The sequence below is a fragment of the Pseudomonas sp. MWU12-2037 genome (assembly GCF_023242345.1).
Lineage (GTDB): Bacteria > Pseudomonadota > Gammaproteobacteria > Pseudomonadales > Pseudomonadaceae > Aquipseudomonas > Aquipseudomonas gingeri_D.
Window position 1 is genome coordinate 1 of record NZ_JALLIZ010000015.1, and the last position, 57,267, is coordinate 57,267.

The 57,267-nt window shown below is 61.2% G+C and carries 50 protein-coding genes and 1 pseudogene; 26 read left to right on the forward strand and 25 right to left on the reverse strand.

The features are described from left to right. Positions 1-508 precede the first annotated feature (508 nt). The 4 genes and pseudogenes from M5B42_RS23235 to M5B42_RS23250 all read left to right on the forward strand — a co-directional run. Positions 509-2,578, forward strand: a complete 2,070-nt coding sequence (locus M5B42_RS23235) for an AsmA family protein (protein WP_248747143.1) — start codon at positions 509-511, stop codon at positions 2,576-2,578. 121 nt (positions 2,579-2,699) lie between these two features. After that, on the forward strand, positions 2,700-3,590 hold the full coding sequence (locus tag M5B42_RS23240; protein ID WP_248747144.1) for a triacylglycerol lipase: 891 nt from the start codon (positions 2,700-2,702) through the stop codon (positions 3,588-3,590). A gap of 383 nt (positions 3,591-3,973) precedes the next feature. Continuing rightward, entirely contained in the window at positions 3,974-4,258 is a 285-nt protein-coding gene (locus M5B42_RS23245) for a hypothetical protein (RefSeq protein WP_100939664.1), read from the forward strand. A gap of 179 nt (positions 4,259-4,437) precedes the next feature. Then, positions 4,438-4,560: pseudogene (locus tag M5B42_RS23250) on the forward strand (3-oxoacyl-ACP synthase); the annotation flags it as partial. A gap of 82 nt (positions 4,561-4,642) precedes the next feature. Here the strand turns inward: M5B42_RS23250 and M5B42_RS23255 are convergent. Further along, on the reverse strand, positions 4,643-5,590 hold the full coding sequence (locus tag M5B42_RS23255; protein WP_103496134.1) for a LysR family transcriptional regulator: 948 nt from the start codon (positions 5,588-5,590) through the stop codon (positions 4,643-4,645). 131 nt (positions 5,591-5,721) lie between these two features. On the opposite strand from M5B42_RS23255, the gene M5B42_RS23260 reads away from it, so the two are divergent. The 3 genes from M5B42_RS23260 to M5B42_RS23270 all read left to right on the forward strand — a co-directional run bounded on the left by M5B42_RS23260 (position 5,722) and on the right by M5B42_RS23270 (position 10,744). Next, complete coding sequence (locus M5B42_RS23260) at positions 5,722-7,245, forward strand: CoA-acylating methylmalonate-semialdehyde dehydrogenase (RefSeq protein WP_103496135.1); 1,524 nt, start codon at positions 5,722-5,724, stop codon at positions 7,243-7,245. Positions 7,246-7,259: 14 nt separating this feature from the next. Further along, positions 7,260-8,144 (forward strand): 3-hydroxyisobutyrate dehydrogenase, encoded by an 885-nt coding sequence (mmsB, locus tag M5B42_RS23265; RefSeq protein ID WP_248747145.1) that lies wholly within the window; start codon positions 7,260-7,262, stop codon positions 8,142-8,144. Positions 8,145-8,380: 236 nt separating this feature from the next. Then, positions 8,381-10,744, forward strand: a complete 2,364-nt coding sequence (locus M5B42_RS23270) for a DNA polymerase II (RefSeq protein ID WP_248747146.1) — start codon at positions 8,381-8,383, stop codon at positions 10,742-10,744. Positions 10,745-10,753: 9 nt separating this feature from the next. Here the strand turns inward: M5B42_RS23270 and M5B42_RS23275 are convergent, their stop codons facing one another. Next, on the reverse strand, positions 10,754-12,376 hold the full coding sequence (locus M5B42_RS23275; protein ID WP_248747147.1) for a methyl-accepting chemotaxis protein: 1,623 nt from the start codon (positions 12,374-12,376) through the stop codon (positions 10,754-10,756). A gap of 590 nt (positions 12,377-12,966) precedes the next feature. Between M5B42_RS23275 and M5B42_RS23280 the strand changes: the two genes are divergently transcribed. Next, positions 12,967-14,445, forward strand: a complete 1,479-nt coding sequence (locus M5B42_RS23280; RefSeq protein ID WP_248747148.1) for an NCS1 family nucleobase:cation symporter-1 — start codon at positions 12,967-12,969, stop codon at positions 14,443-14,445. Between the two features lie 68 nt (positions 14,446-14,513). On the opposite strand, the gene M5B42_RS23285 is transcribed toward M5B42_RS23280, so the two are convergent. Both M5B42_RS23285 and M5B42_RS23290 read right to left on the reverse strand, forming a co-directional pair. Then, the gene (locus tag M5B42_RS23285; protein WP_103496138.1) at positions 14,514-14,861 is read right to left on the reverse strand and encodes a cupin domain-containing protein; all 348 of its coding nucleotides are present in this window, start codon (positions 14,859-14,861) and stop codon (positions 14,514-14,516) included. Between the two features lie 39 nt (positions 14,862-14,900). Next, a complete protein-coding gene (locus tag M5B42_RS23290) occupies positions 14,901-15,833 on the reverse strand; it encodes a LysR family transcriptional regulator (RefSeq protein ID WP_248747149.1) in 933 nt (310 codons plus the stop codon). Between the two features lie 80 nt (positions 15,834-15,913). On the opposite strand from M5B42_RS23290, the gene M5B42_RS23295 reads away from it, so the two are divergent. Beyond that, positions 15,914-16,681 (forward strand): sulfite exporter TauE/SafE family protein, encoded by a 768-nt coding sequence (locus M5B42_RS23295; protein WP_248747150.1) that lies wholly within the window; start codon positions 15,914-15,916, stop codon positions 16,679-16,681. Between the two features lie 51 nt (positions 16,682-16,732). On the opposite strand, the gene M5B42_RS23300 is transcribed toward M5B42_RS23295, so the two are convergent. From M5B42_RS23300 to M5B42_RS23310, 3 genes are read right to left on the reverse strand one after another with little or no spacing between them, the layout of a single operon-like run. Continuing rightward, a complete protein-coding gene (locus M5B42_RS23300) occupies positions 16,733-17,428 on the reverse strand; it encodes a 2OG-Fe(II) oxygenase (RefSeq protein WP_248747151.1) in 696 nt (231 codons plus the stop codon). Further along, a complete protein-coding gene (locus M5B42_RS23305; RefSeq protein WP_248747152.1) occupies positions 17,429-18,811 on the reverse strand; it encodes a polysaccharide pyruvyl transferase family protein in 1,383 nt (460 codons plus the stop codon). After that, positions 18,802-20,088 (reverse strand): ABC transporter ATP-binding protein, encoded by a 1,287-nt coding sequence (locus M5B42_RS23310; protein ID WP_248747153.1) that lies wholly within the window; start codon positions 20,086-20,088, stop codon positions 18,802-18,804. Before M5B42_RS23310 ends, M5B42_RS23305 begins: the two co-directional genes overlap by 10 nt. Positions 20,089-20,537: 449 nt before the next feature. Between M5B42_RS23310 and M5B42_RS23315 the strand changes: the two genes are divergently transcribed. The 3 genes from M5B42_RS23315 to M5B42_RS23325 all read left to right on the forward strand — a co-directional run bounded on the left by M5B42_RS23315 (position 20,538) and on the right by M5B42_RS23325 (position 23,046). Next, a complete protein-coding gene (locus tag M5B42_RS23315; RefSeq protein ID WP_248747154.1) occupies positions 20,538-21,434 on the forward strand; it encodes a LysR family transcriptional regulator in 897 nt (298 codons plus the stop codon). 141 nt (positions 21,435-21,575) lie between these two features. Beyond that, complete coding sequence (locus tag M5B42_RS23320; RefSeq protein WP_103496143.1) at positions 21,576-22,469, forward strand: NAD-dependent epimerase/dehydratase family protein; 894 nt, start codon at positions 21,576-21,578, stop codon at positions 22,467-22,469. 208 nt (positions 22,470-22,677) lie between these two features. Next, positions 22,678-23,046, forward strand: coding sequence for a glyoxalase superfamily protein (locus M5B42_RS23325; RefSeq protein ID WP_248747155.1), 369 nt, complete (start codon positions 22,678-22,680; stop codon positions 23,044-23,046). A gap of 167 nt (positions 23,047-23,213) precedes the next feature. On the opposite strand, the gene M5B42_RS23330 is transcribed toward M5B42_RS23325, so the two are convergent. The 3 genes from M5B42_RS23330 to ggt all read right to left on the reverse strand — a co-directional run bounded on the left by M5B42_RS23330 (position 23,214) and on the right by ggt (position 28,815). Further along, positions 23,214-25,136 (reverse strand): methyl-accepting chemotaxis protein, encoded by a 1,923-nt coding sequence (locus M5B42_RS23330; RefSeq protein ID WP_103496145.1) that lies wholly within the window; start codon positions 25,134-25,136, stop codon positions 23,214-23,216. Positions 25,137-25,398: 262 nt separating this feature from the next. After that, positions 25,399-26,865 carry a phospholipid carrier-dependent glycosyltransferase gene (locus tag M5B42_RS23335; protein WP_152737657.1) on the reverse strand — a complete coding sequence of 489 codons (1,467 nt, stop codon included), beginning with the start codon at positions 26,863-26,865 and terminating at the stop codon, positions 25,399-25,401. Between the two features lie 117 nt (positions 26,866-26,982). Then, positions 26,983-28,815, reverse strand: a complete 1,833-nt coding sequence (ggt, locus tag M5B42_RS23340; protein ID WP_248747156.1) for a gamma-glutamyltransferase — start codon at positions 28,813-28,815, stop codon at positions 26,983-26,985. A gap of 233 nt (positions 28,816-29,048) precedes the next feature. On the opposite strand from ggt, the gene M5B42_RS23345 reads away from it, so the two are divergent. Further along, positions 29,049-30,056, forward strand: a complete 1,008-nt coding sequence (locus M5B42_RS23345) for a PDDEXK nuclease domain-containing protein (protein WP_177098620.1) — start codon at positions 29,049-29,051, stop codon at positions 30,054-30,056. A gap of 8 nt (positions 30,057-30,064) precedes the next feature. On the opposite strand, the gene M5B42_RS23350 is transcribed toward M5B42_RS23345, so the two are convergent. The 8 genes from M5B42_RS23350 to M5B42_RS23385 all read right to left on the reverse strand — a co-directional run bounded on the left by M5B42_RS23350 (position 30,065) and on the right by M5B42_RS23385 (position 40,199). After that, positions 30,065-32,221, reverse strand: coding sequence for a hypothetical protein (locus M5B42_RS23350; RefSeq protein ID WP_248747157.1), 2,157 nt, complete (start codon positions 32,219-32,221; stop codon positions 30,065-30,067). Positions 32,222-32,232: 11 nt separating this feature from the next. Further along, the gene (locus M5B42_RS23355) at positions 32,233-32,970 is read right to left on the reverse strand and encodes a hypothetical protein (RefSeq protein WP_248747158.1); all 738 of its coding nucleotides are present in this window, start codon (positions 32,968-32,970) and stop codon (positions 32,233-32,235) included. Further along, the gene (locus M5B42_RS23360) at positions 32,967-33,383 is read right to left on the reverse strand and encodes a hypothetical protein (protein ID WP_248747159.1); all 417 of its coding nucleotides are present in this window, start codon (positions 33,381-33,383) and stop codon (positions 32,967-32,969) included. The genes M5B42_RS23355 and M5B42_RS23360 overlap by 4 nt, the downstream gene beginning before the upstream one ends. Then, entirely contained in the window at positions 33,367-33,831 is a 465-nt protein-coding gene (locus M5B42_RS23365) for a prepilin-type N-terminal cleavage/methylation domain-containing protein (RefSeq protein WP_248747160.1), read from the reverse strand. Before M5B42_RS23365 ends, M5B42_RS23360 begins: the two co-directional genes overlap by 17 nt. Continuing rightward, the gene (locus M5B42_RS23370; protein ID WP_248747161.1) at positions 33,831-34,283 is read right to left on the reverse strand and encodes a type IV pilin protein; all 453 of its coding nucleotides are present in this window, start codon (positions 34,281-34,283) and stop codon (positions 33,831-33,833) included. Before M5B42_RS23370 ends, M5B42_RS23365 begins: the two co-directional genes overlap by 1 nt. A gap of 257 nt (positions 34,284-34,540) precedes the next feature. Then, complete coding sequence (locus tag M5B42_RS23375; protein WP_248747162.1) at positions 34,541-36,181, reverse strand: Nramp family divalent metal transporter; 1,641 nt, start codon at positions 36,179-36,181, stop codon at positions 34,541-34,543. 515 nt (positions 36,182-36,696) lie between these two features. After that, the gene (locus tag M5B42_RS23380) at positions 36,697-38,469 is read right to left on the reverse strand and encodes an acyl-CoA dehydrogenase C-terminal domain-containing protein (protein WP_248747163.1); all 1,773 of its coding nucleotides are present in this window, start codon (positions 38,467-38,469) and stop codon (positions 36,697-36,699) included. Between the two features lie 107 nt (positions 38,470-38,576). Continuing rightward, on the reverse strand, positions 38,577-40,199 hold the full coding sequence (locus tag M5B42_RS23385) for an acyl-CoA synthetase (protein WP_248747164.1): 1,623 nt from the start codon (positions 40,197-40,199) through the stop codon (positions 38,577-38,579). Between the two features lie 230 nt (positions 40,200-40,429). On the opposite strand from M5B42_RS23385, the gene M5B42_RS23390 reads away from it, so the two are divergent. Both M5B42_RS23390 and M5B42_RS23395 read left to right on the forward strand, forming a co-directional pair. Beyond that, positions 40,430-42,238 (forward strand): PAS domain S-box protein, encoded by a 1,809-nt coding sequence (locus M5B42_RS23390; RefSeq protein WP_248747165.1) that lies wholly within the window; start codon positions 40,430-40,432, stop codon positions 42,236-42,238. 37 nt (positions 42,239-42,275) lie between these two features. Continuing rightward, on the forward strand, positions 42,276-42,911 hold the full coding sequence (locus M5B42_RS23395) for a response regulator transcription factor (RefSeq protein ID WP_248747166.1): 636 nt from the start codon (positions 42,276-42,278) through the stop codon (positions 42,909-42,911). A 63-nt stretch (positions 42,912-42,974) separates the two neighbouring features. Here M5B42_RS23395 and M5B42_RS23400 read toward each other — a convergent pair whose 3' ends face one another. Together M5B42_RS23400 and M5B42_RS23405 are read right to left on the reverse strand one after the other, a co-directional pair. Then, on the reverse strand, positions 42,975-43,142 hold the full coding sequence (locus M5B42_RS23400) for a hypothetical protein (protein ID WP_248747167.1): 168 nt from the start codon (positions 43,140-43,142) through the stop codon (positions 42,975-42,977). 57 nt (positions 43,143-43,199) lie between these two features. Next, on the reverse strand, positions 43,200-43,481 hold the full coding sequence (locus tag M5B42_RS23405; RefSeq protein WP_349292783.1) for a zeta toxin family protein: 282 nt from the start codon (positions 43,479-43,481) through the stop codon (positions 43,200-43,202). 483 nt (positions 43,482-43,964) lie between these two features. Between M5B42_RS23405 and M5B42_RS23410 the strand changes: the two genes are divergently transcribed. Continuing rightward, positions 43,965-44,135 carry a hypothetical protein gene (locus tag M5B42_RS23410; RefSeq protein ID WP_248747168.1) on the forward strand — a complete coding sequence of 57 codons (171 nt, stop codon included), beginning with the start codon at positions 43,965-43,967 and terminating at the stop codon, positions 44,133-44,135. A gap of 115 nt (positions 44,136-44,250) precedes the next feature. Here M5B42_RS23410 and M5B42_RS23415 read toward each other — a convergent pair whose 3' ends face one another. Further along, positions 44,251-44,661 (reverse strand): VOC family protein, encoded by a 411-nt coding sequence (locus tag M5B42_RS23415; protein WP_248747169.1) that lies wholly within the window; start codon positions 44,659-44,661, stop codon positions 44,251-44,253. Between the two features lie 188 nt (positions 44,662-44,849). On the opposite strand from M5B42_RS23415, the gene M5B42_RS23420 reads away from it, so the two are divergent. After that, the gene (locus M5B42_RS23420; RefSeq protein WP_248747170.1) at positions 44,850-45,422 is read left to right on the forward strand and encodes a glutathione S-transferase family protein; all 573 of its coding nucleotides are present in this window, start codon (positions 44,850-44,852) and stop codon (positions 45,420-45,422) included. On the opposite strand, the gene M5B42_RS23425 is transcribed toward M5B42_RS23420, so the two are convergent. Beyond that, positions 45,371-45,610, reverse strand: a complete 240-nt coding sequence (locus tag M5B42_RS23425; RefSeq protein WP_248747171.1) for a hypothetical protein — start codon at positions 45,608-45,610, stop codon at positions 45,371-45,373. The two genes, M5B42_RS23420 and M5B42_RS23425, sit on opposite strands and share 52 nt — an antisense overlap. Positions 45,611-45,906: 296 nt before the next feature. On the opposite strand from M5B42_RS23425, the gene M5B42_RS23430 reads away from it, so the two are divergent. The 3 genes from M5B42_RS23430 (at position 45,907) to M5B42_RS23440 (ending at position 48,085) form a co-directional block, all read left to right on the forward strand. Next, a complete protein-coding gene (locus M5B42_RS23430; RefSeq protein ID WP_248747172.1) occupies positions 45,907-46,653 on the forward strand; it encodes an SDR family oxidoreductase in 747 nt (248 codons plus the stop codon). Positions 46,654-46,666: 13 nt separating this feature from the next. Next, positions 46,667-47,521: a DJ-1/PfpI family protein gene (locus M5B42_RS23435; protein WP_248747173.1), complete on the forward strand. Its 855-nt coding sequence runs from the start codon at positions 46,667-46,669 to the stop codon at positions 47,519-47,521. 81 nt (positions 47,522-47,602) lie between these two features. Beyond that, entirely contained in the window at positions 47,603-48,085 is a 483-nt protein-coding gene (locus tag M5B42_RS23440) for a nuclear transport factor 2 family protein (RefSeq protein WP_248747174.1), read from the forward strand. 69 nt (positions 48,086-48,154) lie between these two features. On the opposite strand, the gene M5B42_RS23445 is transcribed toward M5B42_RS23440, so the two are convergent. Beyond that, positions 48,155-49,165, reverse strand: coding sequence for a helix-turn-helix domain-containing protein (locus tag M5B42_RS23445; RefSeq protein ID WP_248747175.1), 1,011 nt, complete (start codon positions 49,163-49,165; stop codon positions 48,155-48,157). A gap of 210 nt (positions 49,166-49,375) precedes the next feature. Here M5B42_RS23445 and cydP point away from each other — a divergent pair, with 210 nt between their 5' ends. From cydP to M5B42_RS23470, 6 genes are all read left to right on the forward strand, one after another. Beyond that, positions 49,376-49,537 (forward strand): cytochrome oxidase putative small subunit CydP, encoded by a 162-nt coding sequence (gene cydP / locus M5B42_RS32205; RefSeq protein ID WP_349292784.1) that lies wholly within the window; start codon positions 49,376-49,378, stop codon positions 49,535-49,537. Then, a complete protein-coding gene (locus M5B42_RS23450) occupies positions 49,534-51,120 on the forward strand; it encodes a cytochrome ubiquinol oxidase subunit I (RefSeq protein WP_103496162.1) in 1,587 nt (528 codons plus the stop codon). The genes cydP and M5B42_RS23450 overlap by 4 nt, the downstream gene beginning before the upstream one ends. Before the next feature lie 11 nt (positions 51,121-51,131). Then, positions 51,132-52,274 (forward strand): cytochrome d ubiquinol oxidase subunit II, encoded by a 1,143-nt coding sequence (gene cydB / locus M5B42_RS23455; protein WP_100939627.1) that lies wholly within the window; start codon positions 51,132-51,134, stop codon positions 52,272-52,274. 12 nt (positions 52,275-52,286) lie between these two features. Further along, positions 52,287-52,403, forward strand: coding sequence for a cytochrome bd-I oxidase subunit CydX (gene cydX / locus M5B42_RS23460; RefSeq protein ID WP_100939626.1), 117 nt, complete (start codon positions 52,287-52,289; stop codon positions 52,401-52,403). Further along, entirely contained in the window at positions 52,393-52,680 is a 288-nt protein-coding gene (locus M5B42_RS23465) for a cyd operon YbgE family protein (protein WP_248747176.1), read from the forward strand. The genes cydX and M5B42_RS23465 overlap by 11 nt, the downstream gene beginning before the upstream one ends. A gap of 291 nt (positions 52,681-52,971) precedes the next feature. Next, entirely contained in the window at positions 52,972-54,252 is a 1,281-nt protein-coding gene (locus M5B42_RS23470) for a hypothetical protein (RefSeq protein WP_248747177.1), read from the forward strand. A gap of 240 nt (positions 54,253-54,492) precedes the next feature. Here the strand turns inward: M5B42_RS23470 and M5B42_RS23475 are convergent, their stop codons facing one another. Together M5B42_RS23475 and M5B42_RS23480 are read right to left on the reverse strand one after the other, a co-directional pair. Beyond that, entirely contained in the window at positions 54,493-55,083 is a 591-nt protein-coding gene (locus M5B42_RS23475) for an ATP-binding protein (RefSeq protein WP_248747178.1), read from the reverse strand. Between the two features lie 377 nt (positions 55,084-55,460). Next, complete coding sequence (locus M5B42_RS23480; RefSeq protein WP_248747179.1) at positions 55,461-57,191, reverse strand: DUF6119 family protein; 1,731 nt, start codon at positions 57,189-57,191, stop codon at positions 55,461-55,463. Between the last annotated feature and the right edge of the window lie 76 nt (positions 57,192-57,267).

A 57,267-nucleotide genomic window follows, 5' to 3' on the forward strand; every position in this document is an offset into this window, starting at 1 on the left:
ACCGTCGGAAGCCAGGGTATTCAGCACTTGGCTAACAGTTGCATGGCTGGCTTGAGCCTGTGGTGCAGCTTGTTCACGGGCTGGCAACGCGTAGGCATTGGCAGCCAGGACGGCAAGGGTGAGGCTGAGGATTAATTGGCGTTTCATGATCGGTTGCTCCGTAGGAGGGCGATAAAGTGGGTACGAAGCTAATGCTACTCTTGCAAAATCGATATAAAAGTTCATAAGCACAATGTTAATAATCAACGGAATTGATGGTTCTACCCAAACCCCTCTAGATCAAGGCTTACAGCGCGTTACCTTTGCTCCGCAATGGGTATTTTCGACTCACTGCCGCGCCACATGGGGGCATGCAGTGAACGAAAAGCTGGCGGATTGGTCAGGACCGTTGATTCCCAGCCCGGGTCGATTAATGGTTTTTGGTGTTAAACCTTGTCGGGCGTTTGTGGGTCGTACAGGCATAATGCGTCGATTTTTGGACGCTCAGTCGTTCTAGGAGCCCCGTGCAATGACGCGCACTCGAAAGATTCTTGCCTGGACCGGCGCCAGCCTCGTCCTCCTGCTGGCCGTGCTGGTCGCCGTCATCGCCCTGTTCGATTGGAACCGGGTCAAACCGCCGATCAATGCCAAGGTCTCTGCCATCCTCCATCGGCCCTTCGCCATCAATGGTGATTTGTCCCTGCGCTGGCAGCGTGAAGCCGACGAGGGCGGCTGGCGGGCCTGGGTGCCTTGGCCGCATCTGATCGCCGAGGACCTGACCCTGGGCAATCCCGACTGGTCGAAGAACCCGCAGATGGTCACGCTCAAGCGGGTCGAGCTGCGCCTCTCGCCGCTGCCGCTGCTGGCGCAGCAGGTGGTGATCCCGCGTATCGACCTGACCGAACCCAATGCCAACATTGAACGCCTGGCCGATGGCCGCGCCAGTTGGAGCTTCCAGTTCGACCCCAAGGACCCGAATGCCGAACCGTCCAACTGGGTGGTGGATATCGGCGCGATTGGCTTTGACAAGGGCCATGTCACCTTCGATGACCAGAGCCTGAAAGCGCACCTGGACCTGGTGATCGACCCGTTGGGCAAGTCGATTCCGTTCGGCGATATCGTCGGTGACAAGGCCGCGAAAAAGGCTCTGGAGAAAGGCGCTGCCCCCCAGGACTATGCCTTTGCGCTGAAGGTCAAAGGCCAGTACCACGGCCAGAACCTCGCCGGCAGCGGCAAGATCGGCGGCTTGCTGGCCTTGCAGGACGCGGCCAAACCGTTCCCGGTCCAGGCCGACGTGAAGATCGCTGACACCCGGATCGCCGTCGCCGGGACCCTGACCGACCCACGCAATCTCGGCGCCCTCGACCTGCGCCTGACGCTGTCGGGCACCAGCCTGGGCAACCTCTACCCGCTGACCGGCGTCACCCTGCCGGATTCGCCAGCGTATGAGACCGACGGTCATCTGATCGCCAAACTACGGGATCCCGCCGGGGCCGCGTTCACCTACGAGAAATTCAACGGCAAGATCGGCACCAGCGATATCCACGGCGACCTCACTTATCTGGCGAGCCAGCCGCGGCCCAAACTCAGTGGCACCCTGGTCTCCAATCAACTGCTGATGACCGACCTGGCGCCGTTGATCGGCGCCGACTCCAACGCCAAGCAGAAGGCCCGTGGCGGTGAAAGCAAACAGCCGGCGGACAGGGTGCTGCCGGTGGAAGAGTTCCGCACCGAGCGCTGGCGCGATATGGATGCCGACGTGGAATTCACCGGCAAGCGCATCGTCCATAGCAGCGAATTGCCGTTCACCGACCTATATACCCACCTGGTGCTCACCGACGGCGAGCTCAGCCTTGAACCGCTGCGTTTCGGCGTGGCCGGTGGCAAGCTCGACGCACAGATCCGCCTCAACGGCCGCACCACGCCGATGCAGGGCCGGGCCAAGCTGACGGCGCGCAACTTCAAGCTCAAACAACTGTTCCCCACCTTCGAGCCGATGCAGACCAGCTTCGGTGAACTCAATGGCGATGCGGATATTGCCGGCACCGGCAACTCGGTGGCGAAGTTGCTCGGCACCTCCAATGGCGACCTGAAGATGCTGGTCAACGATGGCGCTATCAGCCGTGGCTTGATGGAGATCGCCGGGCTTAACGTGGGCAACTACGTGGTCGGGAAAATCTTTGGCGACAAGGAAGTGAAGATCAATTGCGCGGCGGCGGACCTGGGGATCAAGAGCGGCCTGGCGACCACCCGGTTGTTTGTCTTCGATACCGAGAACGCAATCATCTATATCGATGGCACGGCCAACTTTGCCAGCGAGCAGTTGGACTTGAAGGTTACGCCGGAGTCCAAGGGTTTCCGCTTGTTGTCCTTGCGCTCGCCCTTGTATGTGCGGGGCAAATTTATCAAGCCCGATGCAGGCGTGCAGGCGGTGCCGTTGATGTTGCGCGGCGCCGGCATGGTCGCCCTGGGCCTGATTGCCGGGCCGGCGGCGGGGCTGCTGGCGTTGGTGGCGCCCAGCGGCGATGTGCCGAACCAGTGCGCGCCGTTGCTGGAACAGATGCGTGCGGGCAAGGCACCGAAGACGGTGAAGGGCTGAAAGCGTGGCGTGATACCGGCTGGCCGGCTCGCCACAATGCATTTGTCATCTTCAATGCCGATGCTTTGACCTTCGCAGTGCTGCCGGGCTTTGGCTTTTGACCTTCAGGGACGCTCACGGGATGCCGCAAGAACTTGCCACACGTTATCCGCTGGTGCTGGTGCCGGGCATGCTCGGTTTTGTCCGCCTGGTGTTTTTTCCCTATTGGTACGGGATTGTGCCGGCCTTGCGCCGTGGTGGCGCGCAGGTATTTCCGGTGGCGGTCTCGCCGCTGCATTCCAGCGAGGTGCGTGGCGAGCAATTGTTGGCGCGGATCGAGCAGATCCGCCGCGACACCGGGGCCGACAAGGTCAATCTGATCGGCCATAGCCAGGGCGCATTGACCGCCCGTTATGCGGCGGCGAAACGGCCGGAGTGGGTGGCCTCGGTGACCTCGGTCGCAGGTCCTAACCATGGCTCGGAATTAGCGGACTATTTTGACAAGCATTACCCACGTGAGGGGCTGCCGGCTCGTCTGCTCAGCCTGGTGCTTTGTATGGTGGCGCGGGTGATGGGATGTCTGGACACGGGCCATTACGGGCTGAGGCTGCCGATGGACCTGCCGGCGTCACACCAGTCGCTGACCAGCGAAGGGGTTGCGCTGTTCAATCTGCAATACCCGCAAGGGTTGCCGCAGAGCTGGGGCGGGCAGGGCGATGAACTGGTGAATGGCGTGCGTTACTACTCCTGGTCCGGGATCTTGCAGCCCGGGATCACGGATCGCGGGCGCAATCTGTTCGATGGCACCAACCGCAGTTGCCGGCTGTTTGCCAAAACCTTCGTGCGCGAGGCCGGGCAGTGCGATGGCATGGTCGGCCGTAACAGCTCGCATTTGGGAACGGTGATCGGCGATGACTATCCGCTGGATCACCTCGATATCGTCAACCAGTCGTTCGGGTTGGTGGGCAAGGGCGCGGAGCCGATCCGGTTATTTGTCGAGCATGCGCGGCGGTTGAAGTTGGCGGGTGTCTGAAGCGAGGTGTTCAACGCTGAATGCCCTGTCGCAGAGAGTGAAAATGCCATTGCTGGCAGCGGTACTGGCACGTATTTCAGGGTGTAAAAGCGGCAGCTATTCGGCGGGGCGCTGGACTATAGTTCGGTGGTCATCGACGAATCGGTGACCGGTCTTAGCCGATCGAAATACATGCTATTGGATGCACAAGCGCCTCCAGTACAATGCGGGCGCTTTTTGTCGCTTTGCGTTTTGCTATGGCGGCTGTGCGCGGGACATCTTCGGGTGTGCCGGGTTGTCCCAAAGTATGTCCCGGTCGGCTAACCCGCGTGCAGCTGCCACCCTCACTTGTTTAGCCGCAAAAGGGTGGTCGCTATTCAGCCTACATACTTTGGATTTGAATCATGACCAATTTCCGCCCGCTACAAAGCAACCTCACTGACGCCCCGGTGCTCTACCTCAAGCTCGATGTCCCGGTGCGCAACCTCTATGAATTTGCCATACAGCGCCTCAAGGCAGCTCGCGACCTGAGCCACAGCCTGACCTGCATGAGCATCGGCAATACCTGCGACCGCGATCTCCAACACTTCGCCTCAGCGGCCTATCTGTTGTTACAGGATGGCTGCGATGCATTGGATGCAATGCAGGGTTGCTTCACGGATCGTCAGCCAAGCGCCTTGCAGGCCTGATCCGAAAAACGCGGATCTGAAAACACCACACAAACCTGTAGGAGCGTGGCTTGCCCGCGAAGCTTTTAGCGATCTTGAGGGCCCCTTCGCGGGCAAGCCCTGCTCCTACAAGGGACCGCGCCCGGTCTTGCCGAGCATCTGGTGTGCCCGAAAATCTTCCAAACAGGAGGCCAGACACTATGTCGAAAACATCGAAAACTGACTGGGAGCACCTGGCCAAGCTGAACGACCAGGATATCGACACCAGCGAAATCCCCGAGCTGAGTGAAGACTTCTTCCGCAGTGCCGAATTGCGCTTGCCTGCGATGGGGCCCTGGAGGCTTGAGTCGCCCGTAATGACGCCATCGCCGGCAAGCCAGCTCCCACAAGGGATCGCACCCGGTCTCAATCGTGGAAAACCATGCTCCGCGTTTCCCCCATCAACAGCGCCTGATTGCGCTCCGTCACATCCCGAATGTAATCCCACAACAAGGTAATGCGCTTCAACTTGCGCAGATCTTCCCGGCAGTACATCCAGAACTGCCGGGTGATATTCACTTCATCCGCCAGCACCGGCAGCAGCCTCGGGTCCTGGGCCGCGAGGAAACACGGCAGGATTGCCAGCGCCCGGCCCTGCTGCGCCGCGACGAACTGCGCAATCACGCTGGTGCTGCGCAAGTTGGCCGTGGCATTCGGCAGGGCATTGGCCAGGTACAGCAGCTCATTGCTGAACGCCAGATCATCCACATAGCTGACAAACCGATGCCGCCCCAAATCACTGGCACGGCGGATCGGCGGATGCTGGTCCAGATACTCCTGGGTCGCATAGAGCTGTAGCCGGTAGTCGCACAGCTTGCAGCATACATACGGACCATGCTCCGGGCGCTCCAGCGCGATAACGATATCCGCCTCGCGCTTGGACAAACTGATGAAGTGCGGCAACGGCAGGATATCGACGGAAATCGCCGGATACGCGTCGACGAAATGGCTCAACTGCGGGGTGATGAAAAAACTGCCGAACCCTTCCGTGCAGCCCATCCGCACATGCCCCGACAGCGCCACGCCAGACCCCGAGACCTGCTCGCAAGCCATGTGCAAGGTGCTTTCGATGGACTCCGCATAGCCCAGCAAACGCTGGCCCTCGGCGGTCAGCACAAAACCGTTGGTCCGGGATTTTTCGAAGAGCAAGGTGCCTAGCGCACCCTCCAGTGAGCTGATGCGGCGCGACACCGTGGTGTAGTCCACCGCCAGGCGCTTGGCCGCGCTGCTGGCCTTGCGGGTACGGGCGACCTCGAGGAAAAACTTCAGGTCGTCCCAGTTCAATGAACCCAAAGACGTGATGTTTTTTTGCATGTTGGTCCGGTTTTTATGTGCATTCTTATTAGAAGAACGCACATCTATACTCCAAAAACAGTCCAGTCACCATGCTCGGGCACTGCCTCGCCCGCTACGGATTCGGCCCCACAATAATTCAGGAGACTTCAATGAACGTTTCTCTCAAGCCCGACACCACTCTCAAGACCGCCAAGCTGCTGATCAATGGCGAGTGGGTCGAATCCCAGACCAGCGAATGGCACGACATCGTCAACCCGGCGACCCAGGAAGTCCTGGCCAAAGTCCCGTTCGCCACCGCCGCTGAAGTCAACGCCGCCATCGACGCCGCGCACCGCGCCTTCCAGACCTGGAAGCTGACCCCCATCGGCGCGCGCATGCGCATCATGCTCAAGCTGCAAGCGCTGATCCGCGAGCACTCCAAGCGCATCGCCGTAGTCCTCAGCGCCGAGCAGGGCAAGACCATTGCCGACGCCGAAGGCGATATCTTCCGTGGCCTGGAAGTGGTGGAACACGCCTGCTCCATCGGCACCCTGCAGATGGGTGAGTTCGCCGAAAACGTCGCCGGCGGTGTCGACACCTACACCCTGCGCCAGCCCATCGGTGTCTGTGCCGGGATCACCCCCTTCAACTTCCCGGCGATGATTCCGCTGTGGATGTTCCCGATGGCGATTGCCTGCGGCAACACCTTCGTCCTCAAGCCGTCCGAGCAGGACCCGCTGTCGACGCTGCTGCTGGTGGAGCTGGCGTTGGAAGCCGGTGTACCGCCAGGCGTGCTCAACGTGGTGCATGGCGGCAAGGAAGTGGTGGATGCGCTGTGCACCCACAAGGACATCAAGGCTGTTTCCTTCGTCGGTTCGACTGCCGTCGGCACCCATGTCTACGACCTCGCCGGCCGCCACGGCAAGCGCGTGCAGTCGATGATGGGCGCGAAGAACCATGCGGTGGTGCTGCCCGATGCCAACCGTGAACAAACCCTCAATGCCCTGGTCGGTGCCGGTTTCGGCGCGGCTGGCCAGCGCTGCATGGCGACTTCGGTGGTGGTGCTGGTGGGCGCGGCGAAACAATGGTTGCCGGACCTCAAGGCCCTGGCGCTGAAACTCAAGGTCAATGCCGGCAGCGAGGCGGGCACCGATGTCGGTCCGCTGATTTCCAAGCGCGCGAAAGAGCGTGTGCTGAGCCTGATCGAAAGCGGTATCAAGGAAGGCGCCAAGCTGGAGCTGGACGGTCGCGATATCCAGGTGCCGGGCTTCGAGCAGGGCAACTTTGTCGGCCCGACCCTGTTCTCCGGGGTGACCACCGATATGCAGATCTACACCCAGGAAATCTTCGGCCCGGTGCTGGTGGTGCTGGAAGTCGACACCCTCGACGAGGCGATCGCCCTGGTCAACGCCAACCCGTTCGGCAATGGCACTGGCCTGTTTACCCAGAGCGGCGCCTCGGCGCGCAAGTTCCAGAGCGAAATCGACGTCGGCCAGGTCGGCATCAATATCCCGATTCCGGTGCCGGTACCCTTCTTCAGCTTCACCGGTTCGCGCGGTTCCAAGCTCGGTGACCTCGGTCCGTACGGCAAGCAGGTGGTGCAGTTCTACACTCAGACCAAGACGGTCACCAGTCGCTGGTTCGACGATGACAGTGTCAACCATGGTGTGAACACCACCATCAATCTGCGCTGAGCGAGGAATCTGCCATGAAGATTGCATTTATCGGCCTGGGCAATATGGGCGCGCCGATGGCGCGCAACCTGATCAAGGCCGGGCACAGCCTGAATCTGTTCGACTTGAACAAGACCGTATTGGAAGAGTTGGCAGCCCTCGGCGGGACCATCAGCGAATCGCCGAAAGTTGCCGCTCAGGGCAGCGAATTGGTGATCACCATGCTGCCGGCCGCTGCCCATGTGCGTAGCGTCTGGTTGGGCGAGGACGGTGTGCTGGCTGGTATCGGTCGGGGCATGCCGGCGGTGGATTGCAGCACCATCGATCCGCAGACCGCCAAGGATGTCGCGGCGGCGGCGGCCAGGCAGGGCGTGGCGATGGGCGATGCGCCGGTGTCCGGCGGGACCGGCGGTGCGGCGGCCGGGACCCTGACCTTTATGGTCGGGGCTTCCCAGGAGCTGTTCACCACCCTGCAGCCGGTGCTGGCGCAGATGGGCCGCAATATCGTCCATTGCGGCGAAGTGGGCACCGGGCAGATCGCCAAGATCTGCAACAACCTGCTGCTGGGCATTTCCATGGTCGGGGTCAGCGAAGCCATGGCCCTTGGCGCGGCGCTGGGGATCGACACCCAGGTGCTGGCCGGGGTGATCAACAGTTCCACCGGACGTTGCTGGAGTTCGGAGACTTATAACCCCTGGCCGGGGATCGTCGATACGGCGCCGGCGTCGCGTGGCTATACCGGTGGTTTCGGGGCCGAGTTGATGTTGAAGGATCTGGGGCTGGCGACGGAAGCGGCGCGTCAGGCGCATCAGCCGGTGGTGCTGGGCGCGGTGGCGCAGCAGCTTTACCAGGCGATGAGTTTGCGTGGGGAAGGGGGGTTGGATTTCTCGGCGATCGTCAATTCCTATCGCAAACCCTAGGTGTGTGAGGGGCTCCTGCGGCCTTCCGGTAAACGCCGCCTCAGGGCATGACACGAACCTGTAGGAGCGTGGCTTGCCCGCGAAGGGGCCCTTGAAGGCGCCAAAAGCTTCGCGGGCAAGCCCTGCTCCTACAGGTCTTCAGTGTTCTTGAGGGCTTGGGCAGGGCCGGATCCGCACACCTGTCCGTCCATGACGCGTAGAATCATCTCCCTGAAAATGCTTTCGAGGTGCGGGTGGTGGATCTACAGCAGGGTTTTGTCCTGACCCGGCATTGGCGCGACACCCCCACGGGCACGCAGGTCGAGTTCTGGCTGGCCACCGACAACGGTCCCCGGCATGTCCGGCTACCGCCGCAACCCTCCGTCGCTTTCATTCCCGTCGCCCATCGCCAACGTGCCGAAGCCTTGCTGCGTGGTGAGCGTGGAGTCGAGTTGCGTCCCCTGGAACTGCTCGACTTCCATCATCGCCCCATCCTCGGCCTGTATTGCCAGCAACATCGGCAACTGATGAATATCGAGAAGCTGCTGCGCAAGGGCGGCGTCGATGTCTATGAAGCCGATATCCGCCCGCCCGAGCGCTTCCTGATGGAGCGCTTTATCACCGCGCCGGTCCAGTTCGGCGGCACCGCCAACGTTGACGGCCCGCTGCTCGATACCCAGATGAAACCGGCGCCGGGCTATCGCCCGCGCCTGAAGCTGGTATCCCTGGATATTGAAACCACCATGCAGGGCGAACTGTATTCCATCGCCCTGGAAGGCTGCGGCGAGCGCCAGGTGTACATGCTGGGACCGGCCAACGGCGATGCCACCCAGGTGGATTTCAAGTTCGACTACCGTGACACCCGTGCCGGCTTGCTCGAGGCCCTGAACGACTGGCTGGCCCTGCACGACCCTGACGCGATCATCGGCTGGAACCTGGTGCAGTTCGACCTGCGGGTCCTGCACGAGCACGCTGAACGCCTGAAGGTGCCGCTGCGCCTGGGACGTGGCGGCGACGTCATGGGCTGGCGCGACAACGGCGTGCGCAACACCCACTACTTCGCGGCCGCCGCCGGCCGCTTGATCATCGACGGCATAGAGGCCCTGCGCTCGGCCACCTGGAGCTTTCCTTCCTTTAGCCTCGAATATGTCGCGCAACACCTGCTGGGCGAGGGCAAATCCATCGACAACCCGTACCAGCGCATGGACGAGATCGACCGCATGTTCGCCGAGGACAAGCCCGCCCTGGCGCGCTACAACCTCAAGGACTGCGAGCTGGTGACGCGGATCTTCGACAAGACCCAGTTGCTGACCTTCCTGCTCGAGCGCGCCACGGTCACCGGTTTGCCCACCGACCGCAGCGGCGGCTCCGTGGCGGCGTTCACCCACCTCTACCTGCCGTTGATGCATCGCCAGGGCTTTGTCGCGCCGAACCTGGGGGAGCGCACTCCCGAAGCCAGCCCCGGCGGTTTTGTGATGGACTCGCGGCCCGGCCTGTACGAATCGGTGTTGGTGCTCGATTACAAAAGCCTCTATCCGTCGATCATCCGCACCTTCCTGATCGACCCGGTGGGGCTGGTGGAAGGTTTGCGCCATCCCGACGACAGTGACTCGGTTCCCGGCTTTCGCGGGGCGCGTTTCTCCCGTACGCGGCATTGTCTGCCGGCCATTGTCGAGAGCGTCTGGCAGGGCCGGGAGACGGCCAAGCGCGAACACAATGCGCCGCTGTCCCAGGCGCTGAAAATCATCATGAACGCTTTCTACGGCGTGCTCGGTTCCAGCGGCTGCCGCTTCTTCGATACGCGCCTGGCGTCGTCCATCACCTTGCGTGGCCACGAGATCATGCGGCGGACCCGAGAGTTGATTGAAGCCCAGGGCTACGCGGTGATCTATGGCGACACCGACTCTACCTTCGTCTGGCTCAAGCGAGCCCACAGCGAGGAGGACGCCGCACGGATCGGCCGCAACCTGGTGGCCCAGGTCAACCAATGGTGGCGCGAACACCTGCAACAGGAGCTCGGGCTGGACAGCGCTCTGGAGCTGCAATTCGAAACCCACTTCAGCCGCTTCCTGATGCCGACCATTCGCGGTGCCGAGGAGGGCAGCAAGAAACGTTATGCCGGGTTGGTAACCCGTGCCGACGGTACCCAGGAGATGATCTACAAGGGCCTGGAAACCGTGCGCAGCGACTGGTCGCCCCTGGCCCAGGACTTCCAGCAGGAGCTGTACCGGCGGATCTTCGACCGGATGCCGTATCAGGATTATGTACGTGACTACGTGCGCCGGACTCTGGCGGGCGAACTGGACGACCGGCTGGTCTATCGCAAGCGCCTGCGCCGCCAGTTGGGCGACTACCAGCGCAATGTGCCGCCCCATGTGCGGGCGGCACGCCTGGCCGATGAGTACAACGATGCCCAGGGCCGGCCCCGGCAGTACCAGAACGGTGGCTGGATCAGCTACGTGATCACCCTGGCCGGCCCCGAGCCGCTGGAGATACGCCGCGCGCCGATCGACTACGACCACTACATCACCCGGCAGCTACAGCCGGTGGCGGATGCGATCCTGCCCTTTGTCCAGGACGATTTCAGCACCCTGATCGGCGGGCAGTTGGGGTTGTTCTAAGCGTCGCCTTCAGAGGCTGAAGCGCGCCACCAAGCGATGCATATCGGCCGCCAGTCGCGACAGTTCGGTACTCGCCACCGAGGTCTGCTGGGCGCCGGTGGCGCTGTGCACGGACAGATCGCGAATGCTCGTCAGGTTGCGGTCCACGGTGCGTGCCACTTCAGCCTGCTCCTCGGAGCCGGCGGCGATGCGCAGGTTCATCTCGTTGATCTGGTTGATCGCCGTGGAGATTTCCGTCAGCGCGGCGCCCGCTTCGTGGGCGATGCGCAGGGTGTCCTGGGCTTCCTGGCAACTGTCCTGCATGGCGCCGGTGACCTGCTCGGTGCCCTGGCGAATGCGCTCGATGATCTGCGAGATTTCCCCGGTCGACTGTTGGGTGCGCCCGGCCAGCGCGCGCACCTCGTCGGCCACCACCGCAAAGCCACGGCCCTGCTCGCCGGCCCGGGCGGCCTCGATGGCGGCGTTGAGGGCCAGCAGGTTGGTCTGCTCGGCGATGGTGCGGATCACTTCCAGAACCTGGCTGATGTCCTGGGACTGCGCCGCCAGTTGCTGGACGTCACCGCTGGTGCTTTGCACGGTGGCGCTGAGTTTTTCGATGGCGGCGACAGTGTGCATCACCCGGTCCGAGCCGACATTGCTCGACTGGCCGGATGAGCGCGCCGCGTCCGAGGCCGTAGCGGCATTGCGGGCCACGGCGTCGACGGCGATGGTCATCTGGTTCACCGCCGTGGCGGCCTGTTCGATTTCCTGGTTCTGGCGTTGCAGGCCGCGACTGGATTCGCCGGTCACGCTGCTCATCTGTTCGGCGGCCGACGCCAGTTGCGTGGACGAATCGCCGATCAGGCGGATGGTCTCGCGCAGGTTGTCCTGCATGGTCCTGGCCGATTTCAACAGGGTCGAGAGCTCGTCCTGGCCCTCGATCACGATCTCGCTGCGCAGGTCGCCACGGGCAATGGTGTCGTTGATCGTCAGCGCGTATTTCAGTGGTTCGACGATGCTGCGGGTGAAGAAAAACGCCAGGGCCAGCGTGGCGAGGGCGGCGACGATGATCAGCGCGACAATGACGTTGAAGCTGTTGTGGTAGGTCTGGTCGGAGTCCCGGCCGGACTGCCTGGCGCCGTCGATATTCAACTGCACCAACTGGTCGATCGCTTGCTGCATCTGTTTGTTCAGGGGGATCTGCTCGTCGAGCAGGGCGGCGGCTTCGGCGTACTGGCCTTTCTGGCTGAAGTCGATGCAGCTGTCGGCCAAGCGCGTCAGGCGCTGGATACCGTCGCTGACCACCTTGAACAGTTGGCGTTCCTGGTCGCTGCTGATGTAGGCGCTGTAACTCTGCAGTTGAGTGAGCAGATCGGCGCGCAGGGTGCGGATGTTCTGCACGGTAGCGTCATGGTTGGGGGAGTTGGTCTGGGCGATCAGTCGACGGCTTTCCAGCAGCAGCTTCAGGCCCGTGGCATTGACCCGGTCGGCGGCGATAACGCCCGACATGGAGTGCTCTTCCAGTTGCGCGGCCAGACCACGGATCGACTTCATGTTCGACAGGGAGAACAAGCCGAGGATGACCAGCAGCAAGGTGATGGCAGCGAAGCTCAGGGCGGAGCGCACAGGGATCTTGAGGTTCCTCAACAGCATGACGAACGGCTCCTGGATAGGGTCGATGAGGGAAGGGGGCTGGAAGCGGGGTGGGTTTTTTCCGAATGTTGCGATACTGGCATAGTAATGTTGCCGCCCACAGAACGTGATGATTGAATTAACTAATCAGGCTGATAGCTTTCCGGTCGGGGGAGTGGCCCGGTGCCGGAAGCAGGCTCCAGCAGGCACCAGATTGGCGCAACGGTTGCACCGGACTCGCGCCTGGGCGCTATCAAACGGCGACACCCGTATCGTCCAAATACTCTTCAGCAGGATTTCGAACCCAAAAAGGGATCGGAAAGCCCTTGCCCGAAAAATAAGCGTCTACGCTGATCGAACACTTCAATGAACAATTTTATTCATTGGATGTATCCATTTTTAAAACCTTCAGTTGTACCAATCGGAAAGTCTCCAGGCAGCACCGTCATTTCAAGGTCAGATTTGTGAGCGTCCATCAGGCAGCTCATGGTTTTTCTGGCGCGTATTTTGCTGATGCGTGTTTATCAGGCTTGCGGTTGTGGCCAATCTTGCATGCATGTGTATTCAAAATAACGCCAATCAGAATGCGAAAAATCATGGGAGTCACCCCGATGTCTATCGATGCAAATCAGGTCCCGGTGGTCGTCATCACCGGCGCGCACGCCCAGCTCTACAACCAGGACCTGGCGCCCACGGCGCCGGAGGGGCGCACCTGGGGGACGTTCAGCCTGTTCTCGATGTGGATGTCCGACGTTCACTCGGTCGGCGGTTATACCTTTGCCGCCAGCCTGTTCTTTCTCGGGCTGACGGGCTGGCAGGTGCTGCTCTCGATGGTCGTCGGGATCACCATCGTCTACTTCCTGATGAACCTGATCGGCAGGCCGTCGCAAAAGTACGGCATTCCGTTTCCGGTGGTCGCGCGCATGTCTTTCGGCGTCCGCGGCGCCAATCTCGCCGCGGTCGTGCGGGGAATCGTCGGTATCGTCTGGTATGGGGTACAGACCTATTTCGCCTCCAAGGCGGTGCAGGTGCTGGTGATCGCGATGCTGCCCTCGGCGGCGGAGTTCACCCATAACAGCCTGCTGGGGCTGTCCACGCTGGGCTGGATCAGCTTCGCCTTCATGTGGTTTTTCCAGCTGGTGATCTTCCTGGCCGGGATGGAAACGATCCGCAAATTTATCGATTTCTGCGGCCCGGTGGTCTACGTGGTGATGTTCGCGCTGGCCGGCTGGATGATCTCCAAGACCGGCCTGGACAGCTTCTCGATGCAGTTCTCCGACAAGCACTTCACGGGCCTGGAGTCGATCGGCCTGATGGCCAGTGCCGCGATGCTGATCGTCGCCTACTTCGCCGCGCTGCTGCTGAACTTCGGCGACTTTTCCCGTTTCGCCAAGAGCGAAGCGGTGATGAAAAAGGGCAACTTCTGGGGCCTGCCGGTGAACTTCATCGTTTTTGCGATCATCACGGTGATTGTCACGGGCGGTTCGATGAAGGTCTTCGGGGAGGCGATCATGGACCCGGTGCTGATTGTCGAGAAAATCAATAACCCCCTGGTGTCGATCATCGGCGCGCTCACCTTTATCGTCGCCACCATGGGCATCAATATCGTGGCGAACTTTGTCTCGCCGGCCTATGACATCGCCAATCTGGCGCCGCAGAAAATCAACTTCAAGCTGGGCGGCTTGATCACTTCGATCCTGTCGGTGCTGGTCTGCCCATGGCTGTTTGTCTCGAGTCCCCAGGCGATCACGATATTCGTCAGTATCTTCGGTGCCGTGCTGGGGCCGATGTTCGGCATCATGGTCGCCGACTACTATCGGGTGAAGCGCCAGGTCATCAAGCTGGAGGATTTGTACACGCTGTCGCCCGAGGGTTCGCTGTATTTCGAGAGCGGCTGGAACAGCAAGGCCCTGTTCGCGCTGATCGTTTCGGGAAGCCTGTCGATCGGCCTGGCGTTGCTGGGCGCATTCGGCTTGATTTTCAATGTCGGTGACTGGGGATGGCTGATCGGTGCCGGCAGCGGGGCGATCGTTTATGTGCTGGCCAATCGTAGGGCGGCGGCTGTTTCAGCGCTCGGCGAAACAGTCTAGAGGGGCTGGGTGAAACGACGGGCAGGGTTATCCGTCGTTTCACCCGCGGCCTGTTCCGGCTGGCGGAATCAGGCGAAGACGAAGTACTTGCGCACGGTTTCCACCACTTCCCAGGTGCCTTTCATCCCGGGCTCGATCACGAAGATATCGCCGGCGCGCAGGTGGATCGGCGCCAGGCCGTCCGGGGTGATGATGCAGTAGCCTTCCTGGAAGTGGCAGTACTCCCACTTCAGGTACTCGACCCGCCATTTGCCCGGGGTGCAGATCCAGGTGCCCATGATCTTGCTGCCGTCTTCGCTGGTGTAGGCGTTGAGGTTGACGGTGTGCGGGTCGCCCGCCAGTTTTTCCCATTTGCAGGCATCGAGGACCGGCAACGGGTGGGTATCGCGCAGAACGGTGATCGGTGGATTGGACATGCTGGGCTCCGGGCGCAGGTTCTTGAGGAAGCCTGCACCCTAGCGGTCGTCGGCACCGGGCAGTTGTCCAGGTTCGACATCGACCTGCCCATGAGCGCATAACGCATCGAGCAAGGCGCGGGCATAACCCGGCAGGTGTTCGAACGAGCGGGCGCACAGCAGCAGCTTGCGTCGGGCCCAGGGCTCGGGCAACGAGCGGCTGACAAAGGCCGTCGCACCCGGCCAACGATCCAGGGTTGCCTGGGGCACGATGCCGGGACCCGCACCGCGCGCGACCATGCGCAACACCCCGTCAAAGCCGTCGGCCCGTACCCGCAGTTGCAGGCGCATTCCCAGGTGCAAGGCCTGTTCTTCCAGGTAGGCGGCGAGGGCGCTGCCGGCGGGCAGACCGACCTGTTCGTGGCGCAAGGTATCGCTGAAGCGCAGGTGCGATTGTTCCGCCAAGGCGTGGCCGAGGGGAATCGCCACCACCAGCGGATCATCGCAAAAGGGTCGGGTCTGCAAGTCCCGGGTATCCACCGCGTCGGAGACGATGCCGAGCTCCGCCGCGCCCTGGCTGATGGCGTGGACAATTCGCAGGCTGGGCAACTCCTGCAGGTCGAGGTCGATATGCGGGTGGTTGCACAGAAAGTCCGCGAGCCGTTCCGGCAGGTATTCGCTGATCGCGGCGCTGTTGCCCAGCAGGCGGACCTGGCCTTTCACGCCGTGGGCGTATTCGGCGAGGTCCTGGCGCAGGCGTTCGGCCTGTTGCAGCATCAGCCGGGCATGCTGGGCCAATGCCTTGCCGGCGGGTGTGGGGGTGACGCCACGGCGGCCACGCTGGAAGAACGGCGTACCAAGGGAGGTTTCCAGAGCCCGTATCCGTGCACTGGCGGCCGGCAGCGACAGGTGGCTGCGCGCCGCCCCGGCGGTGATATTGCCGGCGTCGAGGATATTCAGGTACAGCCTAAGGTCGATCAGGTCGAAGTGCATGCTCAGCCTCTCTCTTTGCAAGAGGCTAGCTCAATGCATGACAGATTTTCAAACTCGCCGCCCGGGTCCAGTCTGTCGGCATGAATACATTCCTCGAGTTTTACCAAAGCCTGGGCCTGGCCCTTTCCCTGCTGGTGCTGGGCACCTTTCTGCTGGCGGGCATGGTCAAGGGGGTGATCGGCCTCGGGCTGCCGACGGTTGCCATGGGCCTGCTTGGCCTGGCTATGGCCCCGACGCAGGCTGCGGCGCTGTTGATCCTTCCCGCGACCCTGACCAATGTCTGGCAACTGGCGGCGGGTGGGCACCTGTCGACCCTGCTCAAACGGCTCTGGCCGATGTTGCTGGCGATCTTCCTCGGCACCGGCGCCGGCACGTGGTGGCTGGGTGGGGTGGAGGGTGGCCATGGGATGGTGCGGGGATTGGGCGCCGCCTTGCTGTTGTATGCCTTGAGTGGCCTGTTTCTGCCGACGCTACGGGTGGGGGCGCGGACGGAACGCTGGTTGGGTCCGGCCTGTGGGCTGGTCACGGGCATCATCACCTCGGCCACCGGTGTGTTCGTGATTCCCGCCGTGCCTTACCTGCAAGCGCTGGGCTTGAACAAGGATGAGCTGGTGCAGGCGCTGGGCCTGTCGTTCACTGTCTCGACCCTGGCGCTGGCCCTCGGTCTGTTCTGGCGTGGGGCGCTGGGAGAGGGGGCCCTGGGGGCCTCATTGCTGGTGTTGCTCCCCGCGATCCTCGGCATGCTGTTCGGGCAATGGCTGCGCCAACGGGTCAGCGCCACGCTATTCAAGCGGGTGTTCTTTATCGGCCTGGGCCTGCTGGGTGGGCATCTGCTGATCGGCGGCTGATGGTTTGAAATGACCGGGGGCGGGGGGGCTCCAGCCCCGGTCTTGTTTCAATCAGCCCCGCGGATAGCTGTGCAGCGGCGTGGTATCGCCAGGCGGCCACATCGAGCTTTCGGAGCCGGGCTGGTAGAAAGTCACCGTCATACTACGGCGTGAGATCCTCTGCTCCGGGACGACTGGAGAGACGGCGTGCCAGGAGTTGTTCGAGCGGACCAGCACGGCAGAGTTGCCCACCAGCGGCTCGACCAGTGCAGTCACGTCGGCGGGGTCCTTGCTGCGCAGGATGTTCAGGCAGCCGCCATGGGCCCGGTCCCAGGACTCGTTGAAATAGAGAATATGGGTGACCCGTTTGTCCGGCAGGTCCGGATGGGCGCCCAGGCTGGCCCCCGGGCCATAGTGGAAAACATTCACTTCCATCGGTGCCTGTCGCAGGTCCTGGTCGGTCAGGGCGCTGAGGGCCTCGCGATAGGCCGCGCTGCACAGGTCCCGGGCGAGCCGGCGCCAGGCATCGCTCAGTTCCGACTCGTAGGCAATCGCCTCGCTGCCTAACGGCAACAGGGCACGGGCCTCGTAGTCATAATTCTTTTCGCCGCCATAGCCCGTTACGGTCTTGAAGTGATCGTGGGGATAGGTCGCGGCCAGGGCCGCGGCGTCTTGTGCCGAATACAGGTTGCTGATCTCGGCCCATGCATACGGATCGGTCTTGAGTGCGCCGTGTTTGAGCGCCGACAGGTTCAGGATGGGTTGCATTTATCGCTCTCTCAATTTTCTGAAACCACGCCTCAGTGAGCGCAAGGGCGCGGTAACTCTGAAGCTGTTGGATGCTTGCAGTCTCGTGACCTTCGCTTCGCTGAGCGCTAGTTGTTCGGTCAGCAGGAAGATCTGTCGCTGTCGTGCATTGAGCTCGATATTCAGAAAGTCGAGCGTAGGTGCTGCAATTTCTGTCGGTGCCGAGGGCTGGTTATCGCCATGTTCAAGCAAGGTGGGCAGGTTTTGCCAGAAGCGGTTGAGGGCGCTGCGAGTCGAGGTCTTGCCTTGGGCGATGATCTTCGCGACCCGGTCCCAATAAGCGGCCAGCTCCACCTTTGCGGCGCTTAACGACGCCGATGGCCGGGTTTTGCCAAGTCGTGAAGTAAACCAATGCACCGTCAGTTCTTCGGCTGGCGGCAGGGCATGCATCTGCCCCATCTCGGCCAGTGCCGTGTACTTGCCGGTGCTCAGATCCGCCGTCGAAAACACCGGCACGCCAAATACCAGGGCACTGATGGACAGGTGATAGCTGTGACCGATAACGGCTTGGGCGTGGCAGAGGATCTCCGCCAGCAGCAGTGGCTCCGGCCAGAACGGCAGGGTTATGGCGTCGGGTATCCGCGCGGTCACCACCATGGGATGGTCGCCCAGTACCGGGCCGATCGGCATGACCAGCAGGCGGTAGCCGGCCAGCGCCTCCGGGTGTTGCTCGAATAGCTGCAAAAACGGTTCAACCACATGAATCGACTGAATGACGATATAGGGCGCATCCAGTCCGAACGTCTGGCGCAGTTCAGTAAAGGCCGCGCAGGGGTGTTGCTCGTCGATCAGGTTGGGCAGGTTGAAGGCGGTATCGGGCAGCACCTGGATGTCGGTGTTCGGGCTGAGCGCGCCCAGGCTTTCGCGGGTGGGCTCATCCCTGACCCGCACGCATTGGCTGTGCTCCAGCGCCAGCTTGAGCAGGGGCGTGCTCCACTCGGGAATATCATTGCAGTGCATGCCCGGGGCGTTCCAGACCACCGGGACGCCATGTTGCTGGGCAATCAGCGCCGGCGATAACCAATAACCCGTGGGGTGATGAATATCCGGGCTGGGAGGGAGGTAGTCATGGGCGACGACTTTGTCGAAGCGGATGATGAACCCACCGCCGATCAGGACACCGTCGAGCTGTTCGGCCAACTCCGGCAGATCGGCGACCGAAGTCACCGCATAGGGCCACTCGGCCTGGTCTTTCGCATTGTAGGAAAAACGATGCAGTTGAACCGAGCCAAGGCGTTTGCTTAATTCGGCCTCGGCGAGGATCGGGAACAGCAGGTCACCATAGTTCTCGACATCGAAAGTACCGAAGATCCCGATGTGCCAGGTGCGTGCAGTCATTTGCATGGCACGGTTCCAATACTGAAGAGAGGGTTTGCCCGGGCGGATACGTCGACGGCCTGCAAGCCGAGGTCGACGGTTCCGAGAAAGTTTTCGGCGTTGGGCAGCATTTCGAAGGCCAGCGGCGCCACTTGTTTTTCGATCAGTTGGGCCGTGTGTTCGACCAGCCCATCCATGAGCTTGAGGGTGACGTGATAACGCCCCGCTGCCAGCTTGGCCTTGAAGGTGACGGTGATCGAAGCGCGCTGCCAGCCGTCTTCCGCCGGCTCGACCGACAGCGCCAGATTGGCGCCACCGATGACCAGCAAGTGGGCTTCTTGAAGGGTGAAGCTGACCGAGGGTTGGCGGATGGACGTTTGAATCCGTGCCTGGACGTGGATCTCGACGCTCTCGCCGTACAGGTAGGCGGAGGTCAGCGCTTGCGTATTGGTGAACACCGCGCTGCTGATATGTCCTTCCGAGGTGCCGAAGGCAATGCCGTCCCGGGTGTCTAGGAATGACTTGCGCGTGACCGCGATATCGCCTCCGGAGGCCCAGCGTCGCTGTTCATCGCGCATGTCGAGCAGGTACAGTTCGGCCATGTCCTCGGGCGCACCGCTGGCAACCAGTTGGCCCTGGTCCAGGTAGATCACCCGATGGCAAAAGCGTTTGACCAGGTTCATGTCGTGGGACACGAACAGCAGCGTGGTGCCGCTTTTGGTCAGGGTCTCCAGGCGGTTCAGGCACTTGAACTGGAACGCTGCGTCACCCACTGAAAGCGCCTCGTCGACGATCAGGATATCCGGCTCCACGCATACCGAGACCGCAAAGGCCAACCGCACCAGCATGCCGCTGGAGTAGGTTTTGATCGGCTGCTCGATAAAGTCGCCAATGTTGGCGAAGGCCTGGATCTCTTCGAAACGGGCGTCGATCTGTGCCGGCGTCAGGCCCAGGACCGCGGCGTTCAGGTAGACGTTCTCGCGACCGCTGAATTCCGGATTGAAGCCTGCGCCCAACTCCAGCAGGGCGGCAATCCGGCCCTGGACCTGAAGGGTGCCCTGGGTGGGCGTCAGGGTCCCGCAGAGCAACTGCAGGAGCGTGGATTTTCCGCTGCCGTTTCGGCCGATGATACCGACGGTTTCGCCCCGGCGAATTTGCAGGGAGATGGCTTTGAGCGCCCAGAACTCACGATAGAATCGCTTGCGATTGCGCAGCAGCATTTGCAGCAGGCGGTCTTGGGGGGTGTCGTAGATCTGGTAGCACTTGCTCAGGTCTTGGACATCAATTGCGAAATCAAGCGACATTGGCAAGTCCGTTACGCATTAATACAAGCATCCTTAAAGCACTCACCTTCCGTCCATCACCTCATGCCCAAAGGCAGGTCAGGCGGCGCTGTCTTTGTTGTCGGCGTAACGAGTAGGACTTTTCTCTGGATTGAGGGGAGTCCATCCCAATTTTTGTAGTGTAATTCTTGTGTGGCTGAGAATAATTGATAATTGGGATTTCTGAAATAAGGAATTATCCCTGGAGGCAAAACAGTCCGTCTTGAAGAATAGGGTGGCGGGGAATAGGTCGGTTTATGTCGGGATATTGGCGTCAATAGACATTTAAGTGCCGAAGTTAGTTAAGGGAAGTGTATCTGGAGGCCGGCACTGGCAATGTAATAATTGTGTTTGGATTAATACATTTCAGACAAAATAACGCAGCCGCTGAATAGGGCGATTGTCGAGCGAGTTTTCCATGAGGAACACAGGTGAAAGCCAGATCCGATGAATTGCAGATCTTTGTGTGTGTCATCGAGTGCGGCTCGATTTCCGCCGCCGCCGAACAGGTTGGCCAGACGCCATCGGCGGTCAGCCGGAGCCTGTCGCGGCTCGAGGCCAAGTTGGAGACCACCTTGATCAACCGCACCACGCGGCGCATGGACCTGACCGAGGAGGGCAAGTTTTTCTTCGAGCGAGCCAAGCAGATCCTGGAGCAGATGGATGAGCTGGAGGAGCGCCTGTCCTTGCGTCAGCGCAGGCCGGCCGGGCGCCTGCGGATCAATGCCGCTTCGCCCTTCATGTTGCATGCGGTGGTGCCCTATATCGCGGAGTTTCGCCGCCTGTATCCGGATATCCAGTTGGAGCTCAACAGCAACGACCTGATCATCGACCTGCTGGAGCAAAGTACCGATATCGCCATTCGTATCGGCAACCTGGCGGATTCGACCCTGCACGCGCGCTCCCTGGGCAGCAGCCCGCTGAATATCCTCGCCAGCCCCGCGTATCTGGAAAAGCATGGGCTGCCGGCCAGCGTCAGCGAGTTGTCCGGGCATACATTGCTCGGGTTTACTCAGACCGAAAGCCTGAACCACTGGCCTTTGCGGCATGCCCAGGGTGATCGCTGGCAGATCCAGCCGGGCATCTGCGCCTCCAGCGGCGAGACATTGCGCCAGTTGGCCCTGGAAGGGCAGGGCATTGTCTGCCTGTCGCATTTCATGACCCATCAGGACATCCAGGCCGGGCGCCTGCGGGTGATTCTGCCCGAGGCCAACAGCGGCTATCGCCAACCGATTCACGCGGTGTACTACCGCAACTCGCAGCTGGCGTTACGGATTCAGTGCTTCCTCGATTTCATCCAGGACAAGCTGGCGGGGTATGCCGTGTAGGTGTCGGCATGGGGGGCGGATCTGATGCTTTCAGATCATTCGTGACGCCTGCGCAAGAGTGAATTGGGTCGCATAGGCTTATTCGGCACGGATAAGTCTTCGATACTGGGTCCATCACTGACCCACGCACGGAGTTTCTCCATGAACGTTTTCATTACCGGCGCCGCCGGCTTTATCGGCGGCTCCATCGCCACTGGCCTGGTCAAGGCCGGTCATCAGGTCACGGGCCTTGTGCGCAGCGCCGAGCAGGCTGAAGAAATGCGTCGCCTGGGCATTACCCCTGTCATCGGTACCCTGGATGACAGCCTATTGCTCGCTGAACAGGCACGCCAGGCCGACGCGGTGATCAACGCCGCCAGCAGCGACCATCGAGGGGCGGTGGAAGCCTTGCTTGGCGCCCTGCGCGGCTCCGACAAGGTGTTCCTGCACACCAGCGGTTCGAGCATTGTCGGTGATGCCTCCGGCGGCCTGGCCAGCGACCACATTTACTATGAAGACCAACTGCCCGAACCGACTGTCGACAAGGCCGCGCGCGTGGCCATCGACAACCTGGTCCTGGGCGCGGCCGCCTTCGGCGTGCGCTCGGCGGTGCTCTGCAACACGCTGATCTACGGTCACAGCCGGGGCGTGAACCGCGACAGCGTGCAGTTGCCACGGCTGCTCAAGCAGGCGCGCAAGAGTGGTGTGGTGCGCCATGTCGGCACGGGCCGGAACATCTGGTCCAACGTGCATATCGATGATGTGGTGGCGCTGTATCTGTTGGCACTGACCAAGACCCCGGCGGGCGCCTTCTACTTTGTGGAAAGCGGTGAGGCCGCGTTTATCGAGATGACCTCCGCCATGGCCCGGGCCCTGAACCTGGGCGAGCCGCAGGACTGGCCGCTGGCTGACGCCGAGGCCGAGTGGGGTTATGAAATGGCCAACTACGGCCTGGGTTCCAACAGCCGGGTACGCGGCAAGAAAGCCCGCGAACTGCTGGGCTGGGCACCCAAGCGTACGTCGGTGACCGAGTGGATTCTCAACGAGATGGTGTAACGCAGCAGCGGGTTGGTCGTTCCCGGACCTGGGGGGCGATCAGCCCGGCCAGGCGCTCTGATCTGTTCGCTTGCCTGTGCGTCCCGGAGGCTTTAAGACGTGGTTTTTGCGAGCCACTTCGCGCTTTTTACGATGATGGCACCTAGCTATTAAAGAATCGGCTTTCGAGGCCGAAGCGCTTTGATCCAGGTAGCCAGGAAGACCCGTCATGAGTTTCGGTAAAACCACTCCCGTCCTGCATATCGATGACGAGGGCAGGGCGTTGGCGTTCTACATCGACTTCCTCGGGTTCTGCGTCGATTGGCAGCACCGTTTCGAACCCGGGTTTCCGTTGTACCTGCAAGTGTCCCGGGGCGATTGTGTGCTGCACCTGAGCGAGCACAAGGGCGACGCCAAGCCCGGGGCGGCGTTGCGTATTGAAACCGACGAGCTGGAAGCGTTCAGGGCGCAGTTGCTGGACCGGGTCGGCGGCGATGCTCCGCCAGAGATTCAGGCCATGCCCTGGGGCAGCCTGGACATGACGCTCCATGATCCGTTCGGCAATCGGCTGGTGTTTACCAACGCGATTTGCGCCTGACGACGTCCAGCCGGGCAGCGGAGCTGGCCGGGACGCCGGACCGCCGCGAAGAGGCCCATGAAGCCGGCAAAAGCTTCGTGGATGCACGAGGTGGAAGGCAGTGCTGTTTTCTTCGACCTGATTGGCGCCACAGATTCCCTTCCGTGGGCTTGGCGAGACTGGGGTTATCAGACTCGGAAGTGGCTGACCATCGCCTGCAACTGACTACCCAACCGGGCCAGTTCGACGCTGGACGCCGCGGTTTCGTCGCTGGCGGCGGCGGTCTGTTCGGACACGTCACGGACATTGACGATACTGCGGCTGATCTCTTCGGCCACCGCACTCTGCTGCTCGGCTGCCGCGGCGATCTGCTGGTTCATCGACTGGATGTTCGACACCGTGCGGGTGATGTTTTCCAGTGAGGTGCCGGCCTTGCGGGTCAGGGCCACGCTGCTGTCGGTCAGGGTGCGGCTGTTGTTCATCACATTGGCCACTTGCTGGGTGCCGTTCTGCAAGGCGGCCACCAGGCCTTCGATCTCCTCGGTGGACTTCTGGGTGCGCTGGGCCAGGCCACGTACCTCGTCGGCGACCACGGCAAAACCGCGTCCGGCTTCACCGGCCCGTGCTGCCTCGATGGCGGCATTGAGTGCCAGCAGGTTGGTCTGTTCGGCCACGGCCTTGATCACGTCCATGACGGCACCGATCTTGTCGCTTTCCTTCTGCAGCACGCTCATGGCTTCGGTCGAACGCACCACTTCGGTGGCCAGGCGTTCGATCTGGGCAATGGCTTCGCCGACCACCTTGTCCCCTTCACGGGCTTCACCGTCCGCGGCCGCGGCGGCCTGGGAGGCCTGTTCGGCATTGCGCGCGACCTCCTGAACGGTGGCGGTCATTTCGTGCATGGCAGTGGCGACCTGATCGGTTTCGATCTTCTGGCTGTTGACCCCAGCGCTGGTCTGTTCGGTGACCGCCGAGAGTTCCTCGGCGGCGCTGGCGATCTGGGTGACGCCATCGCGGATACCGCTGATCAGGTCACGCAGGGTACTGCCCATGCGCTGGATACCTTGTTGCAATACCCCCAATTCGTCACGGCGGGTCACCACCAGGTTGTGGGTCAGGTCGCCGGCGGCAATGCGTTCGACCACGCCGAGGGTCTCGCGAATCGGGCGGGTGATCTGTCGGGTGATGACCACGGCGGCGAGAATCCCCACCAGCAACGCCAGCAGCGTACTGCCCAGTTGGAAGGTACGGGCCTGGGCGCTTTCGCTGTCACGCCGGTCCAGCTGGATCTGATACAGCGCTTCGCTGCGCGTGACGATGTCGGTGCCCTGGTCGGTCATTTCCTTGCGCGCCTGCACGGCGGCGGCGTTGGCGGACTTGTAGGCCTGCAACGCGGTGCGGTAGTTGCCCAGGGCCGTCTCGAGCTGGGTCACGGAGCCTTGTTCGGCGCTGCTGAAGGCTTGCTCCAGGTCCTTGAGCCCGGCGATCGCTTCGCTCAGCTGATTGAAGGCTTTCTGCTCGGTGTCCGGGTTGCTGTTGGCGGCGTAACCGCGCACTTCATAGCGGGTGAGCTGGAACTGTTCCTTGGCCCGGGTGATGGCCTGGAAGCGTTCGAAGCGGCCTTCCTCGCCAGGTTGCATGCGCAGCACCTGATCGTTGATGGCGGTGATCAGCTTGCTGACGGTATCGGCGTTGTCGCCCATGGTCTGGCGTGCGCCGTTACCGGTGCGATAGGCATCGCGCATCTTGTTCAGCGATTGCTGGTATTGCGTGATGAGGTCCGCCTGCTCCTTGAGCAGCTTGAGGTTTTCCGGGCTCTTGAAACTGCCGATCAGCTTCTGCTGTTGATCGATGAACGCTTGTAGGTTGACCTGGACGTTCTGGGCGGCGGTTTCGTCGCCGTTGGTCAGCATGTATTGCAGGCGCGCCACGCGCAGTTTGGTCAGCGAGGCGTTGAGCTGGGTGATGTCGCTCATCCAGTTGCTGCGGTCGATCAGCCCACCCAGGCTGTTCCAGCCGGTCAGGGCCAGGATGGTGGTCAGAAGCAGTACCAAGCCGAAACCCAGGCCAAGTTTCAGGTTGACGCTGATATTGCCAAACCAGCTATTCATCGAATTCCTCCAGGAACGTTGTGTTGCATGCTATCGGGTGGCTGGAAGGTGTTGTTTTTGGAGCCAGCTGAATTTGTTGGTAGAGCTTTTATCGGCGGTAACACAAATAGCTGAACGATATTTTGTCATACAGCATGTTTCTGCGTTGTGAGGACGAGGATAGCTTTGTTTGTCGTTTGCCTGTTCGTGAGGTCGATTTCAGGCAAAAAAAACCGGCGCTCCGAAGGCGCCGGTTCTTTACTGCTCGATCATGCGAGGCAATTTATTGGCCGTAGAAATTATACAGACGCTTGCCGCCGATGGTGATGGTGCTCAGGACCTTGATCGGCGCTGGCGGCGTCGGCACGTTCAGCCCCTGGTCGACGATGACCACGTTGTTCGGCGAGGCTGTGAGAAAGGCTGTCAACTCGGCTTCGGTCATCAGCACTTGCTGCTGGCGCTGGGTATAGAACACGGTGGAGGCCAGTCGCTCCTCCGGTTGGAACAGGGCGACCTGTTTGCCGTGAGCCTGCAGTTCGATGACCTGGTCGGTCAGCGGTTTGAAGGAGTTCTTGAGGTCGGAGCGCGACTCCAGCGAAGCCACTACCAGGTAGCCGACGACCACCAGTGCCATCAGCCCCATCGCCAGCGGACGATGATGTTTCACCAGCTTGGCGCTGAACGGCGAGGTGGCCGAGCGCCGACGCAGCCATTCGAGAATCACCAGCGAGTATTCGGCGGCGATGATGGCGGCGGCTGGGGCCATGGACATCAGGTAGACCATGCGCTTGCTGGAAGCCAGGGTCAGCAGGGTGAACTGGGCCAGGATCCAGACGGTCGCGAACAACAGGTGACGATTGGCTACCAGGCGCTTGCGCAGGTTCCACAGGCCCAGGTACACCAGCAGGTTCCAGGGCAGGAAGGATTCCGGCAGCTTGGCCAGGTAGTAGTAGAACGGCTCGTAGTGCCCGGCGGCGGTGAAGGATCCGCTGAAGCGGCCGACACTGTTGGCCCACAGCACTTCACCGACGGCTTGCATGCCGCCGCGCTGGTAGAGCAGCACCAGCCAGATCAGCAGGGGAATCAGCCCTAGCGCGGTGAACAGCGCCGGGCGCAGCCAGTCGCCGAAGCTGAAGCGTCTGTCAATCAGGCTTTGGCTCACCAGGTAGACGAAAATCACGATACCCGGCAGGGCGAGGCCCAGTACGCCCTTGCTCAGGGTCGAGATCACGATGCCCAGGGCGAAGACACACCACGCCGCCAGGGTCGGCTTGCCTTGTGTGCGTTGCTCGGTGGCGCGGAAGAAGGCCAGCAGGGCCAGGGTCACCCCGAGGCTGAGCAGTGCGTCTTCGCCGACCTGGCGCGCGTTGCCCAGGTAGCTGGCCATGGTGGCGAGCATGGCGGCGGCGGTCCAGGCCAGCACGCTCGGACGCCCGATCTTGCGCAGGAATGCAAACAGCGCGAGCACCGTGAACAGGCCGGCGAAGGCCGAGGCCAGGCGCACGGCCAGAGGCGTGCCGCCAAACAACTGGATGGCGCCGGCATCGAGCCAGAGGCTCAACGGTGGTTTTTCCAGGAAGGGCTCGCCCAGCAGGTGCGGGGTGACCCAATCCCGGGTCAGGTGCATTTCCATCGCGATCCCGGCTACCCGGGATTCGGTGGAGCCTTGCAGCTCATGGTTACCCAGTCCGAAAAAGAACAGTAGGCCGCTCATCAAGAGCAGGATCAGGAAGGGGCGTGTCATTCGCATAGTGATACCGAATAGAGAGGAAGCGGGCCGCAAGGCAATCTGTTGATTGAAAAAGTATACGGGGCGATTTCTCAACATATTGTGAAGAGCGGTCGCCTCAGGGTGTGTCTGAATGTTTCAGTCACCCAAGGCTTCACCTTCGCGGCGAGGGTCGGCGCCACCGGCCCATGACGACAGACCCTTGGCATCACGCACGCGCATGATCGCCTGGGTGCCGCTGGTCATGTCCATCTCGCTGACGGCGTGGCCCTTGTCCTGCAGTGCCTTCACCAATTGCGGCGAGAACAGGCCCTGCTCCAGTTCGGTGGGGCCGTTGCGGCTGCCGAAGTTGGGCAGGTTGATGGCCGATTGTGGGTCGAGTTTCCAGTCCAGCAGGCCGACCAGGGTCTTGGAAACGTACTCGATGATCTGTGAGCCGCCGGGCGAGCCGACGGTACCGAGAAACTCGCCGCTCTTGCGGTCGAACACCAGGGTCGGTGCCATCGACGAGCGCGGACGCTTGCCCGCTTCGACACGGTTGGCCACCGGCTTGCCGTCTTCGCTGGGCACGAAGGAAAAGTCGGTCAACTGGTTGTTGAGGATAAAACCCTCGACCATCAGGTGCGAGCCGAACGAGCTTTCCACCGTGGTGGTCATCGACACGGCGCCGCCCTGGTCGTCCACGGCGACGATCTGCGAGGTGGAAATGCGCATCGGCGAGCGGTCCGGCGCCAGGGCCACCTGGATGCCGGCCGGTACCCCGGGCTCGGCCTTGCCCAGGCTGCGTTCGCCGATCAGGCGGGCGCGGCTGGCGAGGTAGCCGGGGTCGATCAAGCCGGCGACCGGGACCGGGATGAAATCGCTGTCGGCGACATACAGGCCACGGTCGGCGTAGGCCAGGCGATCGGCTTCGGCGATCAGGTGCACGGCCTGCGGGCTCGGTTCGAGACCGGCGGGACTTGAGCTTTTCAGCGGGCCGAGTGCGGCCAGGGTCTGGCGTTTGTCCTGCGCTTCCAGGGCCTGCAAGGTGCCGAAGATCTGCGCGATGGCGATGCCGCCGGAGGACGGTGGCGGCATGCCGCAGAGCTGCCATTGTTTGTAGTCGGAGCACACCGGCGTGCGCTCCTTGGCTTGATAGCCTTGCAGGTCGGCCAGCGAGAGCGTTCCGGGGTTGGTGCTGCCATTGACCGCCGCGACGATCTCCTCGGCGATGGCACCCTTGTAGAGTGCGTCGGTGCCTTCGTTGGCGATGCGTTTGAGCACGGCGGCCAGCTTCGGATTCTTCAGCGTCGTGCCGACGGCTTTCGGGCTGCCGTCGGCGTTGAGGAAGTAGGCGGCCATGGCGGGCGAGTGGGGCAGGAACGGACTGGCGACGATCTGCTTGTGCAGGCGTGGCGAAATCGGGAAGCCCTGTTCGGCCAGGCGGATGGCCGGCGCGAAGAGCTTCGCCCAGGGCAGGCGACCTTGAGTGCGATGGGCCAGTTCGAGGGCGCGCATCACCCCGGGTGTACCGACCGAACGTCCGCCGATCTGTGCCTGGGTGAAGGCCATCGGTGTGCCGTCAGGGTTGAGGAAGAGTTTCTCGGTGGCGCCTGCCGGTGCGGTTTCACGTCCGTCGTAGGCATGCACCTTTTTGCCGTCCCAGACCATGATGAAGGCACCGCCGCCGATGCCGGTGGCTTGCGGCTCCACCAGGGTCAGTACGGCTTGCATGGCTATCGCCGCATCCACGGCGGAGCCGCCCTGGCGCAGGATCTCGCGCCCGGCTTCGGCCGCCAGGGGGTTGGCTGCCGCGGCCATGTGCCGGGTCGCGTGTTGCGTGAGCATGCCGGTGCGATAGCCCGTGCCGATTTCCGGCGCGTCGGGCAGGGTGGTGTCGGCGGAGGCAAACGGTGCGTTGCAGACGGTGAGCGCGAGGCTGATGGTCAGGGCGCAAAGGGAGAAACGACGTGATGGAAAACGTGAGTGCACTGTGTAGGCTCCTGCCTTGGACTTGCTCGGCACTATAGTCCGGGCGTGGCGGCGGGAACAATCGTTGAGCTGGCGGGGCCAGGAGCGGGAAGGCCGATGAGCCGCTAGCTCATGGATGGAAATATCAAGTTTACATATTGCCCGTGACAGGCAATCAGTCTGGCAGGTAAATATCTCGATCTACCTGCCTGCATGCGTCGCATGGGAGTGTGTACTTGAACCGACCAGAAAAAGTGGCGACCCGCGTGTCCGATGCTCGGGCAGATGACCGCTTCGACGAAGTGCTTGCACTGATTAACAGTGCAAGGCAGCAAGCCGTGCAAGCGGTGAATACCCAGCTGATCGAGTTGTATTGGCAGGTGGGTGCTTATATCAGCCATAAGCTGGAACAGGCCGAGTGGGGCGATGCAGTGGTCAGCCAGTTGGCCGAGCATCTGGCTCGGACGCAACCTGGGCTACGCGGATTTACTCGATCGAATTTGTTCCGCATGCGCCAGTTCTATGAGATTTATCGTGTAGAAGAAAAAGTCGCGCCGCTGGCGCGACAATTATCCTGGTCACATAATCTGATCATCTTCAGCCAGAGCAAATACCCGGAAGAACGAGAGTTTTATCTGCGTATGGCGGTTCAGGAGAAGTGGTCGAAACGTGAGTTGGAGCGCCAATTCAAGGCGGCGTTGTTCGAGCGTAACGTGACCCAACCGGCAAAAGCTTCGGCAGTGCTGAGACAATCTCACCCCGATGCGCTGGAGGTATTTCGTGATGCCTATATGGTTGAGTTTCTCGGCCTCTCCGGCAGCCATGCCGAGGTCGATCTGCATCAGGGATTGCTGGCGCGCCTTAAAGATTTCCTCATCGAGTTGGGCCGCGACTTCTGCTTTATCGGCTCCGAATACCCGCTGCAAGTCGGTGGGCGTGACTTCGCCCTGGATCTGTTGTTCTTTCACCGTGGGCTCAACTGCCTGGTGGCCATTGAGCTCAAGGTCGGCCGTTTCGAGCCTGAGTATCTGGGTAAGCTGGACTTCTATCTGGAAGCGCTGGATCGCAATGAACGAAAACCCCACGAGAACCCAGCTATCGGTGTATTGCTCTGTGCCAGCAAGGACGATGAGGTGGTCGAGTACGCGCTTAACCGCAGCCTGTCGCCAGCCTTGATTGCCGAATACCAGACCCGCTTGCCGGACAAGCAGTTGCTGCAGGCCAAGCTGCATGAGTTCTATGCACTCAATACGTCGTCATAAAGGCGTACTCAAAACGCCCGGATCCAGCGCACTTTCGTCGAGGCCTGGACCGCCCCGCCTCCGCTTCCCGTGGTGGGTTGGGTGGTGACGGTCTGGTCGGCGGTGACGCTCGACACGTCGATGGCGATGCCGCCCTGGGAAATAGTGGTTGGGCTGGTGCCATTGTTACCGGTGGACAGCGCGCCTTTGATATTGGTGGTGGCGCCCGAGGTGCTGACCAGGCCGCCGAGGATGACGTTGCCGTACAGGGTCCAGCCGCTGCTGCTCAGCCCGCTGTTGGCTTCAATGGCAATGTTGCCGATGGGCAGGCCGCTGTGGCTGACGTTGGAGGCGTCGGTCCAGGTGGCCAGGGTCCCCGCTGTCTTGTTGCACAGGTTGGTCGGGTAGAACGACCCGCCGCACAGGTTCGTATAGCCGGAGAAGTTCGGCGAGTACAAGGGCACCATGCCGCTGCTGGTCAGGGTGACACTGGCGTTGGTGAGCACGGTATTGGTGAGTCGGGTCAGGCTCTGCACGCCATCGAGGGTGATATTGCCATTGAACCAGAGCACGCCCGGCGGCATGGCCTTGATACCGGTGAAGGTCCATCCGCTGCTGGGCGTCGCGCTGCTGCCGCAACTGGTGTTGCCATAGTTGCAGATCAGGAAGTTGGCCCCCAGCAGGGTACGCATATCGGTGGTCGCCAGGTTGTAGGGGCCCGCCGGCACCGCCGTACCGGCGGCGGTCTTGACGTTCTGGATGGTCAGCATCGGCGTGTTGCCGACAAAGTCGAACACATAGTTGGCCTGGCTTTTCAGGGGCGTGACATCCACCGCGACGGTGGTGATGTTGCAGTACGGCACACCGGGCAGACCGGGTGAGGCGGTGGCGACGTTCTGCGTCAGGTTCGCCAGGGCGGCGCCGGTGTAGGCCGTGCCGTTCTGGTTGAGCAGCTTGCCGGCGATCTGGCTGGCGGCGGTGAACGACGGCGTGTTGTATTGCGTCACGCTCAAATTGCCGCCGCCCTGGAACTGGCCCACCGTCGCGGTGAGGATCGACACGTCGCTGTTGGCCTTGAGCGCGGTGTAGGTGGCGCTGTAGCCGGTCAACGCCATGGTGTTGCCCCAGAAGGTGCCGACGGTGCCGGTGAGGAAGTTGATATCGCCGCCGTACACCGAGTTGTAGGTCAGCGAAATACTCGCGGGCAGGCTGCTGGTCCCGGAGATCAGCACGGCGCCGGCCGTGGTGCTGATGACCCCGCTGGCTTGGGTGACCTTGCTCAGGTCCAGGGTATAGACCGTACCGTCGGTGAGGGTGATCAGGGCCGTGCCGCTGCCGGCCGCGGTGATCGAGTTGTCGGTGTTTTGCGTGCCGCCGACCAGGGCGGTGCCGATCGTCGAGCCGCCCGAAAGCACGTTGGCCTTGAACGCACCTGCCGTGATCGCCACATAGCTGCCGCCGGACTGGGAGATGGCAATGGACTTGGCGCCCACCGTCAGGTTGACCGGCTGGCTGCTGGAACTCATGGCAAAGGTCCCTTCGGTGTAGAGGGTCGCGTTGTTCGCGATGCCGCCACCACTGAGGTTGATGCCACCCTTGGCGCAGCCGGAGACATAGGCGGTCGAGCCGTTGGAAATGGTCAGCACACCGGTCACGGCGATGTTCGCCAGGGTGCTGCCGTTGGTGATCGACAGGCTGCCGCCGGTGTAGTTGAAGTTGCCGTTGAACTGCAAGGCTGGGGGCAGATTACCGCTGGGGGGCGAGCTCGCGGCGCTGGCCGGGGTTAGCAGGTAGACCACTTGCACGGTGTTGGTCGCCAGGGTGTTGGTGGCGGTGATGGTGGTGGTGACCAGCGTGCTGCCACCGCTGGCGACCTTGGAAATGATCTGCGCACTGAGCCCGCTGGCGCTGATCGGCAGGTTGCCGACGGTCACATTGGCCAGGGTGCTGTCCTGCTGCAATTGCGCCTGCAAGTACAGGCGCACCCATTCCACGCCACTCCATACCCGCGATTCCGCCGGCGAAGTGGCGTGTGCCGCCAGTTGCTGCTGCTGGGCGCCGCGTATGCCGTACATCATCCCCAGGGCGGTCACGGTCAGGGCCATGCCGACGAACAGGATCATCAGCGTTGCGGCCATGCCGCGTTGAGCGGCGCGCGGCGATTGGGAAAACGATCGGGCTGGCATCGGGGGCTCGGTCAGGAAGAGGGTTTTTCGAAATTGATCAGGCACGCCGTCGCCTTGCTTTGGACGTAGGCGGGCTGTGGGTTGGTGCTATTGGGGTCCAGTGTGCTGTTGTTGGCGCTCAGGGTGATTTGCAGGCGATAGGCGGTATTGGTGGTGTCGGTGTTACGGCCGTAAGGCCAGCAGGTGGCGAAGCCGACCGAGAACGGCGTGGTGCCCTGGCCGGCGGCGATCAGTGTGGTGCTGGTCCAGGTCGCGCTGCCCCATTGCGCCGAGGCCTGGGTACAAGTGGCCCCGCTATTGATGCTGATCAGGGCGCCGTTGCTGACCAGCAGCCCGGCACAACTGGCTACGGCCGCTGAGCTGGTCTGATAGGACCAGACAATCGCGTTGCCGGTGGTGCCGTTCGGCGCGGCGTTGGTCAGGGTCGGGAAGTTGGCCTGGGCGGTGGCGGTGCCGGTCAGGGTGCCATTGGTCAGGGTGGCGCCGGACAGCAGCACGAAATTGTTGTCGATATCGGAGGTGGCGCGCGCGGTGGGGCTGCCACTCCAGAACCCGCCATTCATCAGTTCACGTTGGGCCGTCAGCAGTCCCGAGGCGACCTGGCCATCCTGGCTGGCGCTCTGGAGCGATGTCACCGTGCTATAGACCAGGTTTTTATACAGCGAGAGCATGGCCAGGATACTGAGCAGGGAAATGACCGTGCCGACCATCAGGCTGATCATCGTGAAGCCACGTTGCGCGCGGCTCATGGCTCGTCTCCGACGCGGATGATGCCGCCAAAAATACTGGTGTCCTGGGTGCGGGTGGTCAACACCACCGAACTCTGCGGTGCGCCGCCGGTGAGGACGCTGGTGCCGACGGTGACGGCAGCGGGGCTGGTGCAGGTCGCGACGATCGGCTGGGTCGTGGTCTGGGTGGGGAGGGACACGACGAGCAGGGCGGCGTTGGTCGTGCACAACAGCGCGCCATTCTGCTCCAGCAGGCTGCGCATCTGGCTGACCACGATATTTTCCAGTTTCATGTCGCGCTGGCTCACCGCCGCCCTCGACGCGATATAGGTGATCCCCAGGCCGATGATTGCCATCAGCAGGATGCCGACCAGCGCCTCGATCAGGATATCGCCGCGTTGCGGCTTCGCGGCCGACCTAGATGAGCGGGACATTGACTGCAATCTCGCTGCCTGCCGTGACTTGAATCGTGCCGGTGGTGCATGAGCCGCTGCTGACCGCGAAACCGCGATTGTTGAAGGCGACACAGGCCAGGTTGACGCTGGCGACCTGGATAACGGCGGCGGCCGGGAGCGGGGCGCTCCAGAGGAGTGATGTGGTCGCGGTACAATCGATGGTCTGCCCGGGAGTGAGGCTCAATAACTTGAGGCTCTGGCCGGAGACGCACAGCACGGCGGCGGGTGCGGTGTCCTGCACCTTGCCCGGGTTGCGCAGGGCAATCGACTTGGCGCGACTGAGTCCTTGTTTCACGAGGCCGGCGGCATCGCGCTGATAGGCGCTGTTGGTCCACGACTGGGTCAAGGGCACCCCCACTACCAGCAAAAGCGCGAACACGGTAATCGTGATCATCAACTCGATCAGGGTGAAGCCACGGCTGTGCATTACAGCCAACTGCTATACGGACTGCAGGAAGAGAGGTTGCGATTGTTACCCTGGTCCAGGGTCAGGACGCAGCCACTGACAGTGGCGCCGGTACCCGTGGCGGTCACAGTGTAGGTTGTGGCGGTGGAACTGAGGGAATAGCTGAAATTGCTGGACTGGCTGGGTTGCCAGCCTGACGTCGGGCTGGTGCAGGGCGACGGGCTGCCAAGCAGCACGCATTGGATCTGGGTGACACCGCTGGCGGTCGAGACCGGGTACACCAACTGTTTCTGGTAATAGTTTTCCAGGTTGAGGCTCAATGCGACCAGATCCGCCTCGGCTGACTTGAGGTTGCTCTTGGTGATGTAGCTGTTGTAGGCCGGAAGGGCGATAGCGGCGAGGATCGCGACAATAGCGACCGTGATCATCATTTCGATCAGGGTAAAACCTGATTGTGTTCTGGCGTTGTTCATAGGCACTTCATCGGCAATTTTATTGGCGTTTACCCGGTGACCGACTGGTCGCGCGTCATTATGACATCATTGAATGACGGTTCGGGAATCGAGCCGACAGGAACGACCCGGCCTGAAGAATCTTTTATTATCGGTCTTATTCCAGGACCTTCTGCTGATCTCCATCACTCCGCAGGCCGATCGATCAACCGAGCGGAGCCTTGCTCAGGGCAGGGCTCCGTTCGGTCCGATTCATCGGTACGTTCAACGCAAAGCCTTTACGCCATCGCCAACTGCACCACCTTGAAAATCACCATGCCCATGGCGACGACCAGATAGCCGCGCAGCACGCCCATCCAGATGCGATTGCGTTGTGACAGGATCATGGGCTTGAGCTGGCCCAGTGGCGGCATGCGCCAGGAGTTCAACATTTCCTGGGTGACGGGGGGTGTTTTGTGGGGCAGGCCCACCTTGTCCACGGCTTCGCGGGCATGCAGCACGTTGACAGCGATGGCGATGACCAGGCCCACGACACCACCGCCAATCAGTATATCGGTGATGGTTTCACCGGACATGTCCGGGAAGGCCACGGCCGAGGTCAGGACCACGGACAACAGCACGAGTATCGCGACGATGACCGCGGTCACCAGATTGGTGAAGCGCTTGTTTACCCAGGGGCCGAGTACTTCCTTGTCATTGCACAACAGCAGCAGGAACACCGTGGCGCTGGGCAGCAGGACGCCGGCCAGGGTCTGTACCGCGTTGGTCAGCAGGCCCAGCGGGACGCCGGGGATCAGCACCAGGGCGGCGGCGACGGCGATCAGGCCACAGTACATCAGGTAGAAGCCCTTGGCATCGCCGGGTTTGCGGTGCAGCGAGTGCTTCAGGCTCAGGACATCACCCAGGGCGTAAGCGGTCGACAGCGACACGGCCATGGCCCCGATGATACTGGCGTCGATCAGGGCGACCGCGAACAGCACGCCCGGCAGGCGCCCGTGGTACTTGGCGATACCGGCGGCAATGGCGCCGGCGTCGGTGAAGTTGCCGAACTCCGGGTTACCGACGAAGACCTGCGCGGTGAAGGCAATCATCGCCACCGCGCCGATCACCACCAGGGCGATGCCCAGCCACAGGTCGGCGCGTTCGTACTTGATGAAGCGTGGGGTGATGCGCTTATCGATCACATAGCTTTGCTGGAAGAACAACTGCCAGGGCGCCACGGTGGTGCCGACGATCCCGATGATCAGCAGCAACACGTCCGACAGCTTGCCGTCAGCCGGCAGTTGCGGGGTGAAAAAGTCATGGGCCATCTGGGTCATGGGCGGGTGGATCATCAGGAAGATCGGCACCAGCAGCAGGCTGCCGAAGACCAGGACCAGGGCGAACCGTTCGAAGCGCCGGAAGTTGCCCGTGCACGCCGCCAGCATGATGAACACCGCTGCCAGGCACACGCCGGCCACCTTGGGCACCCCGAGGAAATCCATCCCCAGGCTGATGCCGATGAACTCGGTGACGATGGTCAGGGCGTTGAGGATAAACAGGTCGATGGCACTGAACGCGCCCCAGAACTTGCCGAAGCGGTCGAGGATCAGGCGGGCATGGCCGACACCGGTCACCACACCGAGGCGCAGGACCATCTCCTGGTTGACGTAGAGCACCGGGATCAGCAGGGCCAGGGTCCACAGCAACAGCGTGCCGTAGTTCTGGCCGGCCTGGCCGTAGGTGCTGAAGGCGCCGGCGTCGTTGTCGCCGACCATGACGATCAGGCCTGGGCCGAGGATGGCCATCAGGGTCTTGAGGCGATGCATCCAGCCGTTGCGTGGGGCGACATCGTCATGGCGGATGGTGCCGAAGGCTCCGCGGATATCGCCGATATGGGCGCTGTCGAGGACAGCGGATTGGGCATTCAAGTTGGACATGGTGAGTTCCTCCAAAGCGTGGCATTGGCAGCCGCTTTCGATTCCCATCGGACAGGCGAGCACGGGTCTTCCTTCTCCTGGCCACAATCCGTGGGCTTTGTTGGAGACGAAATGACAGGCATTCCTGGCGTTACGGGAAACGCAATAAATTGGGTTGTTCAACCGCTGACCGAGGTCGGTCCGGGTTGCTTGGAGGTCACACGGAAGGGAACTGCGTAAAGCGCGGGGCGTTCGAGCGGGGGGAGATCAACCAGGGTCAGTCCTACCTGCCAGGCGGCACCATTCCAGTCAGTGTGACCGGCCTACTAGAGCTGGGGTCCATAGGAGTTCTCCGTGGTTATTTCGGCGAATGTAACCAAATGTGAGAGAAAATGGCGAGTAAAAATTTATGAATTTTTTATCGGCGTTTCGGCCTGGTCAACGCCGAAGACATGGCGGGTGCGGATCAGCAGTTCGCCCGTTGGAACAAAGCCGGCGGCAAGGTGATGACGGGTCTCACTCGCCGCCGCGTCGCCTCAGAACTGCTCGGCCTCCAGTCCGAACAATGAAGCGCTGCCCGCGCGGATGCTCTGTTCCAGACTCAGGATGCGCGGTAGCAACCGGCTGAAATAGAACCGCGCGGTTGCCCGTTTCGCTCCGTAAAATCCAGGTTCCTCGCTGTGCTTGTCCTGCGCGACCCGGTCCATGCGCGCCCAGAGATAGGCGTAGGCGACATAACCCAACAGGTGCAGGTATTCGACGCAGGCACTGCCGATGGTGTTGGGGTCGTCCACGGCCTGCTCCTGCAACCAGTCGCTGAGGTTTTCCAGGCGTTGCACCGCGTCCAGCAGATCGTCGGCGTAGGTTACGCCGGGCTGAGCGGCGTAGTGGCGGATCTCGGCGGTGAACAGGCGCAAGGCGACACCCGCGTTTCCCAGCACCTTGCGGCCCAGCAGGTCGAGGGCCTGGATACCGTTAGTGCCTTCGTAGATCTGCGCGATGCGCACGTCCCGCACCAACTGTTCCTGGCCCCATTCGCGGATATAGCCGTGACCGCCGAAAATTTGTTGGCCGTGGAGGCAACTGTCCAGGCCGGTGTCGGTGAAGAACGCCTTGGCCACCGGGGTCAGCAGGGCGACCAGGGCCTCGGCGTTGTGCCGCTCATCAGGCTGGTCGGAGAATTTGGCCAGGTCCAGTTGCTGGCCGACATAGCTGGCGAACGCGCGGCCGCCTTCGGTCATGGCCTTCATGCTGAGCAGCATGCGCCGCACGTCGGGGTGGACGATGATCGGGTCGGCGATCTGGTCCTTGGCCACTGCCCCGCCCGGGGCGCGGCTTTGAATGCGTTCGCGGGCATAGCTCCGGGCGTTCTGGTAGGACGCTTCGGCGCAACCGATACCCTGGATGCCGATGGACAAGCGCTCGTAGTTCATCATGGTGAACATGGCCGCCAGGCCCTTGTTGGCTTCGCCGATCAGCCAGCCGCTGGCGCCGTCGAAGTTCATCACGCAGGTGGCGGAAGCCTTGATGCCCATCTTGTGCTCGATCGAGCCGCAGCTGACGGCGTTGGCGGCGCCCAGGCTGCCTTCGGCCTCGACGAGGATCTTCGGCACCAGGAACAATGAGATGCCTTTGGCGCCTGGCGGTGCATCCGGCAGCTTGGCCAGCACCAGGTGGATGATGTTCTCGGTCAGGTCCTGTTCGCCACCGGTGATAAAGATCTTGCTGCCGCTGATGCGATAGCTGCCGTCGGCCTGGGGTTCGGCGCGGGTGCGGATCAGGCCCAGGTCGGTGCCGGCATGGGCTTCGGTCAGGCACATGGAGCCGGCCCAGCGGCCCTCGTACATCAGCGGCAGGAAGCGCTCTTTCAGCGCCTCGCTGGCATGGGCGTCGATGGCCAGGCAGGCGCCGGAAGTCAGCGCCGAATACAGGGCGAAACTGGAGTTGGCGCCGTAGAGCATTTCTTCGAATTGCACGGCGAGCATCTTCGGCATGCCCATGCCGCCGAACTGCGGGTTGCCGCTGAGGCCGACCCAACCGCCTTCGAGATAGGTGGCATAGGCGTCCTTGAAGCCTTTCGGGGTGCTGACCTGGCCGCCGTGCCATTGGGCGCCTTCTTCGTCGCCGCTACGGTTGAGGGGGGCGATCAGATTGCCGGTGACCTTGGCCGCCTCTTCAAGAATCGCGTCGGCGGTCTCCGCATCGACAGTCTCGGCCAGGGCCGGCAGGCGGGCCCAGAGTTGGCTGGCGTTGAAAACTTCATGTAATACGAAGCGCATGTCGCGCAGGGGGGCGTTGAACTCGGGCATGGCGTTAAACATCCTGCAAACAGGGGATGGAGACACGGCCGCGGCCGCGCCATGGGTGATGCGTATTACCCCGGACGTCGACAACGGCCGGGGAGGATAGGGAAAGGCTAGAGGTTTTTCGCCATATCGCGCAGGACGAACTTCTGGATCTTGCCGGTCGAAGTCTTGGGCAACTGGGTGAAGATCACGGTCCGCGGAACTTTGAAACCGGCCAGATGCTCGCGACAGAAGCTGATGATCTCGGCTTCACGCACGTCCGGGTGATGGGCCTTGAGGGTGATGAAGGCGCATGGCGTCTCCCCCCATTTTTCATCCGGACGGGCCACCACCGCGGCTTCCAGCACCGCCGGGTGGCGATAGAGCACGCCTTCGAGTTCGATGGTGGAGATGTTCTCGCCGCCGGAAATGATGATGTCCTTGAGCCGGTCGCGGATCTCCACGTAACCATCCGGATGGGTCACCGCCAGGTCGCCGGTGTGGAACCAGCCGCCTTCGAAGGCTTCGGCCGTGGCGCTGGGGTTCTTCAGGTAACCCTTCATCATCGTGTTGCCGCGCATGAAGATCTCGCCGATGGTCTGGCCGTCGGCGGGGACCGGCTCCAGGGTTTTCGGATCGGCCACCATCAGCCCTTCCAGGGTCTGGTAGCGCACGCCCTGGCGTGCCTTGACCTGTGCGCGTTCCTCCAGCGGCAGTTCATCCCAGGCCTCATGCCAGGCGCAGATGGTCACCGGGCCATAGACCTCGGTCAGGCCGTAGACGTGGGTGACCTTGATACCCATGGCTTCCACGGCGCCAATCACCTTGGCCGGTGGTGCGGCGCCGGCGACCAGGGCGTTGACCGGGTGATCGATCGCGGCCTTGGCCGACTCGGGCATGTTCACCAGGGCGTTGAGCACGATCGGCGCGCCGCTCAGGTGGGTGATCTGGTGTTCACGGATCAGGTTGAGGATCTTCTGCGGGTCGACCCGGCGCAGGAACACATGCACCCCGGCCATCGCGGTGACCACCCAGGGATAGCACCAGCCGTTGCAGTGGAACATCGGCAAGGTCCAGAGGTACACCGGGTGGTTGCCCATGCTCCAGATCATCTGGTTGCCGAGGGAGCTGAGATAGGCGCCGCGATGGTGATAGACCACGCCCTTGGGATTGCCGGTGGTGCCGGAGGTGTAGTTCAAGGCGATGGCCTGCCATTCATCCTGCGGCCACTGCCAGTCGTAGGCCGGATCGCCTTCGGCCAGCAGCGCTTCATAGTCCAGGTCGCTGACGGCCTGGCCTTCGCCGTATTCCGGGTCATCGACATCGATCACCAGTGGTGGGTGGTCGAGCATGCCGATGGCGGCCTGCACCACGTCATGGAACTCGCGATCGGCGATCAGTACCTTGGCTTCGCCATGGGCCAGCATGAAGGCAATGGCTTCGGCATCCAGGCGCACGTTGAGGGCGTTGAGTACCGCGCCGATCATCGGCACGCCGAAGTGGGCTTCGAGCATGGCCGGTATGTTCGGCAGCATCACCGCCACTGTGTCATTACGGCCGATGCCGCGTCCGGCCAGTGCCGAGGCCAGGCGCCGGCAGCGTGCGTAGGTCTGGGCCCAGGTGCGGCGGATCGAGCCGTGGATCACGGCGGGGTAGTCGGGGTAGACCTTGGCAGTACGCTCGATAAAGCTGAGCGGAGACAGGGCAATATGATTGACGGCCGTTGGCGCGAGGCCTTGCTCGTAGATGGACATGGTTCGGGTACCCGGTGGCTGATTATTAGCTCTATGTCCGAGGCGTTCGGTCTTTACCGACCCCTCGATGACTTATCCGGGGTGTTTTATATAATGTTTGCGGATGGGTATGGAAGTACTACCTGAGTTGTATAGTATATCTACTATAAAAATTTCAAGGCTCAAATCATGACCTCTGCACTGCCCGTGAAGTCGCTGCCGGCCCGGCCTTTCTCCAGGCGGGGGCCGCGATGATGTCCGCCTCCATTGGCCTGGTGCAGGGTTCGCCTTTACTGGAACATGATCCGCAGCCGAGCCTGCTGCTCGATGCCGGGGCACGACCGTTGGCGCTCAACGGGGCGCTGCTGACGTTGCTCGAACAACAGCCATTGGCCGATGCCATGAGCCTGTTGCCGGTCAATCATCTGCCGCTGGTGCGGGCCTGCCTGGAACAGCAACGGGCCATCGAAGGGGTCGAGGCGCAATTCGAGCAGCGGATCCTGATCTGGACCTTTATTCCCGAGCCGCGGGAGAACCGTGTGCTGGCGCGTTGTCGCGAAGCCACCGCACAGGTCCTTGCCGAGCGCGAGTCGGCCACGGCCAGGCGTCTCTATCGCCTGATCACGGAAAACACCACCGACCTGATTTCCCGGCATACCCCCGATGGCTGTTTTCTCGATGCCTCCCCGGCGTCCTGGACCTTGCTCGGTTATTGGCCCGAAGCGTTGCGCGGCCGCCCGGCCCACAGCCTGTTCCATCCCCAGGGCCTGGCCGGCCTGATGCACCGCACCCGTGATGCCCTGGAGCAGGACGGTTATCACACCATGACCTATCGCATCCGTCATCGCGACGGCCATTACCGGTGGTTCGAGACCGCTTGCCGCGCCATCCGCGAAACCTATACCGGGTCGGTGGTGGAAGTGGTGAGTGTGTCCCGGGACATCACCGCCCGGGTCCAGGCCGAGGAAAACAAGCACCGGCTGGCGGAGGTGGTGGAAGCCAATCCTGACCCGGTGTTGTTCATCGAGCCCAGTGGCGATGTCACTTATCTCAACCCGGCGGCCCGGCGCACCCTCAAGCTCGGCGAGCAGTCGGCGATGCCGAGCCTGGGCGAATTTCTGGCCGCCGATGTCTTGGCGGCTCTGCAGCGCGAGGGGTGGAGTCGTGCCGAACGGGATGGTCGCTGGAGCATCGAGGCCCGCTTACAAGCCCTCGATGGCGCTACCTCGGTGCCGGTATCCCTGATGCTGCTGGCGCATCGCTCGGCCAGCGGCGAACGGTTCTACTCCCTGGTCGCTCACGACCAGACCGAGCGCGAATTGCGCGAGGCCCAGCAGCGTCACCATCAGGACGAACTGGCCCACACCGCAAGGCTGGTGACCCTGGGCGAGCTGGCCTCGGGCATCGCCCACGAGATGAATCAGCCATTGGCGGCGGTGGTCAATTACGCCAGTGCCAGCCAGCGTTATTTGCAGGCCCTGGATAGCAATCCGCAGGCGGTCGAGCGGGTGGCCCAGGGCTTGGAGCGTATCGCCGTACACGCCAATCACGCCTCCGAGGTGATCAAGCGGCTGCGCGCGTTCCTGCGCAAAGGGCGGCGGCGCATGCAGGCCCTGGATATCAGCGAAGTGGCTCGCGACACGGTGCGCTTGTGTGCCTGGGAAGCCAGTGCCTGCCAGGTGACGATCGAGGAGCGCCTGCCGGATAATCTGCCGCCGGTTTATGCCGACCGGGTGCTGCTGGAGCAGGTCTTGCTCAACCTGTTGCGCAACGCCATCGATGCCAACCGCGAGGTGCACCCGCGGCAGGCGTCGCGGATCATCCTGGCGGCCGAGCGCGGTGCTGATGGTGGCGTGGAGGTGAGTGTCAGCGACCAGGGCCCCGGTGTTTCCCCGGCGCAGTTGGAACATATCTTCACCCCGTTCTACACCAGCAAGGCCAACGGCCTGGGCCTCGGGCTGTCGATGAGTCGCAGCATCCTCGAAGGCTTTGGTGGTGAGTTGCAGGCGCAGCCCATGGCCAGCGGCCTGCGGATGCGCTGCCGTTTGCCGGCGCAATAAGGTGCCGGCCGAAAAGAACAACAACAGGAGTAACGCAATGGTGAGTGTGGCGCAGCAGCTGGTCTATGTGGTTGACGATGACCAGGGCATGCTCGACTCGACGGTCTGGCTGCTGGAGTCGGTCGGCCTCAAGGCGCTGCCCTTCACCAGTGGACGGGACTTTCTCGAGGCCTGCGATGCCCGCCTCAATGCCTGCGTGCTGCTGGATGTGCGCATGCCGGGCATGGGCGGCTTGAATGTGCAGGAAGAGATGAGGGCGCGGGATATCCGCTTGCCGGTGATCTTTGTCAGTGGCCATGCCGATGTGCCGATCGTGGTGCGGGCGTTCAAGGCCGGTGCTCACGACTTTATCGAAAAGCCCTATAACGAACAGTTGCTGCTCGACAGCGTGCAGCAGGCCTTGAGCCGGGCCGACGACAGCCAGAGCCTGAGCGAGGGGCAGGCGCGGGTCCAGGCTCGGCTGGACAGTTTGACCCCGCGAGAGCGTGATGTGCTGTTGCCGCTGGTGCAGGGCTACGCCAACCGGGAAATCGCCGAGCAGTTGGGGGTCAGTGTGAAGACCATCGACCTGTATCGCTCCAGGGTCATGAAGCGCATGGAGGCGCAGAGTCTCCCGGATCTGGTGGGGATGGTGATTGCGGTGGGGTTGGTGGATCCGTTGAAGTTGCGTTGAGCTGTCAGGAGATAAAAAAGCCCGGCGCTTGGCCGGGCTTCTCTTTGATTCTATACGTGTCTATCAGGCTTGCTTTGCCTCGGCCTGCATCATCACAAGGTTCTGTTGCTTGGTCGCTTCGGTCAGAACCTCGCTGTAGACGCGCTTTTTTTGCTCAGACTTAGCGTTACGAATAAAGTCGGCAAATGGGCTTTTTGCACCCTTGGCAAAGCCTAATTTAATCGAAATCATGAATGCGCTCCTGATGGTCACCCGAGCTTGGCCTCTAGATCGGCCCGCGTGTGTTGCTCAGGTATATGAAAGCCATGAGTTCCCTCCCGAATATTCAGAAAACTCGTCTCGGAGCTCATCCGGATCAATCCTTAGGATTTTCGTATCAGCGAAAAGGTTCACAAGGGCGATTGAGGCTTCAGTTTTACCTGCGCCGGGGGACCCGGCCATAAACACTGACACCGGAGCTTCCTCTGGCGGATAAATGGTTCTGTCCGTCCGGCGTTTGGCGATTGTTTTTTTGTTTGAACGGGCGAAGCTGAGCGCTTGATCAGAAATTTCTTGTTCTTCGGGCGTCATTTATCACTAGTCCTCCAACCCTGACGCCAGTTCGATCAGATGAGCCATCTCCATGGCCGGCTTGAGGCTGGCCTCAGTGAGGTTCTTGGCGTTTTTATATTCCGGGCCGCTAAACCCGATCACTGATATGCAGCGATTGGGTCGAAGACTAGTCAGCGGAATTGGCCGGCGCAAGCGAATAGGAGTTCCTGGGAAATTTCAGGCAAGGGAAAGCGAGTCGTCTTGCAGTGCATGAAGAGCGTCCAGGAATGGAGTGTTTTTTTTGGCTGATTTGGCGGGTGGGAGTGATTGAGCTGAGGGCTCATTCGAGAGCCTGTATCTCGATTGGTTCTACACCAGAGAGAGGGGGCTTTCCGTTGGCTTGCGAAACTATTTCTAACGACTCTGTTGTTGATCGGTAGTTGGGGGAGCTCGCCAGGATTTGATCGTTGCCGTCGCGCTGCGATCTCATGACTCGGCTTTGATCACTCACGGAGAAGAGATATGTCCATCAACTTCAGAACACTTCGTTTGGTTTGCTCTGGCGCTCTCGTGGATGTGGCGGTTGCCGGGATCCTGGGCGTCGATACCTCTTCCCTCTTTGCGTCCCTCGGTTTTGCCGTAATCGGTGCCGGATCAACGCTCGTTGTAATCAAATCCCTCGCGATTATCTGACAGTGCTCCCTGCGTTCATTACAGAGCTGACCATTGATGCGTGGACCGTCATCATTGGGTTCACCGCTGTAGCGCTCCGCTATTTTATGCACCTCACTGAGTGACGAGTCCACCGTCACTCAGTGAGGTGCAAGTCTCCACGATGGGCGATATGGATCTTGTTGCCATCCGGGTCGCGTAGGTAGGCACCGTAGTAGCCGTCGCCATAGTGAGGCCGAGGCCCCGGTGCGCCTTCGTCGACTCCGCCGCTATGAAGACCTGCGGCATAGGCTGCATCCACGACCTCCTGAGAGGGTGCAGAGAAAGCCAGCATGCTGCCGTTGCCAGGGGTTGCCGGCATGCGGTCATAGGGCGAATAGACGTAGAACCGAGGCAAGGTGCGATCAGGCATGACCCAGCAAGCGGCGGCTGGGCCTCCGTCAGGCGTGACCGTGCGCCGGCGCAGGCCCAACGGAATCAAAACCGCGTCGTAGAAGGCGGCGGCCTTGTCGAGATTGTTTGTTCCGACAGTCACATGGCTGAACATTTCGGCTCCTTCGAAGGTGTTGGTTTCAAGAGTATCGCAGTCCCACTCTTCAAGGGCGCAGCCATCTCCTGGACGTCTCGCTTTAGTGATTATTGTTTTCACGGTGAGGTTGGGCAACTACGCCAGTTTGGCCCCCTGCTAGGCGATCCAAGTCACTTCAACCCGTACCGCACACCGCGTCCGCTGCCGTGCTGCTCCAGATGGTTTCGCTCGGTCAGGCTGTCGTCGTTCGGTGTCGGGTGTCAGCCAAGGAGCTGTCCAGTCAGGGCATCGAGTACCTGCAACTCGTGCATCCAGGGCCGGTGCACTTGCTGCCCGGGGACCCGATGGCTGCGCTGGATGTGCGCTTCCTCGACCGTTTCTTCGATCTGCACGTAATGAGTCCGGTGCAGCACGCGGTAAGCGGTGCGCTGACGGGCGATCCGGTGAGGCGTCAGGAAGGACTGGCGCTTGCTGAGCAAAAGCTGGAACTTGCCTATGCGTGGCTCGAAGGGCAGCTTACCGGCAGGATTTGGGCCGCAGGTGCGGACTTCACACTGGCGGACTGCGCGGCTGCACCGGCGCTGTTCTACGCGGATTGGACGCACCGGATTTCCGAGGCATTTCCCGTGCTCCGCGCGTACCGCGCGCGGTTGCTTGGCCGACCGTCCTTCGCCCGGGCGGTGGAGAAGGCACGGCCGTTCCGTCCGCTGACCGCTGCGATTAAAATTCATTGCAACTGCGCCAGCTTCGCCTCCACGGCATCGTCAAAAATGATGTAGAGCGCTTCGATATCGGCTGGCCGCAAGCGCTTGGCACTTTCCAAACCGCCGATAAACGTAATCTGAATGGCCCTTTCAGCCTCCAGGTCCGCGATGGTGCTGGCGGCATTGAGCGCTCTGACCAGGTCGCTGACAGGATCTCGGATGGGTTTTGGAAGTCGTAACAGGTCGAGCCTTTCTTGAGGCATGTCTTCCTTAACCGTTTGAATTTAATGGTTAATATTGATTTTTATATGGAGTGAAAATTGGAGTGTCTTTCGAAATTACACTCCACTGTAACACCCATTTGAACTCGATCTGATAACCGATCCACACTCATTGCATACCACCTGCGTGGCGTTTTTTGAGGGTTATACGACCTTTACGCCATCAAGAGCCTGTTTCCATAATTTGCCCGGGAAATCGAGCGCAGACATGCGCATAACCGTGATGACGCCATGACCTTTCGGCTTGACCAATCACGAGGCAGAGAAGGGGACAGAAGATGAGGCTCAAGAACAAATCGGTTTTGATCACCGGCGGTACCAGTGGCATCGGTCTCGCCACCGCCAGGCTCTTCATTGCAGAAGGCGCGCGGGTCGCGGTGACCGGTCGCGATGTTGCCGTATTTGAGCGTGTGCAGGCCGAGCTGGGCGAGAACGCGCTGGTACTCCAGGGCGACGTGCGTTCGCTCAAGGATATGCGGGCGATTGCCGTCGAGGTGAAAGAGCGGTTCGGCGGCCTGGATGTCGTGTTTGCCAACGCCGGTCGAGCGTTCCCGTCGGCACTCAACGACATCGACGACGATCTCTATGAGGAGATCATGGACATCAACGTCAAGGGCGTGGTGGTCACGCTTCAGGCGGTGCTGCCTGACTTGCGGGAGGGCGCTTCGGTCATTCTCAACACCTCGTTCGTCGCGCAGACCGGCAAGCATGGCATCTCCCTGACCGCCGCGGCGAAGGCGGCCGTGCGATCACTGGCGCGCAGTTGGTCCTACGAGTTTCTCGACCGGAAAATCCGCTTCAACGCGATTGCGCCCGGTGCGATGGACACGCCCCTGATCAGCAAGTGGGGGATGTCCGATGAGTGGGTTCGCGAGCGTAAGGCCGAGTTCGCCCAGGCGGTTCCGGTGGGCCACATGGGCAAGGCCGAGGACATTGCGTACGCGGCGCTCTATCTCGCCAGCGACGAATCCTCCTATGTGGTCGGCACCGAACTGGTGGTCGATGGCGGTGCCTCGCAACTTTAAAGGAGAAGTTATCGTGACCGACCATAGCGAAAACAACGCCACCGGTGAGCGCCCGCTCGGCACGGGGAGTTCCCGCCGCGATGTGCTCAAGTTCGGCGGCATCGTCACCCTCGGCTCCCTCCTGGGCGGCGGAGCCCTGCTTGGCCGTGCCGCTCCCGCTCTTGCGCAGGCCGGCGGCGGGGGAGAGCTGGCCCCGAACGAACCGCTGAATATTCTGATCGTGAATTACGACGGCGGCACGCTGCTCGATTTCGCCGGCCCCAGCGAGATTTTTCACCGGCTACCCAATACCAAGGTTCGTTATGCGAGCCTCAATGGCGGCAATGTGACCCTCGAATTCGGGGTCGTGTATGGCAACACTGAACGACTGGCCGACATTGAGAGGACCGACCTGCTCCTGGTCCCAGGAGGCTCTGATTTGTCGGCGCCGATGCGGCCGGAGTACCAGGCACAGATCCTGCGCCTGGCTGAAAGCGCCAAGCATATTACGTCGGTCTGCAATGGATCACTTGTGCTCGCCGCCACGGGCATTCTCAAGGGCAAGCGCAGCGCCTGCCATTGGGCCTTCGTCAACAAGCTGACTGAGTACGGAGCCATTGCTGTTCCTGATCGCTTCGTCGAGGACGACAACGGCCGATTCATGAGCGGCGGCGGCGTGACAGCGGGCATCGACTTCGCGCTTCGTGTTGCCGCGAAGTTGCGTGGTCAACAGGCCGCCGAATTCACGCAACTGGCGATCGAATATGACCCCGCTCCGCCGTTCCATTCCGGTCATCCCAGGGACGCTCGGCCAGAAGTCATCGCGATGGTCGACAAAGAACTGCCCGGCGCATCCAAGGGGCTCGCACGAATACCCGGCGTTCGCTGAAACGCTGCCAGGCAATGTTGACTGCACCTGCCCAATCGGGTGCAGCCCTCTTCCATTCAAGCCAATATCGGAAATCATCAGATGCGACAGATCCGTCTTTGTGCGGCTGCCCTTGCAGTCGGCTTCTCCTTTTTCGCCTTTATCCTGCCGGCCACTGCCGGTGAACCACCGCGTCCGCCCGAAGCGGCCATCAAGGCCGAGAACGCCCGATGGGCGCAGGCCTTCGCGCGAGGTGACTATGAGGCGATAGGTCGCCTCTATACGGAGGATGGCGCCCTCTTGCCGCCCGGGGGCGACCGAGTTATCGGCGCCCGCGCAATCACCGAATACTTCGCCAAGGGCTATGCCGGATCCCAGCCTGGCAGCGTATCTTTCAGCAATTACGAGTTCTACGGTGACGATCAGGCGGTTACCGAAGTTTCGGAGGCCGATGTCCGTGATCACAGTGGCGCGCTCAAGTTTCGCGGTAAACAGATCCTGGTCTTCCTGAAGCAGGGTGGCGTCTGGAAGCTGCACCGCGACATGTGGAGTGATTACGGCCCCCTGAAACCTGACGCGCGTTGAGCGCCCGGTTCTGACAACAGTGGCCCTGGTGGCCACTGACTAGGCTACGCGCGCGGATAAGGCGTCGATCTATCCGCGCTCACCGCTCAATCGGCTCTCGCGCCGGACCGATTGCGGCGGATGTCCATGCAGTTTGACGAAGGCCCTGCGCATCCGTTCCGGATCGCTGAAGCCCACCGCCAGGGCAATCTGTTCGATCGGTTCGCTGCCATCGCGCAGGCGCAGGCACGCCGCTTCAACGCGCAAGCGCTCGACCGCCTTGGCCGGCGTTTCACCGGTTTCCCGGCGAAAGGCCCGTCCGAATTGTCGCAGGCTCAATCTGGCCGCATCGGCGAGCCGCTCGACAGGTAGCGCTTCAGCCAGATGTTCCCTGGCAAAATTCAGCGCAATGCGGATGCGATCCGACTCCGGCTCCATTTGTGACATGGCGGAGAATTGCGACTGGCCTCCCGGTCGACGATAGGGCACAACCAGCAGCCTGGCGGTGGCACGCGCCACTTCCGCGCCCATATCCTGTTCGATCATGGCAAGCGCCAGGTCGATGCCGGCGGCGATGCCCGCGGATGTCCAGATATGTCCGTCCGCTATATAGATACTGTTCCCCCCGACCTTGATGCCAGGGAAGCGCGACTGCAATTGAGCGGCGTACAGCCAGTGCGTCGTTGCCCGGCGTCCGTCCAGCAGGCCGGTTTCCGCCAGCAGAAATGCCCCGGTACACACGCTTCCCACCCGTGAGGCCTTGGCCCCCAGTTTCTTGGCGGCGGCGATGTTTTCCGCTGTCCGCATCGGCTCGATATCGCCACCAATGAACAGGATAGTGTCAAACCTGCGCCTGCCTGCCGGCTGGGTCTCGATCGGAAGGCCAGTATTGCCAGGCACTGACCCTCCCGCCTGCGAGATGACCTGGAGATCATAGGGGGTATGGCCGGCGGCGGTGACCACCTGATTGAACGCCGAAAGGGGGCCGGCAAGATCAAGAGCATCATGGCCATGGCAAACGAAGAATCCGACTCGATGCATGATGAGGTCACTCAAGATCCGGGAGGGCGTATTTTGCGGGAAACCCTCGGATAGCGCCATGGCAGATCATTGCCTTCCACTGATGCAGAAGTCCTCGCGCTTGGCATGAGTGAGCACTGTCGCTGTTCGAGTGTGACGTTTCGTCGCTCCCATCGAGGCCGAGAATATTGATCTGAGTCAAGGTTGGCCGTCTTCGCCGTCGGGACAATTCCGCCATCCCTGCGAGTGCCCATCATGCCAGGCCCCTTCGATTTTCTAAAAAAACCATTAATGAAGGAAATTGGCCTGATATTGCTTATCAAGCTCATCTTGTTGTTGGGGATCCGAAGCATCTGGTTCAGCGCTCCGGTCGAGGTCATGGATGACGGCGTCACAGTAGGCCAGCACGTGCTTGGCCCCACTCCTACACCTCCGGAGAAGCCCCCCCAATGATCTCGGAATCAGTCGTCGACTTATCTCGACTGCAATTCGCTATGACGGCGCTGTATCACTTTCTGTTCGTCCCTCTGACCTTGGGTTTGACCTTCCTCCTGGCCATCATGGAGTCGGTCTATGTGATGACCGGCAAGCAGGTCTACAAGGACATGACCCGGTTCTGGGGCAAGCTGTTCGGCATCAACTTCGCCTTGGGTGTCACCACCGGCCTGACCATGGAGTTTCAGTTCGGCACCAATTGGGCGTACTACAGCCATTACGTCGGCGACATTTTCGGTGCTCCGTTGGCGATTGAAGGCTTGATGGCGTTCTTCCTGGAATCGACCTTTATCGGCCTGTTCTTTTTTGGCTGGGATCGCCTGAGCAAAGTCCAGCATCTGGGGGTCACCTGGCTGGTCGCGATTGGCTCGAACATGTCGGCATTGTGGATTTTGATCGCCAACGGCTGGATGCAAAATCCAATCGGGGCAGAGTTCAACTTCACCACTATGCGGATGGAACTGACCAGTTTCAGCGCCTTGCTGTTCAACCCCGTGGCACAGGTCAAGTTCGTCCACACCGTTGCGTCCGGCTACGTGACCGGCGCGATTTTTGTCCTGGCTATTTCTAGCTGGTACCTGCTCAAGGGCCGCGATATCGGGTTCGCGCGGCGCTCCTTTGCCATCGCGTCGGCCTTCGGCATGGCATCGATTCTTTCGGTCATCATTCTGGGCGACGAGTCTGGGTATGAAATCGGCGATGTTCAAAAAACCAAGCTCGCGGCGATCGAGGCCGAGTGGGATACCGAGGCCGCACCTGCAGCCTTTACGCTGTTCGGGCTGCCGAATCAGGCCGAACAACGTACCGATTACGCGGTGAAGATTCCTTATGTCATGGGGATTATTGCCACGCGATCGCTAGACACACAGGTGACAGGCATCAAGGACCTGGTTGCCCAGCACCAGGTACGGATCCGCAATGGCATGGTTGCCTATGACCTGCTTCGGCAACTGCGCGCAGGGGATAAAAGCGAACAGACAGTCTCTGCCTTCAACGCCGTGAAAAAAGATCTGGGCTACGGTTTACTGCTCAAGAAATACACGGACAAAGTGGTCGATGCCAGCGACCAACAAGTCAAGCAGGCTGCGCTGGACTCCATCCCCGGCGTATCTTCGATTTTCTGGACCTTTCGCCTGATGGTACTCAGCGGCTTCCTGATGCTGGCCTTGTTCGTCTGTGCGTTCTGGGCGTCTACCCGCAAGAACGAAATGAGCAAACCCTGGTTGCTCAAGTGGGCGCTGTTCAGCCTGCCGCTGCCGTGGGTCGCCACGCAAACCGGCTGGTTTGTCGCGGAGCATGGTCGTCAGCCCTGGTCTGTCGGCGAAATACTCCCGACCCATCTGTCCGCTTCAAGCATTTCGACCGGTGATGTCTGGGGTTCTCTGCTGGCGCTGGTCGCGTTTTACAGCGTGCTGTTGGTGATCGAGATGTACCTGATGATCAAGTTCGCCCGACTGGGTCCGAGCAGCCTGCATACCGGTCGTTATCACCTGGAACGCGAGGCATCACTCGCCCACGCCACACAGCCGGCCCTGGTCTGAGGAGCACAATGATGTTCGACTATGAAAGCCTCAAACTGATCTGGTGGGTACTGGTTGGCGTCTTGCTGATCGGCTTCGCCCTGACCGATGGTTTCGACCTCGGCGCCGCCGCGCTGATGCCCTTCGTCGGCCGCAACGATAACGAACGACGGGTGGTGATCAACACCATCGCGCCGCATTGGGATGGCAATCAGGTTTGGCTGATTACCGCCGGCGGTGCCTTGTTCGCCGCTTGGCCATTGGTCTATGCCGCTGCGTTTTCGGGCTTCTACTGGGCCCTGCTGCTGGTGCTGTTTGCCTTGTTTGTTCGCCCGGTAGGCTTCGACTATCGGAGCAAACTGAGCAACACCCGCTGGCGGCAAAGCTGGGACTGGGGCCTGTTTGTTGGCGGTGTGGTGCCTTCGCTGGTATTCGGCGTGGCGTTCGGTAACCTGCTCCTGGGCGTGCCCTTCCAGTTTGATGACACGCTGCGCTCCAGCTACCACGGCAGTTTCTGGCAACTGCTCAGCCCATTCGGACTGCTCGCCGGCGTCGTCAGCTTGAGCATGCTCTGCCTGCACGGCGGCACGTGGTTGATGATGCGTACGGAGGGAGATATTGCCCGGCGTTCACGCCGCGCTGCTCAGCTGTTCGCGGCGGTTTATCTGCTGGCCTTCATCGGTGCCGGTCTCTGGCTCTTGCTGGGCAGCATCGAAGGGCAAACCATCACCTCCGCCTTTGAGCCCGGCATGGCCCTGAATCCGTTGAGCAAGACCGTCGCCGCGAGCAACCTGGGCTGGATGGCGAACTACGGGAAATACCCGCTGACCGTCATCGCACCGGTAGTGGGAATAGTCGGGGCGTTGTTGGCCCTGCTTTCGGCCAGCGGCGGTCACAGTCGCTGCGCGTTCCTGGGCAGCAGCCTGGCCATCGTTGGCACCCTCTGCACCGCTGGTTTTTCCCTGTTCCCCTTTGTCATGCCGTCGAGTATCGACCCGGCCTCCAGCCTGACCGTATGGGATGCGGTTTCCAGCCGTATGACACTCAATATCATGCTGGTTGCCGCAACGATTTTCGTGCCGCTGATCCTCTGCTACACCCTTTGGTGCTACGCCAAAATGTGGGGCAAAGTGACCACCAAGCACATCGACGCCAACCCCCACGGCCTTTACTGAGGAACGCACACTATGTGGTATTTTGCCTGGATCCTCGGCGTCTTATTGGCCTGTAGCTTCGGCATCATCAACGTCATGTGGCTCGAAGCCACCGACACGCTGGATAAGGAGTCCGCGGGTGACCGCTGAAGCCGCACCGCGGTTGCGACGAGCCAGCAGCAGGGTCTTGTCCCTGCTGCTGGCCGTTCCATTGAGCCTGATTCTACTGATCCACCCCATCACCATCCTCAACGCCCAAGGTCACTACAACCACAACCTGCTGATGCTGGTCATGTGGGGCGTGGCCGCAGGGTATGTGCACGGCGTGGGCTTCGACCCGCGTGCGCGAGTGTGGCAAGTGCTGTTTCATCCGCTCGTGGCCTGGGGGCTGATGATCTTGGGCTATGCGGTGATGTGGGTGCATTAGGGCAACTTAGATGGACACCGCCTTTTCCAGTCACCTTTTCCGCAGAACGAGGACCTGCTGGCCGTCCTCGCGGGCTGATCCGCCGCGACACGGCGGGTGACCATCGTCAACCTGGCCATGGCCGCTGCTGATGCCCGGGGACCGTCGGTGGCCCCGGGCGTCGACGGCCAGAACGGACCGAAGATCCGGCGGTGTGTGGTAATGGGGTGGCCCCTCGCGGTTGCCGGTTTGCTCCATCGTTCTGCAATGCCGCCAAGGGCGGTGGCCAGCAAACGCGGAGAACACACCTACATGCCTACATCCACTGACAGTGAAGTTTCCCTTGAACCTCCCGAGGAGACGGGGGCGTACTTCGAATGGTTGATCGACACGCTGCTCATTGAGTTTGATGACGCCGACATCGAACCGATTTGTGTGGCCAGTGGTATCGACGACCCCGTGTTGCACCAGGTCTATCCCCAGGCACGGCAGCCCCCGGCCTTTTTGCTCGATACCGTGGAGCGCTTCCGGTTGGACAGGGAGATCAGGCGCTTCATCGAGCATCCCGAAGACGAGACGCCGGCAAAAGACGCCGATGTACAACGCTATCTGCAACAAGTGGGACTGCAACTGATCTGGCCCACTTCACGGGTATTGCAGTTGTTCGAAGCGGGAGCCGCCAACCGGGTCGAGTACCCGCAAGACAGCGCCGAGGACTTGCCGCGAATCTCGGTGAGCGAAGCTCAATTGATGGCCGGCGATCTGTGGATCAGTGTGCTGAATCATCTGGACGACGAGCAGATCAGGGAGTGGCTGGGGGGCGACTACGCCTCGGCCGCAGACCGCCTGTTGGCGTTGAGGCACAAAGCCGGCGAAGCCCTTGCCCGGCGCAGGAACGAAGTGTTCGACATCTGTTATCAGTTTCGGCAGCAGTCGGGCGATTCCCGGGTGCGGCAGGTCAGAAGGTTCTTTGCCGATCTGCCGACCTCCATGGTACGAGAGCTGATCGCCCGGGCTGACGAGGACGAGCTTCGTCAGCTGTCCACGGCGCAGGTGGCGCCCCCGCGGATGCTCCGGGATGCGCTGTGGTATCGCCAGCAGCTGCGCTTGAACCGCGCGTACGAGGGGCTCTACCTGGCGTCGGCGGCCGGAGAGGACAGCGATGTGCTGGTGCTGCACACCCTGGAAACCTTGCCTTGCTGGCCCGGCTGCATGCGTATCGAGGTGCGCCAGGACAGCCCCGCGGGGGCCTTGCTGGACTGCATCGGGCTTGAGCAGGCCGAGTTGCAGCGGGTGCTGGTACGGGCGGATGGGCGCTATCGGGTCTACAACGGCCTGGGCCGATTATTGGGTGAGGCTGTGGATATGGTCACGGCCTTGCGGGCGGCCCTGCCCAAGTCGGTGCGCAGGACACTGGACATGCCGCTTGAAGCCGATGCCAGTGTATTGAGGACCCTGCTGGTCGATCACACGCCGTTGCCACGCGTGCAATTGCTCGCGGCGTTGGGAATGACTGCCGTATCGCCGCCGGTGGCGGCCATGGCAGGGCTGTCGCTGCCTTCGTCGGCCAGGGGCTTGCCGTTGAGCAGGTAGCCGTCGTGAAAGGCCTTCGGGCGGTTGGCGGTGGTGTTCCGGGCCCAGCGATTGAACGGTACGAGCGCGCGGAAGGCCTGTTGATCGCCGTACAGCAGGTAGTCAAGGTTGTAGTAGCTGTCGTCGACATCTGCTCCGATGTCGAGCTCCTGTCGTTCAAGCAAAAAAGTGATGCATTTATTTTCGAAAAAATAGATCCGTCACCTTTTCAGTCATGCTTGGCCCCTACTTAGTCCCGACTTAGTCCCTGCTTGGTCCCGAAAGAGGCCCGCTTTCAACGGCCCGCTGAATCACCAACCTGAACTGGTTACCCTGCCGGTCGTCGTCCAGCCTGATCATTGGCCTGGCGTCGATCGCACGCGGGATGGCCGTGCCCAAACCGCGATAGGGGAGGATGTGCACAGCATGGGAGGTGAGCGTCGGGTTACGACGGTTGGACAGGCCGAATCGGATTTTCTCGGTATCGAGCACGTCAGGCAGGTGCCCGGGGCTGATCAGTTCGATGCGATCAGCGAAGATCATGATCCGGATCGAGGCGCTGACAAAGTAGTCGCGATGGATCAGGGCATTGACCAGCAGTTCTTCGAACACCTCCTCCGGCACTTCCAGCTGGCCGAGGGTATTGAAGCCCTGTTGGCGCTGCACATGGCGCAGGTTGCGCTTGATGAAGGCCAGGCTGCGTCGGTACTGCTCCAGCAGGTTGCCGTCTATGTCTTCGCTGTCTAGATAGTGGCGGTCATGCAGCACCGTGCCCGGAAACGCCACGGCCTTGATATCGAACGCCGGGCACAGACGTTGTGGCGCCTGACCGAAGAGCAGCAAACCGGCCAAATTGGGTGTGCCTCCATTGGCGAGCCCAAGATTTTCCAGGATGCGGGTGGTTTCCAAACCTGTCTGTTCGGGGCTTTGTCGAAAGCGTCTTTGGAAGTACTCGCCAAGCGCCTTGGCGTTGATATACAGGTGGGGCGAGTGGTGGCAGGGTTGGCCCGAAAAGTCAGGAGCTCAGATGCAACAAAGCCCGCACAAGGAGGGCTTCGTTTTGCTTCGTTTGATGGGCCGGGGTAATCTGAATCTACTCAGTAAGATAATGATTTATATGGTTAATATCTGTTTTTATTTTTGGTTGGAATACCATTTGGAATACCGTGCAAAATTGTATTTCACTTGACCACCCGTTTTGGTGAGGGCAATGCCTAATAGTGAAGGGGTTAAGGTGCAACAGGGCGCTTATGGGCGCTAGAGGTCGGCTTTTTGGCCTTGATCGTAGGCTTTTTTGACTTGGCCGTTTTCACCGGGGGCTTGGGCGTCAATTTCTCGATAATTTCCTTACGGATGTTCATGCCAGTGCGCCTAAGTCTATCGCAGGCGGCCATCAAACTGACCTTACTGAAAAACGGAATGCCAATAGTACCGTCAACATACCTGTGACGCATGATCCCATAAACAACGGTGTACTCGCCCCGATCCACCTCTCGCTTGCGGCCGTCCGGCAGGGTTCCGACGAAGGTAGATCCGCCTTTCGTCGCCGCGACCGTATCCTTTAGCTTTCGGCGAAACTCGCTGTCGGCAACAAAAGCCTCGGCGCTGACGACGCCCTGCATCCATAAGTGACTGATCGGCCCAGATGACTCCCCATCTTTAAGATGAATGAAGTGTTTATCGTTTGAATAGAAGTCGCACGGCTCGAGGTTGGCGGCGACAACGCCTTCCGGATTGATTTTTGTACGATCAAGCTTGATCAGATCTGACCTATTTTTTAACAGGTCTTCGATTAGCTCTTCTTCGTTCAGGCAGTGGGTCGGCCCGATGACTACGATGTCCTCAATACTGTCAAAGTGCTCATCGACTCTGTCCTTGAATTTTTTTGAGATTTTGTACCATTTGCCTGCGAACAATACGTAGTTTGTAGGCGTTGGGGTGGGCAGAGTCGCCTCCCAATTGAGACAATCATAAACCTTCCATCCGGGCTCAATAGCTCCGGTCTTCAAGTTTTCAGTGCGGATTTTGTGAGAAGTTTTTATCTCCTGAATCGTGTGCGTGCAACCCAGTCGATTAAGCTCGGCGGCGTAATCCTCGATCGAAAGCTTAGTGAATTCAGGCTTGCGGCTGTTAAAACCCGAATATTGGAGTGCGGCCCCCTCAACGTAGTTTTGGATCTCCGGAGGGGACATGTGCAGCAGGCTGATTGAGCCGCTCCGGATGGCTTGAATTTCCTGGAAGAGAAGTTTGTCCAAGCGTCTAAGGCGAGATGGGTTAGTCTCAACTTTGACGTTGTCAAACCAAGCATAGTCTTTCTTATATGCCTTCGATTTGAAGGCATTCAGGATCTCGACGCACTTGCTGTGGAACTGCGACGGCGTGAGGGGAGTGTCCAGGCTGAGGGCATCTTTTCCTGCAACGAATTTGGCGAAAGCGTCGTCTTCGGGTTTGCCTCCTGCAACCCTTGCGAGATCTCGCAGGGTGTCTACCCCGAATTGGCTAAAGTCGGAAAGCTTGCTGGCTTGAACCCGCCGCTGAAACGTGACCGCATCCGGAGTCGCGAGGTCGAGACTCAGAAGACTCCCTCGTCTTACAGTGTTTAAGGCAACCTTCAGCCCAAATTGATGCACGAAAGCGTCCTCGTTCAGCGCGATATGTGCATATCCAAAGCAGAGCGCCATCCATCTCTGCTTAACGCTTAAGAACAAGATCGCTGCCGAACCACTTGAATGCAGCGCGTCGAAAGGATCGCTGACAAAGCCCTGAAGGAGGTTCAGCCACTCCGGTACGGTGTCGTAGACTTGGCCATAGTAGACAACGCCTTCACCGTCGCCATCCCAGTCTTGATCTTTCAGCGCTCGCGCGCCACCTGGCCCATAGGTGGAGCTGATTGCATCTGCTGGTATTTTTGTAGGCTTGAGTAGTCTGACGGTGATTGAGTTAACAGCGTTCCGTGCCATCTTGGACCTCCACTGAAGCGTCAATGCCAATATCTTGCGGTGGATCAGATTCTGATGGCCGTGATGGCGAATTGCA

Coding starts and splice junctions, on each gene's coding strand:
- M5B42_RS23235 (WP_248747143.1), top strand. CDS start 509: ATGACGCGCACTCGAAAGATTCTTGCCTGGACCGGCGCCAGCCTCGTC.
- M5B42_RS23240 (WP_248747144.1), top strand. CDS start 2,700: ATGCCGCAAGAACTTGCCACACGTTATCCGCTGGTGCTGGTGCCGGGC.
- M5B42_RS23245 (WP_100939664.1), top strand. CDS start 3,974: ATGACCAATTTCCGCCCGCTACAAAGCAACCTCACTGACGCCCCGGTG.
- M5B42_RS23255 (WP_103496134.1), bottom strand. CDS start 5,590: ATGCAAAAAAACATCACGTCTTTGGGTTCATTGAACTGGGACGACCTG.
- M5B42_RS23260 (WP_103496135.1), top strand. CDS start 5,722: ATGAACGTTTCTCTCAAGCCCGACACCACTCTCAAGACCGCCAAGCTG.
- mmsB (WP_248747145.1), top strand. CDS start 7,260: ATGAAGATTGCATTTATCGGCCTGGGCAATATGGGCGCGCCGATGGCG.
- M5B42_RS23275 (WP_248747147.1), bottom strand. CDS start 12,376: ATGCTGTTGAGGAACCTCAAGATCCCTGTGCGCTCCGCCCTGAGCTTC.
- M5B42_RS23280 (WP_248747148.1), top strand. CDS start 12,967: ATGTCTATCGATGCAAATCAGGTCCCGGTGGTCGTCATCACCGGCGCG.
- M5B42_RS23285 (WP_103496138.1), bottom strand. CDS start 14,861: ATGTCCAATCCACCGATCACCGTTCTGCGCGATACCCACCCGTTGCCG.
- M5B42_RS23290 (WP_248747149.1), bottom strand. CDS start 15,833: ATGCACTTCGACCTGATCGACCTTAGGCTGTACCTGAATATCCTCGAC.
- M5B42_RS23295 (WP_248747150.1), top strand. CDS start 15,914: ATGAATACATTCCTCGAGTTTTACCAAAGCCTGGGCCTGGCCCTTTCC.
- M5B42_RS23300 (WP_248747151.1), bottom strand. CDS start 17,428: ATGCAACCCATCCTGAACCTGTCGGCGCTCAAACACGGCGCACTCAAG.
- M5B42_RS23305 (WP_248747152.1), bottom strand. CDS start 18,811: ATGCAAATGACTGCACGCACCTGGCACATCGGGATCTTCGGTACTTTC.
- M5B42_RS23310 (WP_248747153.1), bottom strand. CDS start 20,088: ATGTCGCTTGATTTCGCAATTGATGTCCAAGACCTGAGCAAGTGCTAC.
- M5B42_RS23320 (WP_103496143.1), top strand. CDS start 21,576: ATGAACGTTTTCATTACCGGCGCCGCCGGCTTTATCGGCGGCTCCATC.
- M5B42_RS23325 (WP_248747155.1), top strand. CDS start 22,678: ATGAGTTTCGGTAAAACCACTCCCGTCCTGCATATCGATGACGAGGGC.
- M5B42_RS23330 (WP_103496145.1), bottom strand. CDS start 25,136: ATGAATAGCTGGTTTGGCAATATCAGCGTCAACCTGAAACTTGGCCTG.
- M5B42_RS23335 (WP_152737657.1), bottom strand. CDS start 26,865: ATGCGAATGACACGCCCCTTCCTGATCCTGCTCTTGATGAGCGGCCTA.
- M5B42_RS23350 (WP_248747157.1), bottom strand. CDS start 32,221: ATGCCAGCCCGATCGTTTTCCCAATCGCCGCGCGCCGCTCAACGCGGC.
- M5B42_RS23355 (WP_248747158.1), bottom strand. CDS start 32,970: ATGAGCCGCGCGCAACGTGGCTTCACGATGATCAGCCTGATGGTCGGC.
- M5B42_RS23360 (WP_248747159.1), bottom strand. CDS start 33,383: ATGTCCCGCTCATCTAGGTCGGCCGCGAAGCCGCAACGCGGCGATATC.
- M5B42_RS23365 (WP_248747160.1), bottom strand. CDS start 33,831: ATGCACAGCCGTGGCTTCACCCTGATCGAGTTGATGATCACGATTACC.
- M5B42_RS23370 (WP_248747161.1), bottom strand. CDS start 34,283: ATGAACAACGCCAGAACACAATCAGGTTTTACCCTGATCGAAATGATG.
- M5B42_RS23375 (WP_248747162.1), bottom strand. CDS start 36,181: ATGTCCAACTTGAATGCCCAATCCGCTGTCCTCGACAGCGCCCATATC.
- M5B42_RS23380 (WP_248747163.1), bottom strand. CDS start 38,469: ATGCCCGAGTTCAACGCCCCCCTGCGCGACATGCGCTTCGTATTACAT.
- M5B42_RS23385 (WP_248747164.1), bottom strand. CDS start 40,199: ATGTCCATCTACGAGCAAGGCCTCGCGCCAACGGCCGTCAATCATATT.
- M5B42_RS23390 (WP_248747165.1), top strand. CDS start 40,430: ATGATGTCCGCCTCCATTGGCCTGGTGCAGGGTTCGCCTTTACTGGAA.
- M5B42_RS23395 (WP_248747166.1), top strand. CDS start 42,276: ATGGTGAGTGTGGCGCAGCAGCTGGTCTATGTGGTTGACGATGACCAG.
- M5B42_RS23400 (WP_248747167.1), bottom strand. CDS start 43,142: ATGATTTCGATTAAATTAGGCTTTGCCAAGGGTGCAAAAAGCCCATTT.
- M5B42_RS23405 (WP_349292783.1), bottom strand. CDS start 43,481: ATGACGCCCGAAGAACAAGAAATTTCTGATCAAGCGCTCAGCTTCGCC.
- M5B42_RS23410 (WP_248747168.1), top strand. CDS start 43,965: ATGTCCATCAACTTCAGAACACTTCGTTTGGTTTGCTCTGGCGCTCTC.
- M5B42_RS23415 (WP_248747169.1), bottom strand. CDS start 44,661: ATGTTCAGCCATGTGACTGTCGGAACAAACAATCTCGACAAGGCCGCC.
- M5B42_RS23425 (WP_248747171.1), bottom strand. CDS start 45,610: ATGCCTCAAGAAAGGCTCGACCTGTTACGACTTCCAAAACCCATCCGA.
- M5B42_RS23430 (WP_248747172.1), top strand. CDS start 45,907: ATGAGGCTCAAGAACAAATCGGTTTTGATCACCGGCGGTACCAGTGGC.
- M5B42_RS23440 (WP_248747174.1), top strand. CDS start 47,603: ATGCGACAGATCCGTCTTTGTGCGGCTGCCCTTGCAGTCGGCTTCTCC.
- M5B42_RS23445 (WP_248747175.1), bottom strand. CDS start 49,165: ATGGCGCTATCCGAGGGTTTCCCGCAAAATACGCCCTCCCGGATCTTG.
- cydP (WP_349292784.1), top strand. CDS start 49,376: ATGAAGGAAATTGGCCTGATATTGCTTATCAAGCTCATCTTGTTGTTG.
- M5B42_RS23450 (WP_103496162.1), top strand. CDS start 49,534: ATGATCTCGGAATCAGTCGTCGACTTATCTCGACTGCAATTCGCTATG.
- cydB (WP_100939627.1), top strand. CDS start 51,132: ATGTTCGACTATGAAAGCCTCAAACTGATCTGGTGGGTACTGGTTGGC.
- cydX (WP_100939626.1), top strand. CDS start 52,287: ATGTGGTATTTTGCCTGGATCCTCGGCGTCTTATTGGCCTGTAGCTTC.
- M5B42_RS23470 (WP_248747177.1), top strand. CDS start 52,972: ATGCCTACATCCACTGACAGTGAAGTTTCCCTTGAACCTCCCGAGGAG.
- M5B42_RS23480 (WP_248747179.1), bottom strand. CDS start 57,191: ATGGCACGGAACGCTGTTAACTCAATCACCGTCAGACTACTCAAGCCT.